Origin of the sequence: Streptomyces sp. NPDC096012 (assembly GCF_040426375.1) — a bacterium.
Classification (GTDB): domain Bacteria; phylum Actinomycetota; class Actinomycetes; order Streptomycetales; family Streptomycetaceae; genus Streptomyces.
On record NZ_JBEOTD010000018.1, the window covers coordinates 98,739 to 145,758 of the forward strand.

35 protein-coding genes and 2 pseudogenes are annotated in these 47,020 nt (G+C 73.1%); 16 read left to right on the plus strand and 21 right to left on the minus strand.

Going from position 1 to position 47,020, the window contains the following annotated elements; genetic code table 11:
• Positions 1-28 precede the first annotated feature (28 nt).
• The 3 genes from ABVB68_RS19260 to ABVB68_RS19270 all read right to left on the minus strand — a co-directional run bounded on the left by ABVB68_RS19260 (position 29) and on the right by ABVB68_RS19270 (position 3,862).
• Positions 29-265, minus strand: a complete 237-nt coding sequence (locus tag ABVB68_RS19260) for a hypothetical protein (RefSeq protein WP_353602291.1) — start codon at positions 263-265, stop codon at positions 29-31.
• Between the two features lie 99 nt (positions 266-364).
• Positions 365-1,870: an FG-GAP repeat protein gene (locus tag ABVB68_RS19265; RefSeq protein WP_353602292.1), complete on the minus strand. Its 1,506-nt coding sequence runs from the start codon at positions 1,868-1,870 to the stop codon at positions 365-367.
• A 153-nt stretch (positions 1,871-2,023) separates the two neighbouring features.
• Positions 2,024-3,862, minus strand: coding sequence for a glycoside hydrolase family 15 protein (locus ABVB68_RS19270; RefSeq protein ID WP_353602293.1), 1,839 nt, complete (start codon positions 3,860-3,862; stop codon positions 2,024-2,026).
• 196 nt (positions 3,863-4,058) lie between these two features.
• Between ABVB68_RS19270 and ABVB68_RS19275 the strand changes: the two genes are divergently transcribed.
• The gene (locus tag ABVB68_RS19275; RefSeq protein ID WP_353602294.1) at positions 4,059-4,265 is read left to right on the plus strand and encodes a hypothetical protein; all 207 of its coding nucleotides are present in this window, start codon (positions 4,059-4,061) and stop codon (positions 4,263-4,265) included.
• 342 nt (positions 4,266-4,607) lie between these two features.
• Here the strand turns inward: ABVB68_RS19275 and ABVB68_RS19280 are convergent, their stop codons facing one another.
• Positions 4,608-5,096: a DUF5709 domain-containing protein gene (locus ABVB68_RS19280; protein WP_353602295.1), complete on the minus strand. Its 489-nt coding sequence runs from the start codon at positions 5,094-5,096 to the stop codon at positions 4,608-4,610.
• 549 nt (positions 5,097-5,645) lie between these two features.
• Here ABVB68_RS19280 and ABVB68_RS19285 point away from each other — a divergent pair.
• Positions 5,646-6,029, plus strand: a complete 384-nt coding sequence (locus ABVB68_RS19285) for a BlaI/MecI/CopY family transcriptional regulator (protein ID WP_353602296.1) — start codon at positions 5,646-5,648, stop codon at positions 6,027-6,029.
• 262 nt (positions 6,030-6,291) lie between these two features.
• Here ABVB68_RS19285 and ABVB68_RS19290 read toward each other — a convergent pair whose 3' ends face one another.
• Together ABVB68_RS19290 and ABVB68_RS19295 are read right to left on the minus strand one after the other, a co-directional pair.
• On the minus strand, positions 6,292-8,634 hold the full coding sequence (locus ABVB68_RS19290; RefSeq protein WP_353602297.1) for a glycoside hydrolase family 65 protein: 2,343 nt from the start codon (positions 8,632-8,634) through the stop codon (positions 6,292-6,294).
• Positions 8,631-9,371, minus strand: a complete 741-nt coding sequence (locus ABVB68_RS19295) for an HAD family hydrolase (RefSeq protein ID WP_353602298.1) — start codon at positions 9,369-9,371, stop codon at positions 8,631-8,633. The genes ABVB68_RS19290 and ABVB68_RS19295 overlap by 4 nt, the downstream gene beginning before the upstream one ends.
• A 127-nt stretch (positions 9,372-9,498) precedes the next feature.
• Here ABVB68_RS19295 and ABVB68_RS19300 point away from each other — a divergent pair, with 127 nt between their 5' ends.
• The 5 genes from ABVB68_RS19300 to ABVB68_RS19320 all read left to right on the plus strand — a co-directional run bounded on the left by ABVB68_RS19300 (position 9,499) and on the right by ABVB68_RS19320 (position 16,796).
• Positions 9,499-10,197, plus strand: coding sequence for a nucleoside/nucleotide kinase family protein (locus tag ABVB68_RS19300; RefSeq protein WP_353602299.1), 699 nt, complete (start codon positions 9,499-9,501; stop codon positions 10,195-10,197).
• Between the two features lie 186 nt (positions 10,198-10,383).
• Positions 10,384-12,207 carry an ArnT family glycosyltransferase gene (locus ABVB68_RS19305; RefSeq protein WP_503006182.1) on the plus strand — a complete coding sequence of 608 codons (1,824 nt, stop codon included), beginning with the start codon at positions 10,384-10,386 and terminating at the stop codon, positions 12,205-12,207.
• Positions 12,208-12,285: 78 nt separating this feature from the next.
• Positions 12,286-13,203 (plus strand): MurR/RpiR family transcriptional regulator, encoded by a 918-nt coding sequence (locus tag ABVB68_RS19310; RefSeq protein ID WP_353602300.1) that lies wholly within the window; start codon positions 12,286-12,288, stop codon positions 13,201-13,203.
• 448 nt (positions 13,204-13,651) lie between these two features.
• Positions 13,652-14,032 carry a hypothetical protein gene (locus ABVB68_RS19315; protein ID WP_353602301.1) on the plus strand — a complete coding sequence of 127 codons (381 nt, stop codon included), beginning with the start codon at positions 13,652-13,654 and terminating at the stop codon, positions 14,030-14,032.
• A gap of 373 nt (positions 14,033-14,405) precedes the next feature.
• Positions 14,406-16,796, plus strand: a complete 2,391-nt coding sequence (locus tag ABVB68_RS19320) for a SpoIIE family protein phosphatase (RefSeq protein ID WP_353602331.1) — start codon at positions 14,406-14,408, stop codon at positions 16,794-16,796.
• A gap of 188 nt (positions 16,797-16,984) precedes the next feature.
• On the opposite strand, the gene ABVB68_RS19325 is transcribed toward ABVB68_RS19320, so the two are convergent.
• Positions 16,985-17,425 (minus strand): flavin reductase family protein, encoded by a 441-nt coding sequence (locus ABVB68_RS19325; RefSeq protein WP_353602332.1) that lies wholly within the window; start codon positions 17,423-17,425, stop codon positions 16,985-16,987.
• Between the two features lie 559 nt (positions 17,426-17,984).
• Here ABVB68_RS19325 and ABVB68_RS19330 point away from each other — a divergent pair.
• Positions 17,985-20,400 (plus strand): annotated as a pseudogene (locus tag ABVB68_RS19330) (polysaccharide lyase 8 family protein).
• Here the strand turns inward: ABVB68_RS19330 and ABVB68_RS19335 are convergent.
• Complete coding sequence (locus ABVB68_RS19335; protein WP_353602302.1) at positions 20,387-21,229, minus strand: hypothetical protein; 843 nt, start codon at positions 21,227-21,229, stop codon at positions 20,387-20,389. The pseudogene ABVB68_RS19330 and the gene ABVB68_RS19335 overlap by 14 nt on opposite strands.
• A 370-nt stretch (positions 21,230-21,599) precedes the next feature.
• Between ABVB68_RS19335 and ABVB68_RS19340 the strand changes: the two genes are divergently transcribed.
• From ABVB68_RS19340 to ABVB68_RS19350, 3 genes are all read left to right on the plus strand, one after another.
• Positions 21,600-22,376: a TetR family transcriptional regulator gene (locus tag ABVB68_RS19340; protein ID WP_353602303.1), complete on the plus strand. Its 777-nt coding sequence runs from the start codon at positions 21,600-21,602 to the stop codon at positions 22,374-22,376.
• 157 nt (positions 22,377-22,533) lie between these two features.
• Positions 22,534-22,950, plus strand: coding sequence for a Zn-ribbon domain-containing OB-fold protein (locus tag ABVB68_RS19345; protein WP_353602304.1), 417 nt, complete (start codon positions 22,534-22,536; stop codon positions 22,948-22,950).
• 534 nt (positions 22,951-23,484) lie between these two features.
• The gene (locus ABVB68_RS19350) at positions 23,485-26,025 is read left to right on the plus strand and encodes an alpha/beta hydrolase (protein ID WP_353602305.1); all 2,541 of its coding nucleotides are present in this window, start codon (positions 23,485-23,487) and stop codon (positions 26,023-26,025) included.
• Between the two features lie 76 nt (positions 26,026-26,101).
• Here the strand turns inward: ABVB68_RS19350 and ABVB68_RS19355 are convergent, their stop codons facing one another.
• On the minus strand, positions 26,102-26,488 hold the full coding sequence (locus ABVB68_RS19355) for a PPOX class F420-dependent oxidoreductase (RefSeq protein ID WP_353602306.1): 387 nt from the start codon (positions 26,486-26,488) through the stop codon (positions 26,102-26,104).
• 26 nt (positions 26,489-26,514) lie between these two features.
• Positions 26,515-27,693 (minus strand): MalY/PatB family protein, encoded by a 1,179-nt coding sequence (locus ABVB68_RS19360; protein ID WP_353602307.1) that lies wholly within the window; start codon positions 27,691-27,693, stop codon positions 26,515-26,517.
• Positions 27,694-28,092: 399 nt separating this feature from the next.
• Between ABVB68_RS19360 and ABVB68_RS19365 the strand changes: the two genes are divergently transcribed.
• Both ABVB68_RS19365 and ABVB68_RS19370 read left to right on the plus strand, forming a co-directional pair.
• A complete protein-coding gene (locus tag ABVB68_RS19365; RefSeq protein ID WP_353602308.1) occupies positions 28,093-28,923 on the plus strand; it encodes an SAM-dependent methyltransferase in 831 nt (276 codons plus the stop codon).
• Positions 28,924-29,123: 200 nt separating this feature from the next.
• Positions 29,124-30,509, plus strand: coding sequence for a S1 family peptidase (locus ABVB68_RS19370; protein ID WP_353602309.1), 1,386 nt, complete (start codon positions 29,124-29,126; stop codon positions 30,507-30,509).
• A 293-nt stretch (positions 30,510-30,802) separates the two neighbouring features.
• On the opposite strand, the gene ABVB68_RS19375 is transcribed toward ABVB68_RS19370, so the two are convergent.
• From ABVB68_RS19375 to ABVB68_RS19405, 7 genes are all read right to left on the minus strand, one after another.
• Positions 30,803-30,994 (minus strand): hypothetical protein, encoded by a 192-nt coding sequence (locus ABVB68_RS19375; protein ID WP_353602310.1) that lies wholly within the window; start codon positions 30,992-30,994, stop codon positions 30,803-30,805.
• Positions 30,995-31,353: 359 nt separating this feature from the next.
• A complete protein-coding gene (locus tag ABVB68_RS19380; protein ID WP_353602311.1) occupies positions 31,354-32,049 on the minus strand; it encodes a L,D-transpeptidase family protein in 696 nt (231 codons plus the stop codon).
• Positions 32,050-32,407: 358 nt separating this feature from the next.
• Positions 32,408-33,199, minus strand: a complete 792-nt coding sequence (locus ABVB68_RS19385; RefSeq protein ID WP_353602312.1) for an SDR family NAD(P)-dependent oxidoreductase — start codon at positions 33,197-33,199, stop codon at positions 32,408-32,410.
• 58 nt (positions 33,200-33,257) lie between these two features.
• On the minus strand, positions 33,258-34,172 hold the full coding sequence (locus ABVB68_RS19390; protein ID WP_353602313.1) for an SDR family oxidoreductase: 915 nt from the start codon (positions 34,170-34,172) through the stop codon (positions 33,258-33,260).
• A 98-nt stretch (positions 34,173-34,270) separates the two neighbouring features.
• A complete protein-coding gene (locus ABVB68_RS19395) occupies positions 34,271-34,900 on the minus strand; it encodes an MBL fold metallo-hydrolase (protein ID WP_353602314.1) in 630 nt (209 codons plus the stop codon).
• A complete protein-coding gene (locus ABVB68_RS19400; RefSeq protein ID WP_353602315.1) occupies positions 34,900-35,988 on the minus strand; it encodes an S-(hydroxymethyl)mycothiol dehydrogenase in 1,089 nt (362 codons plus the stop codon). The genes ABVB68_RS19395 and ABVB68_RS19400 overlap by 1 nt, the downstream gene beginning before the upstream one ends.
• A gap of 1,063 nt (positions 35,989-37,051) precedes the next feature.
• The gene (locus ABVB68_RS19405; protein WP_353602316.1) at positions 37,052-37,354 is read right to left on the minus strand and encodes a hypothetical protein; all 303 of its coding nucleotides are present in this window, start codon (positions 37,352-37,354) and stop codon (positions 37,052-37,054) included.
• Positions 37,355-37,526: 172 nt separating this feature from the next.
• Between ABVB68_RS19405 and ABVB68_RS19410 the strand changes: the two genes are divergently transcribed.
• The gene (locus ABVB68_RS19410; protein ID WP_353602317.1) at positions 37,527-37,892 is read left to right on the plus strand and encodes a nuclear transport factor 2 family protein; all 366 of its coding nucleotides are present in this window, start codon (positions 37,527-37,529) and stop codon (positions 37,890-37,892) included.
• 466 nt (positions 37,893-38,358) lie between these two features.
• Here ABVB68_RS19410 and ABVB68_RS19415 read toward each other — a convergent pair whose 3' ends face one another.
• The gene (locus tag ABVB68_RS19415; protein WP_353602318.1) at positions 38,359-41,283 is read right to left on the minus strand and encodes a beta strand repeat-containing protein; all 2,925 of its coding nucleotides are present in this window, start codon (positions 41,281-41,283) and stop codon (positions 38,359-38,361) included.
• A gap of 841 nt (positions 41,284-42,124) precedes the next feature.
• Between ABVB68_RS19415 and ABVB68_RS19420 the strand changes: the two genes are divergently transcribed.
• Positions 42,125-42,412: a hypothetical protein gene (locus tag ABVB68_RS19420; protein ID WP_353602319.1), complete on the plus strand. Its 288-nt coding sequence runs from the start codon at positions 42,125-42,127 to the stop codon at positions 42,410-42,412.
• 504 nt (positions 42,413-42,916) lie between these two features.
• Entirely contained in the window at positions 42,917-43,075 is a 159-nt protein-coding gene (locus tag ABVB68_RS19425; RefSeq protein ID WP_353602320.1) for a DUF7196 family protein, read from the plus strand.
• A gap of 248 nt (positions 43,076-43,323) precedes the next feature.
• On the opposite strand, the gene ABVB68_RS19430 is transcribed toward ABVB68_RS19425, so the two are convergent.
• From ABVB68_RS19430 to ABVB68_RS19440, 3 genes and pseudogenes are all read right to left on the minus strand, one after another.
• Positions 43,324-44,331 carry a magnesium transporter CorA family protein gene (locus ABVB68_RS19430; protein ID WP_353602321.1) on the minus strand — a complete coding sequence of 336 codons (1,008 nt, stop codon included), beginning with the start codon at positions 44,329-44,331 and terminating at the stop codon, positions 43,324-43,326.
• 341 nt (positions 44,332-44,672) lie between these two features.
• Positions 44,673-45,656 carry a CU044_5270 family protein gene (locus tag ABVB68_RS19435; RefSeq protein WP_353602322.1) on the minus strand — a complete coding sequence of 328 codons (984 nt, stop codon included), beginning with the start codon at positions 45,654-45,656 and terminating at the stop codon, positions 44,673-44,675.
• A gap of 619 nt (positions 45,657-46,275) precedes the next feature.
• Positions 46,276-46,776, minus strand: a pseudogene (locus ABVB68_RS19440) (RNA polymerase sigma factor); the annotation flags it as partial.
• Between the last annotated feature and the right edge of the window lie 244 nt (positions 46,777-47,020).

Sequence of the window (47,020 nt, forward strand, 5' to 3'; positions counted from 1 at the left end):
AGGCGGCCAGCCCGAGCAGGTACGACGGTCAGCCGCTGGTGAGGCGGGCGCGCAGCAGCTGCTTGCCGAGTTCGGCGCCCTTGCGGCTGTCCGCCTGGGCCTTGCGGAACAGGTCCGCGACCTCGGTGTCCTTCTCGCGCTCGGCGTCCTGGATGTACTGCTCCAGACGCAGGGCGTTGCTCAGGCACGCCTCGACGTACCAGATCAGGTTGTAGTCCCTGTCGCGGGTGCCGGTGACGTCGCCGGTCTCGCTGGTGCTGGTCATCCGGGGCTCCTCCTTCTGCCGGCCGTGTGCCGATTCAGCGTTCGGAGGCCCCGGGTACCCGGGCGGTCTACGGGCACACAGCCCGTCGCGCGGCTCCTTCTACTCGTCGATCACCGTGCCGAAGCGAGCACCGTGAGCCGTGCCGCCGAGGGCGCCGGCGCCGTAGGACCAGGAGCCGTCGGCGAGCAGTCCGCTGCGGCTCGCGGGCAGCAGCCAGAGCGCTCCGTCGCCCGTGTTCTCGCCCGGCGCGCCGGCCAGGAGTTCGGCGCGGCCGTCGCCGTCGGTGTCGGCGAGCCGTACCTGGGCGCCCCAGGAGTCGTCGGCCCCGGCGGTGCCGGGGACACCGGCGGTGTTCTGGTCGAAGGACTGGGCACCGGTGCCGGTGAGGCCTTCGCGGGAGCCGCGCAGCAGCCAGACGGCGCCCGCGTCGGCGACGGTCCCCACGTCCTCGCCGGGCGCGCCGACCGCGAGGTCGGCGCGGCCGTCGCCGTCGACGTCGGCGACCGACAGGTCGTTGCCCCAGGCGTCGCCCTTCTCGGCGGTGCCCGGCACGCCCGGGGAGTTCTGCGACCACCACTGCGGGGCGGTGCCGGGGCCCTGGGTGCCGGCCGGTCCGTCCTCGCCGCCGTAGTAGACGCCGACCAGACCGCCGGGGGCGTTCGCGTCCCCGGCCGCCTCGTCGACGGCGCTCAGCTGGCCGACCACGAGGTCGTCGTAGCCGTCGCCGTCGATGTCGCCGGAGGCCGAGCCGAGACCGCCGTGCAGGTCCCGCCCGTAGGAGAGCCCCTCGGGGCCGCCCGGGTAGTACGCCGACCAGCCCTTGGCGTAGTCGTCGTCGGGGCTGTAGCCGGAGACGACCAGGTCGGCGAAGCCGTTGTGGTCGTAGTCCCCGGTGGTGACGTAGGCGTTCTGCAGCGCGTGGCCGGTGGAGTGCGGGGTGCCCACCTGCCGCAGGACACCGGCGTGCCAGGTGAAGACGTTCGGGCCGGTGTTCCGGTCGAGCACCACCAGTTGGTCGGCGTCGACGTCGCCGGTGAACCGGGCGGCGGTCACCGCCAGGCCGAAGCGGGCACGCGCGGTGGGCCGGGCGGCGGTGAGCGAGGCGGTCTGCTCGGCACCGAGACCGTCCTTCGAGCCGTACAGGACGGTCACCCGGCCCGCGTCCTCGGTGCCGTCCTCGTCCTCACCGGGCGCGCCGACGACCGCGTCGTCGTAGCCGTCGCCGTCGAGGTCTCCGGTGGCCACGGCCTGCCCGAAGCGGTCCCCGGCCTCGGAGTCGCCGGGTACGCCCGCGGTGGACTGGCTGACGGCCTGGACATGCCCTCTGGGGACGGTGGCGCCGGTGCCGACGCCGTTGGGGGCACCGTACTGGACGGTGACGTATCCGGCGCCCTCCCTGCCGTCGACGGTGCCGTCGGGGACGCCGACGAGCAGGTCGGTGTAGCCGTCCCCGTTGAAGTCGCTGTTGCGGTCGGCTGCCGTGGTGCCGCCGGGTACGCCCGCGAACGCGGACGGGGCGGCGAGGACGGCCGCCGAGGTCAGCAGCAGGAAGGACGCCGCGGTGACGGCGGCGGAGCCTGCGGTGCGACGGGTGGTGCTGTTCATGTCCGTTACCCCGTGGGTGGTTGACGCTGCGTGAGTCGATCGGTCGGTGTCGACGCAGGGTTCGACCGGGCAGCGGCGGGGGTGGTTGTGGTGCCCGCGGCGGCTGTGACGGTGCGGTGACAGCCGTTGCGGGACGGGGACGCTCCGTGCCGTTCAGCCGAGGGCGCGGTCCAGGTTGAACGCGGCGCTGATCAGCGACAGATGGGTGAACGCCTGGGGGAAGTTGCCCTGTTGCTCACCGGTGCGGCCGATCTCCTCGGCGTACAGGCCGAGATGGTTGGCGTAGGTGAGCATCTTCTCGAAGGCCAGCCGGGCCTCGTCGATCCGGCCGGCCCGCACCAGTGCCTCGACGTACCAGAACGAGCAGATGGAGAAGGTGCCTTCGTCGCCGCGCAGGCCGTCGGGGCTGGCCTGCGGGTCGTAGCGGTAGACGAGGGAGTCGGAGACCAGGTCCTCGGTGAGGGCGTCCAGGGTGGACAGCCACTTGGGGTCGGTGGGGGCGATGAACTTGGCGAGCGGCATCATCAGCAGCGAGGCGTCGAGCACGTCCCCGTCCACGGTCTGCACGAAGGCGCCGCGGCGCTCGGACCAGCCGCGGTCCATGATCCGCCGGTAGATGGTGTCGCGGGCATGCTGCCAGTGGCGCAGGTCGGCGGGCAGGCCGCGCCGGTTGGCGAGCCGGATGGCCCGCTCGACGGCCACCCAGCACATCAGGCGGGAGTACAGGAAGTCCTTGCGGCCGCCGCGGGTCTCCCACACGCCCTCGTCAGGCTGGTCCCAGTTGCCGCACACCCAGTCGACCAGCCGGCACACGTCGTCCCACTGACCGCTGGAGATGGGCTGGGCCCACTTGTCGTAGAGGTAGATGGAGTCGATCAGGGCGCCGTAGATGTCCAGCTGGAGCTGGCCGGCGGCGGCGTTGCCGACCCGGACGGGTGCGGAGCCGTGGTAGCCCTCCAGGTGCGGAAGTTCCCGTTCCGGCAGGTCGGCGCGGCCGTCGATGCCGTACATGATCTGCAGCGGGCCGGTGCCGTCGCCCGAGCCCGGGCTGATGTGCAGGGTGAGGAACCGCATGAACGCCTCGGCCTCGCCGCTGAAGCCCAGCCGCAGCAGCGCGTAGACGGCGAAGGCGGCGTCGCGCACCCACACGTACCGGTAGTCCCAGTTGCGCTCGCCGCCGAGCTGTTCCGGCAGGCTGGTGGTGGGCGCGGCGACGATGGCTCCGGTGGGGGCGTAGGTGAGGAGCTTCAGGGTGAGGGCGGAGCGGTGCACCATCTCGCGCCAGCGGCCCCGGTAACGGGACTGGTGGAGCCAGCGCCGCCAGTAGGCGACCGTGGCGTTGAACTGCTGCTCGGCCTCGGCGTGGGCGCAGCCGCGCGGGGCCACCGCGCCGTCGACCTGGTCGAGGGCGAACACCGCGGACTCGCCCTCGCCGAGCTTGAAGTCGGCGCGCGCGTCGCGGGCGTCGCACTCCAGGGCGACGGTGGAGGTGAGCGCCAGTGACTGGTGGGGCGCCTCGAACACGACCATGCCGTCCGAGCCGCTCAGGGTGTGTTCGTCGGCGCCGTAGTTGAAGCGCGGTGCGACCAGGACCCGGAAGGGGACGGTGCCGCGTACGCACACCACGCGCCGGATCAGCCGGTGCCGGCCCGTCTCGCCCGACGCCTCGGCGCCGACCGGCATGAAGTCCTGCACCTCGCCGACGCCGTCCTCGGTGAAGAACCGGGTGATCAGCACGTTGGTGTCGGGGAAGTAGAACTGCTTGGAGCGCGCGCGTACGGCGGCGGCCAGCTCGAAGCGGCCGCCGCGCTCGGCGTCCAGGATCGCGGCGAAGACGCTCGGCGCGTCGAACGAGGGGCTGCAGTACCAGTCGATCGTGCCGTTGCTGCCGACCAGTGCGACGCTGCGCAGGTCACCGATGAGTCCGTGTTCGGCGATGGGCAGGTAGCGGGGGTTGTGCGACGGGTCCTCGGGGAACGGCGTCTCGGCCATGGGCGGCCTCCCGGTCCGTGGTGCGGGTGTTTCCAGCTTAGGAGCGAGTGCTTCCGTCTGGCGTGGGCAGGCGCTCCTCACCCGCTGGGAAGGTGCCTGAAGATGCAGGGCGCGTCGAGGCGGGCCATGGTAAGGGTGTGCTCCGTTCGGAGGGCACCGGCACGGATGCGGTCATCCGGACCGAGGAGGAGGCAACATGTCGACATCCACACCCGAGGAATCCCGGTCGTCCGACGACCACCACACCCCGGACGCTCTGCTCCACACCGCTCCCTCGCGGGACGTGACCCCCGAGGACCTGGTGATGGCGGCGGGCAGGGACGTCACCCCGAAGGCCCTCGAGTGGGCGCGCCACAAGCTGGAGACCGAGGGCCTGGCGGCCGTCGAGAAGCTGCTGCCCTAGGGCGGTCCGGGGGAAATCGAGGAGACGAACGGGCGGGACCGGACGGCCGGCCGGGCGCGCCGCCCGGCCGGCCGCCGCGTCGAGGATCCCTGAATCCACGGCGGCCCTCCAGCACCCCGGCACCGGCGATCCGGTCGTCCCGGGGTGCGGGGGGTCCGGTCGTCCCGAGGTGCGGGGACGGCGTCGGCCACGGACCCCGTGCCGCCTCACGCTGGATCGACGGGGAAGCCGACTCCCCCGCCTTCTGCGCCACCGGGCGCGGTGCAGCGCCGCCGCGCCCCACAGCCGAGCCCGGCCGGCTCAGTCAGGCCCGCTCACTCGGGCCGTCTCACTCGGGCCGGCTCACTCGGGCAGGCTCGGCTCGTCCGGCACCACGTGCATGGCCGCTTCCTCCGCCCCCGCCGCTCCACCGTCGATGCCGACGTCCTCCGCCACCTCCTCCTTGACGGTGTCGGGGTGGGCGCCCGCGTCCGGGGCGACCAGGCGGCCCGCGCGGGCCTCGCCGGCCTCGGGGTCGACCGGCTCGCCCTCGCCGCCGGGCAGGTCGCCGATCCCGTCACCGGCCGGTACGCCCGTGTCGGGCACCTCCTGGCGGAGCCGCTCGTCCAGGGACTCCCCCTCGTGCTGCTCGCCGGCGGTGGTGCCGTGCCGGGTGACGCCCAGCGGTCGCTCGGGCGGCGAGTAGCCCTCGTCCAGGACGTCGTCGTAGTCGCGCTCGTCGACCGCGTCCTGCAGGTCCAGGGGCGCGGCGTCCTCCTGTTCCTCGTTGGTACCGGTGGGCTGGTAGACGTCGTCCGCCATCGGGGTCTGCTCGGCCTGCGGGTCGCTCATCGTCGCCTCCTCGTCGGCTCGCGTGCGGTCCCGGTCCGCGTTTCCCGCAGGCGGATCATTAACCCCTCAGGCACCAGAAGCGGTCGGCCGGCCGCACCGCTCGTTCGGCAAGCGAACCGGCCGGTCGGCGGACCGCTCGGCCGGCCCGCCGTCGCGCCGCCCCCGATCCGCTCCCGCCGCGTCAGCCACGGACGCGGTGTCGGGCCGGGTGTGGTCCCGGACCGAGCGGGGAGGTGCGGAGCGGAATCAGGGGCGGCCGTCCTCGGGCGGCGCGCGGCCTCCTTCGGCGGCTGCGGCTGCGGCTGCGGCTGCGGCTGCGGCTGCGGCTGCGGCTGCGGCTGCGGCTGCGGCTGCGGCTGCGGCTGCGGCTGCGGCTGCGGCTGCAACCAGCCTTGTGTCATCCGTGCCGCACTTGCAACCCGTTCGCCGTAAAAGGCTTGGCAGCCCTTGCCCACGGGGACGGAAAGCCCCACCGTGGCGGCCCGGTCCGGCCCCTCCCCCACGGAACGGTCATCCGGCCGTCGGCCCTACGCGCTGTAAGGTTGACGCATGGCTGGCACAGGGGCCCGCGGCAGGGCGGTGAGGCGCAGCGCCGGGGAGCTGGAGGGCACGGTGCTGGCCGCTCTCTGGGCCGCCGAGCGGCCGCTGACCCCGGCGCAGGTCCAGGCCGAGATCGGTGGCGGACTCGCGTACAACACGGTTCACACGATCCTGACGCGGCTGTACGACAAAGGGCTGGTGCTGCGGGACGCCGACGGGCGGCGCGGCGCGTACCGGCCGGCCAAGAACGCGGCCGAGCTGACCGCCGGGGCGATGCGCGAGGCCCTGGACCGGGGTCCCGATCCGATCGCGGCGCTCCAGCAGTTCGTGACCGCGCTGAGTGCCGAGGAGGCGCAGGCGCTGCGCGAACTGCTCGCGGAGAACGGCGCCTGAGACGTCCCGGCGCGCACTCCCCTGTCACCACCACCGCTGCCACGGTCACGGCCGTCACCGGCGCCCCGGCCACCACCGCTACCGCCACCCAGGCCACAGGCCGACGGCCGCCACAGCCACAGCCACAGCCACAGCCACAGCCACAGCCACAGCCACAGCCGATCGTCGGCCCCAGCGCACCCATCGGACCACCCCGCCCGGCGCACCACCCCGCCCATCGGACCACCCCGCCCGGCGGGCCGCCGCGTGTTCAGCCGTGCGCTCAGCCGCCGTTCGGTGCGCGATGCGGTGGCTGCTGCGGGGTGGGGCGGCGCGGGGCCGGGGGCAGCGTCCGTACGGCCGGGTCGTCGGGGCTCACCGTCAGCGGCTCGCCGTGGTGGTGCAGGGTCAGCGGCGGCCCGTCCAGCAGGGCGTACGTGACCTTGTCGGCGCCGATGTCCACCCGCAGCCGGCGCCCGCGGAACTGGACGTTGAAGGCCAGCCGGCTGAGCCGCTCGGGCAGCCGGGGTGCGAAGCGCAGCCGGTCGCCGTCGCGGCGCATACCGCCGAAGCCGGCCACCAGCGCCATCCAGGTACCGGCCAGCGAGGCGATGTGCAGCCCGTCCCGGGTGTTGTGCTCCAGGTCGTGCAGGTCCATCAGCGCGGCCTCGGTCGTGTAGGCGTAGGCGAGCCCGAGATGGCCCGCCTGGGCTGCGATGACGGCCTGGCAGCAGGCGGACAGGGAGGAGTCGCGTACGGTCAGCGGCTCGTAGTAGGCGAAGTTGCGGGCGATCTGCTCCTCGTCGAAATGGTCGCCGCACGTGTACATGGCCAGCACCAGGTCGGCCTGCTTGACGACCTGCTTGCGGTAGAGGTCGAAGTAGGGGAAGTGCAGCAGCAGCGGGTACTGGTCGGGGCGGGTGCCGGCGAAGTCCCAGCGCTGGTAGCGGGTGAAGCCGGCGTGCTGCTCGTGGACGCCGAGTTCGTCGTTGTAGGGGATGTGCATGGCGTCGGCGGCGTCCCGCCAGGCCGCGCTCTCCTCCCCGTCCACGCCGAGCCGCTCCGCCTCGCGGGGATGGCGTTCGACGGCGTCGGCGGCGGCGAGCAGGTTCTGCCGGGCCATGAGGTTGGTGTACGTGTTGTCGTCGGCGACCGCGCTGTACTCGTCGGGGCCGGTGACGCCGTCGAGGTGGAAGACGCCGTGGCTGTCGTGGTGGCCCAGCGACCGCCACAGCCGGGCCGTCTCCACCAGCAGCTCCACGCCGGCCGTCCGTTGGAAGTCGGCGTCGCCGGTGGCCTCCACGTACCGCACGACGGCGTCGGCGATGCCGGCGTTCACGTGGAAGGCGGCCGTGCCGGCCGGCCAGTAGGCCGACCCCTCCGAGCCGCCGATGGTCCGCCAGGGGAAGGCGGCCCCGCCGAGCCCGAGCTGGGCGGCGCGTTCCCGGGCCTCGTCCAGGGTGTTGTGCCGCCAGCGCAGCGCCTCCGCGACGGCCGCGGGAGCGGTGTGGGTGAGGAGCGGGAGCACGAACATCTCGGTGTCCCAGAAGGCGTGCCCGTCGTACCCGGAGCCGGTCAGCCCCTTGGCCGGGATCGCGCGCTGCTCGGCCCGGGCCCCGGCCTGCAGGACGTGGAAGAGCGCGAACCGTACGGCCTGCTGGATCTCCTCGTCGCCCTCCACCTCGACGTCGGCGCGGGCCCAGAAGTCGTCCAGACAGGCCTGCTGGTCCGCCAGCAGGCCCTGCCAGCCGTCGTGCCCGGCGGCCGCGAGCGCGGCGTCGACCTGATCGGCCATCGCGGGCAGCGAGCGGGCACCGGACCAGCCGTGGGCGACCAGTTTCTCCACCCTGAGCCTCTGCCCGGGCTGCAGCACGGAGGTGACGGTCAGCCGGGCCACGTCGATGCCGCTCTCGCTGCGGGTGGTGGTGCGCTCGGGGCCGGTGACGACGTGGTCGGCGGCGACGGCCACCCTGAGGCCGCTGCGCCGGGTACGGTGCACCAGCCGCAGCCGGTTGCCGGAGGCGAAGTGGTCCTCCTGCTCCAGGGGGGACTTCAGCGCCATCGCGGCCCGCGGGTCGCCGCTCGGCTCCGGCAGGCTCTCGTTCGCGACCAGCTCGGACTGGATCACCACCCGGCTGCGGCTGCCGACCGCCTCCACCTCGTACGCCACGGCGGCCACCGCGCGCTGGGTGAGCGACACCAGCCGGGTCGAGCGGACCCGGACGGTGGACCCGGCCGGTGAGGTCCACTCGCAGGTCCGCTCCAGCACCCCGCGCCGCATGTCCAGCACCCGCTCGTGGGCGACGAGCCGGCCGTAGCGCAGGTCGAACGGCTCGTCGTCCACCAGCAGCCTGAGGACCTTGCCGTTGGTCACGTTGATGACCGTCTGGCCGGACTCCGGGTAGCCGTAACCGGCCTCCGCGTACGGCAGCGGGTGCACCTCGTGCACCCCGTTGAGGTAGCTGCCGGGCAGGCCGTGCGGTTCGCCCTCGTCCAGGTTGCCGCGCCAGCCGACGTGACCGTTGGACAGGGCGAACACCGACTCGCTCTGGGCGAGGACGTCCAGGTCGAGGGCGGTCTCCCGCACGGTCCACGGTTCCACGGCGTACGACCGCTCGGTGATCACTGCTCGCCTCCCAGCTCGGCGAGGTCCTTGACGACGATGTTCGCGCCGTGGGCGTACAGCGCGTCGCTCTGTCCCACGCGGTCCAGGCCGACGACGTACCCGAACGCGCCCGAGCGGCCCGCGTCCATGCCCGCCAGCGCGTCCTCGAAGACGGCCGCCCGGGAGGCCTCGACGCCCAGGTCGCGGGCGGCGGCGAGGAAGGTGTCGGGGTGCGGTTTGCCCGGCAGCCGCCGCTCGGCGGCCACCACGCCGTCGATGCGGACGTCGAAGAAGTGCTCGGCGCCCACCGAGCGCAGTACGTCCCGGCAGTTGGCGCTGGAGGAGACGATCGCCGTGCGCAGTCCCGCGGCACGGACCGCCTCCAGGTAGCGCAGGGTGCCTTCGTAGGCCTCCACACCGCCGGTGCGGATCTTCTCCAGGAGCAGGTCGTTCTTCCGGTTGCCGAGACCCTGCACGGTGCGGGCGTCCGGTGGATCGCCGGGGGTGCCCTCCGGGAGGCGGATGCCGCGTGAGGCGAGGAAGGCCCGGACGCCGTCGGCGCGGGGGCGTCCGTCGACGTACTCGTCGTAGTCGGCGGCCGGGTCGAACGGCCGCCCCTGCTCGCCCTCGTAGTCGCGCAGGAACGCGTCGAAAGTCTCCTTCCAGGCGGCCGCGTGCACGACGGCCGTCTTGGTGACGACACCGTCGAGGTCGAAGAGACAGGCCTGGATTCCGTCGGGCAGACCGAGCTGAGTCATACCCAGCACTGTTCCCCGCGCGGAGCGGTCCAGTGAGTGGCGCACAGCACACCGGCCGCGTTTCTCGGCGGACCGCGGGGACGGGGCCGAGGATCCGCCGGGGCCCGTCGGTGTCACACTGGCCCCTGTGGCACTGACCTTCGACGATCTCCTCACCCGTGCCCGTGCCCTGACCCGGGACGGCCGGCGGGCCGTTCTGGGTGTCGCGGGCAGCCCGGGTTCCGGCAAGACGACACTCGCCGAACACCTGGTGCGTGCCCTCGACGACGGTGATCCGCCCCGGGTGGCGCACGTGCCCATGGACGGCTTCCATCTGGCCGACGCCGAGCTGGACCGGCTGGGCCGCCGGGACCGCAAGGGCGCACCGGACACCTTCGACGCGGCCGGCTACGCGGCGCTGCTGAGACGGCTGCACGAGGACACCGACGAGGTGGTCTACGCGCCCGGGTTCGAGCGGGTGCTGGAACAGCCGCTCGCCGGCGCCATCGCGGTGCCGCCGTCGGTGCGCCTGGTGGTGACGGAGGGCAACTACCTTCTGCTGCAGGAGGGTTCGTGGGGCCGGGTGCGGCCGTGCCTGGACGAGGTGTGGTTCTGCGAGACGGCGGAGGACGAGCGGATCCGCCGGCTGGTGGCCCGGCACGAGGAGTTCGGCAAGGATCACGAGTCCGCCGTGGCGTGGGTGCTGGGCACCGATCAGCGCAATGCCGATCTGGTGGCGGCGACCCGGGGGCGGGCGGACCTGGTGGTACCGGCCGGCGCGCTGCCGGTGCCGCACACCGTGCCGGCGGACCGGCGCCCGGAGCACGGCGAGCACGGCCACGGCTGAGACACGGCCCCCTCGGTGAACTCCGGCGGGGCGCGGGCCGTATCCGTGGGCACGGCAGAGGGTCTGCCGGTACGACTCGTGATGCGGTGACGCCCGCGGGGCTGCTGCGGTGGGACGCGACGGGGCCGTGATCCGGCTCCGGCGCCCTCATCGGGTGCGCGGCCGGGTGGCACCGCGGGGCGGACGATGGCACGCGAACACCACACGGTCCTGACCCGTGCGGTCCTCGCCGGCAGGGTCACGGCTCCTGCCCGGCGGACGACAGGGCCCCGCGCGGCCCGGACCTCCCCGGCCCGGACCTCCCCGGCCCGGCCCGCCGCCGGCCCGCGCCGCCGCCGGCGGTGGCCCGTGCCCCTGCTGGTGGCGCTGCTGCTGGCGCAGATGGCGGTGGCGATGGTCACCACGGCCGTACAGCAGACGCCCACCATCGACGAGCCCGTGTACGTGGCGACGGCCACGGACTATCTGCACGAGCACCGCCTGCGCTACAACCCCGAGCACCCGCCGCTCGGCAAGCTGCTGATCGCGGCCGGTGTGGCGGTGGCGAACCCGCACTACGACCCGTCGTACACCGGCACCCAGGGGGGCGTGGGCCGGCATCTGCTCTACGAGTCGGGCAACGATCCCGGGCGGCTGCTGCTGTGGGCGCGGCTGCCGGTGATCGCGCTGACCCTGCTGTTCGGGCTGGTCGTCCTCGCCTTCGCCCGTGCGCTGACGAGCACGGCCGGCGGTCTCCTGGCGCTCGCGCTGTACACCTTCTCGCCCGATGTGATCGCGCACGGTTCGCTGGCCACGCTGGACCTGCCGGCGGCCGGGTTCGTGCTGACGTCGGCCTGGCTGACCTGGCGGGCGCGCGAGCGGCCGGGCCGGTACCTCCCGCTCGCCGGTGCCGCTCTCGGGGCGGCCGTGGCGACCAAGATGAGCGCCCTGGCCGCGGTGCCGGTGCTCCTGGCGCTGGCGGTCCTGTCCGTGCGGGCCGCGCTGCGGCGCGGCAAGGCGCTGCCGGGCCTCGCGGGTCTGCCCGGGGGCCGGCGGCGGACGGCGCTGTCGGTGTTCGCGGGCGCCGCGGTCGTGGCGCTCGTGGCGGTGGCGGTCGTCTGGGCCGCGTACCTCGCGGTCGATCCGCGGCTGCGCTTCACCCCTGCCGAACCGGTCCCGGCCGTCCACGGGACGCGCGGGCGGCTGGTGGACCTGCTGCCCGTGCCCGAGGCCTACCGGGCCGGTATGCGGGTGCAGTTCGGCCTGGAGGACTACCCGTGGCAGGGCTATCTCTTCGGGCACCTGTACACCGGTTCGCGCTGGTACTACCTGCCTGCCGCCCTGCTGGTGAAGACGCCGCTCGGGCTGCTGGCCCTGGGCGCGGCCGGTGCCGTGGCGCTCGTGGCGGTACGGCGGCTGCGGGTTGCGGCGCCCTATCTGCTGCTGCCGCCCCTGACCCTGCTGGCGGCGGCGATGACGGGGGCGCGGGACTTCGGGACCCGGTACGCGCTGTTCGTCCCGGTGTTCCTCGCGGTGACGGCGGCCTGCGTGCTCGTCCCGGGCGGGCGGTGGGCGGGTGTGCGCGTGCCGGGCGGGCGGTGGGCCGGTGCGCGCGTGTCACCCCGGCAGTGGGCCGGTGTGCTGGTGCTGTTCGCGGCGGTGAGTTCGCTGCGCACGTTCCCCTACTACCTGCCGTACGCCAACGAGGCGTTCGGCGGTCCGGCGCACACCCATCGTCTGCTGCACGACTCCAACGTGGACTGGGGCCAGGACCTGGGCCGGCTGGCGGACCGGTTGCGGCAGCGCTACCCCGGCGAGCGGGTGTGGCTGGTGTACAAGGGCGCCGGCGTCCCGTCGTACTACGGCATCCACGCCGCCGACCCGCGCACGGTGCCGGACGGGCGGGTGCACGGGCTGCTGGTCGTGTCGGACTCGGCCGTCGCCAAGGCGCGCGGGAAGCTGGCCGGACTGATCGGCAACAGCCGGCCGATCGACGAGGTCGGCCATTCGATCAGCCTCTACCGGAGGTGAGCCCGGCGCCTCAACCCCCTGGTCACGGCGGCCGGTGAGCTATGTTGAGTGCTCGTGGGAGACAAAGGAGGCGGACCGGTGCCCTCGCCGCAGCAGGCCCGCGCACAGGCGTCAGCGATCACGTCGGGCAAGACCGCGCCCGAGGCCGAGGCCGCGCCGACCTCCCGGCTCAGGGAACTCTTCGACAGGCCCCGTCTGTCGCCGGGACAGCGGCGCATCGCCCAGTACCTGATCGAGCACATCACCGAGGCCGCGTTCCTGTCGATCACCGAGCTGGCGGACCGGGTCGGGGTCAGTCAGCCCTCCGTCACGCGTTTCGCGGCCGCCGTCGGCTTCAGCGGCTACCCCGCGCTGCGGGAGAGGCTCCAGTCGATCGCGCTCAGCACGCTCGCCGGCGGGCCCGGCGAGGAGGACCGCGCCAACGAACTGCAGGCCGCGGTGGACGCCGAGATCGAGAACCTGGAGAACCTGCGGCGCGACTTCGCCGACCCCGACCGGGTCATCCGGGTGGGCCGCGAGCTGTCCCGCTCCACCCCGCTGACCGTGCTGGGGCTGCGCATCTCGGAGTCGCTGGCCGAGTACTTCGGCTACGCCGCCCGCCGGATCCACCCGGATGTGCGGCTGGTGACCCGGGGCGGCAGCGTGGCCTACGACGCGCTGCTGCAGGCCCGCGAGGCGGGCGGCAGCTGGGTGCTGGCGTTCGCGATGCCCCGGCACTCCCAGGAGACGCTGCAGGCGATCCGGGTGGCGCGCGGGGCCGGTCTGAAGGTCGCCCTGGTGACCGACCTGACGCTCGCGCCGCTGGCCGAGGAAGCAGACGTCGCCTTCGCGACCGGCACCGGCTCACGGCTGGTCTTCGACTCCTACGCCGCGGCGGGCGTGCTCACCTCGGCGCTGCTGCAGGCGATGACCGACGCCGATCCGGAGCGCACCCAGGCCCGCCTGGAGAAGTACGAACAGCTCTCGGACCAGCACCAGTTCTTCCTCAAGGACTGACCGGGACGGCCGGTCGCCCGGTCGGCCGATCCTTCCGTGCGCGCCGCGCGATCGTGAAGATCTTGCGGTGCCCGACCCCCTGGACGGGGATCATTCACCCCAAATCGCGCATGAATGTTTTCATACCTCTTGCAAAGCGATCGGCATATATAAATACTGCTCACGGATCACGCCGGTCTCACTCCAGGCGCGTTCCGCCCCTGTGGACTCACCGCCCGCACCGCCCCGAGAAAGCCGACGGACCGCCCATGCGCACGCACCACCGGTTCCCGACGCCCGGGGGCACCTCACGGACACCCTCAGCCGCCGTCCCCTACCCACGTCGGCGCCCGGGGTGTACCGGGGCGCGTCGTCTGCGCGACGCGTCCGTGGCGGTCCCGGCCATCCCCTAGGCCGGGACCGCCCCGTACCCGTCGGACCACCCTCACGACGCCGCACACCGGAAGCGATGATCATGCCTCTGACCAGCACGCGCATCAGTCCAGACTGGCCCTGTCAGGTCAAGACGCCGGGCAGCTACGACTGGGAGCGCTCGGCGGCCAAGTGGCTGCGCGAACTGATCCCCGCGCGCTATGCCAGCTACCCGGCGATGATCCGGCACCCCGTCCTGCTCGCCCGGCACGCGCAGATCCAGGTCCAGCAGGAGATCCGGGTGGCGCGCACCGCGCTGCAGACCGCACGGGCCGAACTGCCGGTGCTCGGGCTGCCCGAGTCCGTCATCGAGCACACCATCAAGCTGTACGCGGCCGAGGTCCTCCAGCTGCAGCACATCGCGCGCAGCGTCCGCGCCGTCACCGAGGCGCTCGTCGGCCGCACCACGGGCCGGTGATCCGGCGCTCCCCGCCGACCCCGGGGAGCCGCCCCCGGCCGTCCCCGTCCACGCCCTCCCGACGGGCCGTCGACCGGTACATCTACCCACTCGCGGGGTCCGTTCCGGCCGTGCACGCCCCTCCCGACGGGCCTTCGACCGGCAGACCCACCCCCTCGCGGGGTCCGTCCCGGCCGTGCACGCCCCTCCCGGCGGGCCTTCGACCGGGGATGCGCACCCGCTCGCCGGGGAACCGCCCCCGGCCGTCCACGCCCCTGCCGGAGCCCGCTCCCCGATCCCACGCGGCGGCCACGGAGCCCGGCCCTGCGCACGAGTGATCCAGCGGGCCAAGGTGTGCAATGCTCGTCGGGTGACGAGCGAGCCCCTGTCCCCGATGGAGCCCGGCACCGGCGCCGACCTGGCGGCGCTGGCCAAGGTGGTCGCCCGGCAGCGCGCGGAGATGGAACGGCTGCGGGATCTGGCCGCCACGTCGGCGGTCCTGGAGCGGGCCAAGGGCGTGCTGATGGCGATCACCGGATGTGCCCCGGACGCGGCCCACGAGGAACTGCTGAGGCGCGCGAAGGACGGCAGCCGCACCCTCCTCGAACAGTGCTGGCTCACCCTGGGCGCCCTGCCGCCGCCCACGGAGCAGCTGTTCGGCGCGGCACCGCCGGCGCCCGCGGGGCTGCCCGGCGCCGTCGGTTCCTGGGAGACCGCCCCCGCCGGCACCGTGGACATGGCCGAGGTGCTCGGGCACATCGGCCGGGACCTGGTCCGGGTCGAGTCGCCGCAGGAGCTGGCCGGATGCCTGCTGGAACACCTCAGGTCCGAGGTCCGCGCCGACGCCGTGATGCTGTACGAGCGGCTGCCCGAGGGCGGCCTCGGACTGATCGGGCACGCGGGCCTCGACCCCACCCTCGCCGCCCAGTGGCGGCACGTGCCCCCGCTGAGCGGGATGTCCGCGGTCGACGCCCTGCGCACGGGCGAGCCGCGCTGGCTGGAGGACCTTCCCTCCGACAGCGCCCGGTACCTGCTGATCGGCAACCCGCCCGAGCGGTGGCCCACCCGTGCCTGGCTGCCCGTGCCGGCCCGAGACACCGCGAGCGTCGCCTTCGGCGTGCTGCGCCGGACCGACGAGCCGTTCGTGCCCCGCGAGCGGAAGCTGCTGCGGGCCGTGGCCCGGTTGTGCGCGGGCCGGCTGCGGGTGTTCGACGCCTCGCAGGAGCGCCCCGGCGAGGACGGCGCCGCCCAGGCCGTGCAGGCGCTGCTCGACGCGCTGCCGGGTGCCGCGATCGTGCTCAAGCCGCTGCGGTCCGCCTCCGGCGAGGTGGCGGACTACCGCATCGAGGCGGCCACCGCCGAAGCGGTCGACGTGTTCGGCCGGGCCGGCCGTGACATGGTCGGCAAGCACATCCTGGAGAGCTACCCGTCGGTGGCGGGCGAACCGCTGTGGCACGGCTACCTGCGGGCACTGGAGACCGGCACGCCGTTCGACGGCGAGCCCTTCGTCTACCAGGACGTCTCCGGCGGTGTCCCCGTGACCGCCACCTACTCGGTACGCGCGGCCCCGCTGGGCGACGGCCTGCTGGTGACCTGGCTGCGGCACGACCCCGCGGAGCGGCAGGAGCAGCGGCTGTCGGACGTGCAGCGGCTCGGGAACCTCGGCTGGGCGACCTGGAACCTGATCACCCAGGAGGTCTCCTGGTCCACGCAGGCGTACGCCGTGCTCGGCCGGGGTTCGGCGCGGGAGCCGCTCGGGCTGGACGAGCTGCCGGACCTGGCCGTGCCGGAGGACGCGGAGACCCTGTCCCGGGTGATCGGCGAACTCCTCCGCGACGCCCGCTCGTTCGACGTGCCCTTCCGGGTCGAGACACCCGAGGGCGTCCGGCATCTGCGGATGGTCGCCGAGGCCGTCACGGAGCCGGACGGCACCCCGGTCGAGGTGCACGGCTTCGTCCAGGACCTCACCGCGCAGCGCAGCGCGGAGCTGGCGCTGGTGGAGAGCGAGCGCGCGATGCTGCTGCAGCGCGGGATCCTGCAGGCCGAGCGGGCGCTGGCGGCCCGGCTGCAGCACGCTCTGCTGCCGCTGCCCAGCAAGCCCGTCCGGCTGGCCGGGCTGCGCGTCGAGGTCGCCTACCTGCCCGCCCAGGCCGGCACCCATGTGGGCGGCGACTGGTTCAGCGCCATCGAACTTCCCGACTCCGACGCGCTGTTCGTGGTCGGTGACGTGGCGGGCCACGGCATCGGCGCCGTCGCCACGATGGCCCAGCTGCGGTTCACCGCGAAGGGCATGGTCAGCACCGGTTCCTCGCTGACGGGGGCGCTGACCCGGCTCAACCAGCTGCTGCTGCACTCCCGCGACAGCCGGACCACCGCCACCATGGTCCTGGCCCGCTACGACCCCGACGAGCAGATCCTGGCCTGGGCCCAGGCCGGGCACCTCCCGCCCCTGCTGGTGCGCCGCGGCGAGGCTCGTTACGTCGACCGCCCCGGCGGCATGCTGCTGGGCGCGAGCGGAGCCCCCGTCTACGAGTCGGCGGAACTGCGCCTCGAACCCGGCGACCGGCTGCTGCTGTACACCGACGGTCTGATCGAGCGCCTCGGCGAGAGCCTGGACGACGGCTTCACCCGGCTGGCCGAGGCGGTCCTCCTCCACGGCTGCGGCGGATCCGCCTCCCTGGACGCGCTGCTCGGCACGATGCTCGCCGACGAACGACGGGACGACGTGTGCGTGCTCGACATCAGGATGCCGCCCGAGGAGGACACCCCGGAGGCGGGAGAGTAGCCACCGAATCGGCTCGCCGGTCTCGGCGTGCGCCGGGCCGCGCCGGGCGTCGCGTGTACCGGGCGGGCCGGTCATGGCGTGTGCCGGGCCGCGCCGGTCGTGGCGCGTGCCGGGCGGCGCTGGTAGTGGCGCGTGCCGAGCCGCGCCGGTCGTGGCGTGTGCCGGGCCGGGCGTGGCCGGGCACCCGCTCAGTCCGCCGGGTGGCCGGCGTCGATGCCGTACGCGTCGGACAGCCGCAGCAGCGGCCCGGAACGGCCCGAGCCCCAGCGCACCGGGTCGAGCACGAAGCCGACATGGTCGCCGCCGTCGGTGCGGTGCAGGACGGTGCCGACGAACCAGGCCGCCACGTCCGTCAGCACCACCGCGCCACCGGGCCCCGCGCGCCAGTCCAGCCCCGCGAACTTGTCCACCGTGTCGCCCGTCTCGCCACCGAAGAGTTCGGCGAGGTCGCGCTGGTCCCGGGCGAGCAGATGGACGGCGAGGTGTTCCGCGGCCAGGGCGACGCGGTACGTGTGGTTCGCCTTGGACAGCCACACGGTGTACCGGGGCGGGTGGATGGAGCACTGCGAGGCGAAACCGACCAGGCAACCGGCACGCTCACCACCGGCCACCGCCGTGACGACGCACATGTCCGGGTCCAGCGGGTCGAAGAAGCCGTCCACGTCGGCAGCCCCGAGCGTCTCCCCGTGACCGGAGGCACCCGCCGCACCACCGGGATCGGCCGTTCCGCCACGATCCGCCGCGCGCTCGGGACGCGCAGCACCATCGGGCCCCGCCGCGCGCTCGGGACCCGCCGCACCGCCGGGTTCCGGCGTACCACCGGTGTCCGGTGTGCCACCGCTGTCCGGTGTTCCGTGTGTGTTCGTCATGCCGCTTCGCTCCCCTTCGCCGTCCGGGATCCCGGCCCTGTCCGTGGGTGCGCTTGCGCCCGGCTCCCCGCATGGTGTTCCCGGCGGTCCGCTCGCGAATCACCGCCGGGGCCGGTCAGTGATCCGGTTCTCCTTCCGTCCCGCGCGTACGGCTGTCAGCGCCCGCGTGCGGGGTTCCGGGTTCCCGCCCACGGATACGACCGCCGCCACGGCCCCGTTCAGCCGCCCGAGCGGTCCGCCCTCCCCGCTTTCGATCGAAATGCCCAACGCGGGAGGGTTTCTTGAGCTTTTGTGCAACCGCGTGCTAGAAAGCGCCGTCATGACGACTTCCTGGTCTCGTCGTGGATTTCTGGCCGCCTGTTCGGGCACGGCCGTCGCCGTGGGACTCGGCACCGGGGAGTCCTCGGCATCGGAGGAGTTCCCGGCGCTCCGGGCGAGGTGGCGCACGCTGGTGCTCGGCGAGGGCTTCGGTCCCACGACCGAACCCTTCAAGTCCCGGCTCGCCGGTCTCGGGGACACCGCGACCCGGTACCTCGACGCCATGGTCCCGGCCGCCGGCTCCCTGTGGCCCGACCTGGTCTACGCCGCCCCCGACCCGGACACCGACCAGGAGTCGTACGGCCGTTCGGGACATATGAACACCAGTTACGTACGTCTGAGCATGCTCGCGCAGGCCTTCTGCCAGCCGGGCACCGGCCTGATGGGGGACGGGGCCCTGCGGGACGCGATCCTCACCGGCCTGGACCATCTCCACGACGACGTCTACAACGCTGACCAGCTCCGCTACGGCAACTGGTACAGCTGGCAGATCGGCGCCCCGCAGGCCCTGCTCGACGTGTGCGTGCTGATGTACGACGCCCTGTCCGCCGCGCAGCTCGCCCGCTACCTCGCCGCGGTGGACCACTTCGTGCCCGACTCCGCGGTGGCGAGCTACACGGGGACCAGTACCGGCGCCAACCGCGTCGACCTCTGCCGGGTGCTCGCGCTGCGCGGCGTCGTCGGGGGCAGCGCGCCCAAGGTGGCGCTGGCCCGCGACGCCCTCTCCCCCGTCTTCCCCTACGTCACCTCGGGCGACGGCCTGTACGCCGACGGCTCGTTCATCCAGCACACGTCGGTGCCGTACACCGGCTCGTACGGGGCGGTGCTGCTCGGCGGGCTGGGGCTGCTCTTCGCGCTGCTGGCCGGTTCCAGCTGGGAGGTGACGGACACCGGCCGGCGGCTCGTGTTCGACGCGGTGGAGCACGCCTGGGCGCCGTTCCTCTACAACGGCCTGGTGATGGACGGTGTGTCGGGCCGGGCGATCAGCCGGGGACTGACGGCGCACGGCGGGAGGGTCCAGCAGGACGACCATCTGCGCGGTCACGCGATCCTCGCCTCGATCGTGCTGCTCGGCCAGGCTGCGGGCGCGGCGCAGAACGCCCGGTGGCGCGCCCTGGTCAAGGGCTGGACGGAGCGCGACCACTACAGCCCGCCGCTCGCCGACCCGGTACTGGGCCTGCCACAACTGGCCCGCATCCAGGGCGTCCAGGGCGACACCTCGGTCACCGCGGCCGCCGAGCCGAGCGGGCACCGGCTGTTCCCGTGCATGGCGCGGGCCACGCACCGCCGGCCCGGCTGGGCCGCCTCGCTCAGCATGGCGGACCGCAGGAACACCTACTACGAGACCGGCAACGGCGAGAACCTGCGCGGCTGGCACACGGGTTCGGGGATGCTCTTACTGGTGGGGCGACACCTTCGCCAACGGCCAGTACAGCGACGCGTTCTGGCCCACCGTGGACCCGTACCGGCTGCCCGGCACGACCGTCTCGCGCACGGTGCTGGCCGACGCCGCCGGCGGTGACTGGGGAGTGGCGAAGCCGGACGTGCACTGGGTGGGCGGGGCGACGGACGGGCTGCGGGCCGCCGTCGGGCAGTACCTCAAGGGCCTGCGCTCGACGCTCGTGGCGAGGAAGTCCTGGTTCTTCCTGGACGACACGATCGTGTGCCTCGGCGCCGGCATCTCCTGCACCGACGGCACCGCCGTGGAGACCACCGTCGAGAACCGGAACCTCGGCCCCACCGGGAACTCCCCGTTCCTCGTGGACGGCAGGGTGCAGCCCGCCGGCCGTCCCTGGTCTGGGACGCTCGCCGGGGCCCGGTGGGCGCACATCGGCGGCCACGGCGGTTACGTCTTCCCCGGCGGCGCGACGCTGCGAGCCCTGCGCGAGGCCCGCGACGGCAGCTGGAGCGCCATCAACAAGGGCGGCTCGACGGACGTCCTGAACCGCACGTACCTGACGCTGTACGTCGACCACGGCACCGATCCGGCGAACGCGTCGTACGCCTACCAGCTCCTGCCGGGAGCGGACGCCGCCCACACGCTGGCGCGTGCCACCGACACCGGCTGGCTGGCCGTACTCGCCAACGGCGACCGGCAGCAGGGGGTTTCCGTACCCTCGCTCGGCTTCACCGGCGTCAACTTCTGGTCCGGCGGAACGGCCGGAACGCTCACCGCGAGCGATCCGTGCTGCGTGATGATCAGTGAGAAGAGCGACGGTACCGCCGTGATCGCGGTGAGCGATCCGATGCGCATGCGCACCCGGCTCACGCTCACCTGGCGGCGGGCGGTCGCGGCGGTGACGTCCGCACCGGCCACGCTCGCCTCGGCCGGCACCGGCCCGGCCCTGACGCTGGCCTTCGGGGACCTGACCGGCACGGCGGGTGCCGGCCAGCGGGTCGCCGTCAGGCTGGGCTGAGGGCGGACCGCACGAACCGGCTCAGGGACGCCGTGAACGCGGTGGCGAACGCGTCCCTGGCCTCCTCCGGGAGCGCCTCCAGGGACAGGTACGGGTTCAGGTCCTCCAGCTCGACCAGCAGCAGGCCCCCGTCCGGCGCCCGGCAGGCGTCGACGCGCTGGACGCCGTGTCCGAGGTCGTTCCAGTCGATGAAGCGCCGGGCGAACTCGAGGTCGGCGGCGGTGGCCGTGTAGGGCCGCAGATCCCAGCGGCGTCGTGGGTCGGGGGCGTAGAGGGCGTACTGGAAGTCGTCGTCGACGAAGTAGAAGGACACCTCGTAGGCGAAGTCGACGCGGGGCTGGATCAGGACGTCGCCGGTCGCGAGCGGGGCGACCCGGCCGGCGGGGACGATCCGCATGCCGAGCGAGTCCGCGCCGAGCCTGGGCTTGACCACGTAGCGCTCGGCGGACGGCAGCCGGTGCAGGTCCTCGGCGCGGCCGACGGTCGGTATGACGGGGAAGCCGGCCGCGCTCAGGTCGAGCAGATACCCCTTTCCGGCCATGTCCGCCTTGCCGGTGAGCGGGTTGTACACCAGGGCGCCGGTGGCGAGCGCCTTCGCCCGGAAGTCCGCGTACTCCCTCGGGTAGCCGAGCACGGGGCCGCTGTTGCGGACGACCACGGCGTCGAAGGCGTCCATCAGCGCGGCCGCGTCCCGCGGATGGCACAGGGCCAGGTCGAAGTGGTCGCGCAGCCGGGAGGCGAGGTGGATGTCCTCGTCGCAGTAGCGGCGCCCGCGGGCCTGGTACGCCAGGTCCGTGACGTAGAGCAGGCGGGGACGGGCGGCGGGCATGCGGCATCTCCTCGGGCGGACCGGCGTCGGCGTGGGTGAAGAAAGGTTACGTCGCTGGGTACGGGCCGTTCGGACCGCCCCCACGGCCGGTCGCGGGCGCCGCGACCACGCGCGTTCCACCCACACGCCCCACCCACTCGTGCGGCCCGCGCACGCCCGACCTGCCCGGCACCCCACCCACCCGCACTCCGTTCGCGCCCCGCCCCCGCTCGCGCGCACCTCAGCCACCCCCGTTACACACCCCGCTCACCCCGGTCCCTCGGTGTCGACATGGTTCGGGAGCTCCCTCGGCAGCACTGAGTTCCCCGATCGGCCCCCTTGCACTGCACTGAGTGCCAGAAAACGCCCCTCAGGTGCTACGTTCCGGTTCATGAGCTCCAGCAGCGCGGCCCCGACCGCGAAGCCGCCGATGCGGGACGCCCTGGTCACGGCGGCCTTCCAGCTCTTCCTGGAACGCGGGTACGAGCAGACCACCGTGGACGAGATCGTCGCGCTGGCCGGGGTCGGCCGGCGCTCGTTCTTCCGCTACTTCCCTTCCAAGGAGGACGTGGTCTTTCCCGACCACGAGCGCTGCCTGGCCGACATGACCGCGTTCCTCGCGGCGGGCGACGAGGAGCACGAGCCGGTGCGGCGGGTGTGCGACGCGGCCCGGATGGTGCTGGGGATGTACGCGGAGAACCCGGCCTTCTCGGTGCAGCGCTACCGGCTCACCCGCAAGGTGCCCGGCCTGCGCGCCTACGAACTGTCGGTGGTGTGGCGCTACGAGCGCGCGCTCGCCGGGTATCTGCGCGGGCGGTTCGCCGGGCGGCCCGACGGGACGCTGCGGGCCGACGTGATCGCGGCCGCCGTCGTCGCCGCGCACAACAACGCCCTGCGCTCCTGGCTGCGGTCCGACGGTACGGGGGACGCGGGCGCGGCGGTGGACCATGCGCTGGGGTGCGTGCAGCGGACGTTCGGCGACACGGCGGACGCCCCGGTCATGGCCGTGCCGACCGGACCGCTGCCGACGGGGCCGGCGCCGACCGGGCCGGCACCGGCCGGTGAGCGGACCGGGCGGCCGGACGACGTGGTGGTGCTCGTCTCCCGCCGGGATGCCCCCGTGTGGCGTGTGGTGCAGGAGTGGGAGGCGGCACTCGGCCGCGCCTGACGTGCGGCTCCTCAAAATTGGGGGTACGGAGTGCCTTTACGAGTGACACTCAGTGCCATACGCTGTGCGGCGTGCACGGTGGCACGGCTGCCGGCACACGCGTGTCCGGTTCGCTGCGGACACGCGGGTTTCCGGCCGAGCGCAGGGAGTTGACAGCGTGTTCCACCACTCAGCAAGCGTCTCGTATCCGGCGGCCGGTTCCGTGACGGGTGTTCTCGATCCCGCCGCCGCGGACTCCAAGGACGCCATCCTCTTCCAGCGGTGCGCCTGGTGCGGCACCGCGATGTACCACCGGCTGCTGTGTCCGGTGTGTCAGGGCAGCGAGTTGCGCACGGAACGCAGCGAGGGCATGGGCACGGTCCGGCACTCCACCGTGGTGCACCGCAACACTCCCGCGGCGCGCAACGTCTCGCTGGTGGAGATGGCCGAGGGCTTCGTCGTCCGCGGCCGGGTCATGGGCCCGCCGATCGGCATCCACAGCGGCGACCGGGTCCGGTTGTCGACCGCCAAGGACCCGGTACGCGGCGAGCCGGTCTTCCAGCTGACGGACGAGCCCTTCCGGGCCTGGACCTGAGGACCGTACGTCGCCCGCCGGCCGCCGGCGCCGGCCGGCGGCGGGACAGGACACGCGCGGCGTAGACGATGCCCGCCGCCGACGTGACGCGCGCGGCCCGCGGGACGTACAGGACGCACGCGGAACACGCGGACACGGCGGCGCCGAAAGCCTGCGCGGCACGGCGGCGCCGAACTCCGCGCCTCGGGTGCACTGTCGGGACCGGCGCGGGTGTGATCCCTGATCTGCGCCGCACAGGCAACCCACAGTCTCCACTTTCCATCCTCCGGCACGAGGGGCTCCCGGTACGGACGGGACGCCCGTGCTCGGGTTCGAGGAGGATCAGTGGTCCGTGCCCGGTTCATAGGGGTGACCGCCGCCGCGTTGCTCGCGGTGGCGGGGGCAGCCCCGGGAGCGGCGGTCGCCGCACAGGCTCAACCACGGTTACACGCAAGGACTTCGACGGCATCGGACGGGGGGCTGCCACCCGGGTGGCGGATCACCGGCGGTCGCTCGGCACCGCAGCTGGAATGGCGGTCGGGCCGGACGGTGCCGATGGGTGACTCCCGTGTCGAATTCCGTTCCGGTGGACGCCTGTTGGGCGTACCGAGGACCGGCGCGGACGGGCACACCTTCAGGCTGCCGCTCGACGCGCGGCGGACGACGGGGCTCAGTGGTCTCCAGGTCTGGTCCGGCGGACGCCGCCTGGACGCGCCGGGCACCTCCGGGTCCGTGCCGGCGGTCCGGCCGCCCGCCCCGCTGCCCGCGAACGCCGTCGATCCGGGCAAGCCCGGTTCGTACCGCACCAGGACGGGTGAGTACCACCTGAAGTCGGTCCGGCTGCCGGGCTTTCCGGCGCCGGTGGAGATGAACGCGGTGGTCGTGGCCCCGGTCGGCGCTCCGGGGAGGCGTCCGCTCGCGCTGTTCCTGCACGGGCGCCACTACACCTGCTTCAAGGGCCCCGACATCACCGGGGAGTGGCCCTGCAAGGGCGGCGCCCAACCGGTGCCGAGCCACCGCGGCTATCTGAGGGACCAGAAGCTGCTGGCCTCGCAGGGCTACCTGACCGTGTCGGTCTCCGCGAACGGCATCAACGGCCAGGACTGGGCGGCCGAGGACGGCGGCGCACAGGCCCGTTCCTCTCTGGTACGGCTGCACCTGGCCCGGTGGGCCGACTGGGCCGTCCATCCCGGGACGGCGCCGGCGGTCGTACGGGACGCGCCCCGCGCCGATCTGTCCCGGGTGCTGCTGGTGGGTCACTCGCGCGGCGGCGAGGGCGTGAACCGGGCGGCGCTGGACAGCCTGTACCCGCCACCGGCCGGCCAGGACGGGTACCACGGCCCGGTCCGCTGGAAGATCCGCGGCATGGTCCTGATCGGCCCCACGGTCTTCGGTCAGAACCCCGTGCCCGACGTGCCGTCCGTGACGATCCTGCCGGGCTGCGACGGTGACGTCTCCGACCTGCAGGGCGAGGTGTACGTCGACGGCACGCGCGCGGTCGGCAACGGCACCGCGCTGCACAGCGCCGTGTACGTCATCGGCGCGAACCACAACTACTTCAACTCCGAGTGGACTCCGGGCACGTCGGCGGCACCCTCCGAGGACGACTTCTTCGGCGACGACGACCCCGTGTGCGGCAAGCGTGCCGCCACCCGGCTGACCGCCGCCCAGCAGCACCGGGCCGGTTCCACCTACGTCGCCGCCGCGGCACGGCTCTTCCTGGGCGGCGACGACCGGGTGCGGCCGCTGCTGGACGGTTCCGGGAAGCGGGCGCCGTCGGCGGACCCGGCCCGGGTGCTCAGCCACGCGGTGGGCGCCCGCCGGGGTGCCGGATTCCTGCCGGACGGCGGGGTGTCGGTGACCGGTGGCAAGCTGTGCGAGGCGGTGGCCCAGAGTCCGGCCAGGGCCTGCCTGGGCGAAGGGGCGAAGGGGGCCTCGCCGCACTTCGCGCAGTGGGAGACCGGCCCGGAGGCCGGCCGGCACGCGATCGCGCTGCGCTGGACCCGGGCCGGCGGGCCGGTGCGGGTCAGCGCCCGGAGGCCGCTGTCGCTGTCCGGTGCCACGTCGCTGGCTCTGCGGCTGTTCGTGCCGCCGAACTCCCGGGGCACCCGGCTGGACGTGTCGCTGACCGACGCGGCCGGCCGGAAGGCGACGCTCGGCCGCGTTGCCGCCGACGGCCTGCCGGGCAGTGAGCGGACCGCCTCCTACTGGTCCCGCGAGATCCGGGTGCCGCTGACCGCCGCCACCCGCGCCGGGCTCGACCTGAAGTCCGTCAGGTCCGTGACGCTGACACCTCGTTCGGGCTCCGGGCGGGCCTGGCTCATGGACGCCTGGGGCTGGCGGGCGGGCACGCCCGCGGTGCGTACGGGCACGCTGCCGCGCGTGGACGTCGGACGCGCCACCGTGGACGAGGGCGACTCGGGCGTGCGTACCTATCACGTTCCGGTCCGGGTGACGGGCCGGGGCAGCGGTCAGGTCCGGGTGTACGTCCTCGACCCGGCCACCGGCCGGGCGAAGGACCGGCTGGTCACGGTGCGTCCGGGCGGCCACGACATCGACGTGCCGGTCACGGTGAAGGGCAACACGCGGTACGGCGCCGACGTGTCGTACGACGTTCTGGTCAAGGCGGTCCGCGGCGCGGTCGTGGGTTCCTACCGGGGCGGGATCACCGTCCGCAACGACGATCCGGCGCCCCGGATGACCGTCTCCCCGGTCGCCGACCGGGTGCCGGAGGGCAAGCCCCTGAAGTGGCGGGTGTCGCTGTCCGAGGCGGTCGACGTCGACATGTCCACCATGTTCGCGGTCGCACGGCCCGACGGGAGCGAGTTGTCCACCAAGGACGTGCCGGCGGACTGGCTGCGGGACACCGCCGGTGCCGAGGCGGACCCGGAGCGCCGGCTGTCCGAGGTGGACGGACTGTACCTGTGGGTGGACGTTCCGCCGGGGCAGACCGGTGCCGACATCACCGTGCCCACGCTGAAGGACCGGGTGACCGAGCCGGCGGAGTCGGTCCGGTTCCGGCAGCTCGACCCGCGGACCGGTGAGCCGCAGTCGGGCGGGCTGGTGCTGACCGGGACGGTGGTGGACGCCTCGTAGGAAGCGCTCCCGGGGTGGCGACGGGCTCCTCCCCGGGCGGCTCCCGGTCCCGTGGGACGCGCTCCCCGGGTGGCCCTCAGTCCGTGAGGGCCACCCGGATGCCGACCGTGCCGTCCAGGCCGCGGCGCAGCCGGCTGCCCAGCAGGGTGAGGCGGCCCACGAGGCCGTACTTGCGGGCGATGAGGTCGCGGTAGCGGGCGGTGGTGACCGCGTCGGCGACACGGGCGGTGGCCGGCACCTGGTCGCCGGTGGGGTTGCCGCGCACGTCGCAGGGGCCGACGAGGACGTCGGAGCGGCGCCGGATCCGCTTGACCTTGAAGCTGTCCGCGGCCGTCCAGACCCCGAGGGTGTCACCGTCCCGGACCACCCACACGGGGGTGGCGACCGGGGTGCCGTCCCTCCGGTAGCTGGTCAACAGCAGGTACTTGCCGGAGCCGAGCCGGTCCAGCGCGGTGTCGTCCATGATCGGCAGTCTAGGAGGCCGGGGGATCACCGCAGCGCGGCCGCCATGCGCCGGACGCCCTCGGCGAGGATCTCGGGGTGCGTCGCGAGGTTCAGCCGTGCGTGCCCGGCACCGCCGGTGCCGAAGGACGGGCCCGGGCTGAGGGCGACCCGGCCGCGGTCGAGGAAGACCTGGGCGGGGTCGTCGCCGAGGCCCAGGGCGCGGCAGTCCAGCCAGGCGAGGTAGGTGGCCTCGCCGGGGTGGAGGCGCACGGCCGGCAGGTGCTCGGCGAGCAGGCCGGCGAGCAGCCGCCGGTTGGCCTGGATTCCGGTCAGCAGCGCGTCGAGCCAGCCGGTGGCGTGACGCAGGGCGGCGGTGTGCGCGATGACGCCCAGGTGGCTGGGGCCGTGGCCGACCTCTTCGGGAAGGCGGTCGAGGTCGGCGGTGGCGCCGGGCCCGGCGAGCACGACGGCGGCCTTGAGACCGGCCAGGTTCCAGCCCTTGCTGGCGGACATCAGGGACAGGCCGCGTTCGGCGCCCGGCACGCTCAGGTACGGCACGAAGGTGGCGTCGGGGTCGACGAGCGGGGCGTGGATCTCGTCGGCGACAACCCGGACGCCGTACCGTTCGGCGAGGCCCGCGACGGTGGCCAGTTCGGTGGCGGTGTGCAGGGTGCCGGTGGGGTTGTGCGGGCTGCACAGCAGGTAGGCGGCGCGCCCGCCGCCGGCCGTTGCCCGCCTGAAGGTCTCTGCCAGCGAGTCCGGGTCGATGCGCAGACCGGCGCCGAGCGGGTCTTCGACCACGCGGCGGTCCATATGCGTGATGAACTGGTAGAAGGGCGGGTACACCGGCGAGTTGACGACGACCGGATCGCCGGGCCCGGTGACGAGTCTGAGCATCTCGACCACGCCGAGCATGACGTCCGGCACGATCGCGGTGCGCTCGACGGCGATCCCCGGCCAGTCCCAGCGTGCGGCGGCGAAGGCGGCGAGCGCCTCGGCGTAGCCGGTGCCGGCGGGGTATCCGGTGTCGCCGAGGGCCAGCGCCTCGGTGAGGGCCCGGACGACGGGTTCGGCGAGCGGCACGTCCATCTCGGCCACCCACAGCGGCAGCACGTCCTCGGGGTAGGTGCGCCATTTCATGCTCGTACGACGTCGCAGCCGCGTCAGGTCGAGGGCGCGCAGCGGGTCCGGTTCGCCGGGGTTGTCGTGCGGGATGCTGGTCATGGCCTCAAGATAGGCGGCAGCCGTGCGAGCGGAAACCCAAGGGAGACGGCCGCCGTGCGGGCGCAAACCCAGGGCAGGCGGCCGCCGTGCGGGCGCAAGCGCAGGGCAGGCGGCCGCCGTGGCGGCGGAAACCCGCGACGGGCGGGCCGCACCCGCGGACGGTGGCACGGACTGCGGAGACGCGCCGGGCCACCGGAGCGGTGCCGGGGAGGGCGGCGCGGGTCCCGCACCCCGCCGGCAGCGGCCGGGCGCCTTCGGCCGGGCCCGGGGAGCCCGCGGACGGCGCGGACGCCGGGGCCGCGCCCGGAAATCCCCGGACGGGCGGAAAAGATCAACTCGGACGTCTAGATTGCGTCTTGAACGGTGTATCCGCCCACTGCCATCCAGGAGCTGACCCACGTGACCGACAACCCGGCAGCCACCAACGACGTGGCCGTCTCGCTGCGCGCGCGCATCAACACCGGGCAGCCGCACACCGCCCGGATCTGGAACTACTGGCTCGGTGGCAAGGACAACTACGAGGTCGACCGGGCGGCCGGTGACCAGATCCGCCAACTGCACCCGGGCATCGGCGAGTACGCGCGCGCCGACCGGCTGTTCCTCGGCCGTGCGGTGCGGCACCTGGCCGGCGAGGTGGGCATCCGGCAGTTCCTGGACATCGGCACCGGGCTGCCCACCGCCGACAACACGCACGAGGTCGCCCAGCGGGTCGCGCCGGAGTCCCGGATCGTGTACGTGGACAACGATCCGCTCGTCCTCGCCCACGCCCGGGCCCTGCTGACGAGCACGCCCGAGGGCCGTACCGACTATCTGGACGAGGACCTGCGCAACGTCGACGCGATCCTCGAACACGCGGGGAAGTCGCTGGACTTCACCCAGCCGGTGGCGCTGATACTGCTCGGCGTGGTCATCTTCATCGGCGACGAGGAGGACCCGTACGCGCTGGTGCGGCAGTTGGTGGACCGGCTTCCCGCGGGCAGCCACCTGGTGCTGTCGCACACCATCACCAGTGCCTCGATGCCGGACGTGGACGAGGCGGTGAAGTTCTGGAACGAGCACGGCACCCCGAAGCTGACCCAGCGGACCCCTGAGGACGTGGCCCGGTTCTTCGACGGCCTGGAGCTGCTGGAGCCGGGCGTGGTGTCCTGCTCGCGCTGGCGCCCGGAGCACGCGCACGGGGCCGCGCCGGAGGAGGTCGCCATGTTCGGCGGGGTGGCCCGCAAGAACTGAGCGCCCTACGAGGCGGGTTCAGAACGACGCCGATGCCGACGCCGATACCGACGCCGATGCCGACGCCCCGGGAGGATCACGGCCGCGGGTGAACGCCGGGGCCGCGGGCGCCGTATGGAGGATCGGGCCCTCGACCACCCGAGGGCCCGGCGATGCCGAGGCGGGCATCGCGCATCCGGGTTCGGCTTCGGGAGCCATGCATGCGGCACGCACGACGACGGGTCGTCCGGCGAGTGACACGGCTGGCGGCGGTCGGCGGACTCCTGCTGGGAGGGGCGATGGTCGCGCAGGCGGCCATGGCGAGCGAGACACCACGGGCCGCGGCCAGACCGTTCAGCTCGGCCGGTGGTGCCGGGGACACCGGCGCCGCGCTGGTGGCCCGGCTCGGCACCGCGCGGACGGCGGGCAGCTGGATCGCCGACGACGGGCGCCCGGTCGTGGCGGTGACCGACGAGGCGGCGGCCCGGGCGGTCCGGCGGTCCGGGGCCGAGGCGAAGCTGGTCTCCCACAGCATGAACGAACTGAAGTCGGCCACGACCACGCTGCGTTCGGCGCCGCGCGTGGCCGGCACGGCCTGGGCGGTGGACTACCGCACCAACCGGGTCACGGTGCGGGCGGACAGCACCGTGTCCGCCGGTGACTGGTCCCGGCTGACCCACGTGGCGTCGCGTATCGGCGCCTTCGTGCAGATGGAGCGCATGAAGGGCACCTTCACCACACGGCTGAACGGCGCCCAGCCGATCCTGTCGACCGGTGGCCGCTGCTCGGCGGGGTTCAACGTCACCAACGGACAGAGCGACTTCATCCTCACCGCCGGCCACTGCGGTCCCGCCGGGTCCACCTGGTTCGCCGACAACCAGGGCGCCCGGCAGCTGGGCAACACGGTGAACAGCGCGTTCCCCGGCAACGACTTCTCCCTCGTCCAGTACGCCTCCGGGAAGGCCGGCGAGGGGGCCGACGTGGTCGCGCTCGGCGGCGGCAAGGGTGTGCGCATCACCGGAGCCGCCGACCCCACGGTGGGGCAGCGGGTGTTCCGCAGCGGCAGCACCAGCGGGCTGCACGACGGCCGGGTCACGGCGCTGAACGCGACGGTCAACTATCCGGAGGGGTCGGTCACCGGGCTCATCCAGACGGACGTGTGCGCCGAGCCGGGCGACAGCGGCGGTCCGCTGTTCTCCGAGGGCATCGCGCTGGGCATCACCTCGGGGGGCAACGGCGACTGCACGACGGGCGGGACGACGTTCTTCCAGCCGGTGACCAAGGCGATGTCGGCCCTAGGGGTCCGGCTGATCGCGTCGGCGCAGAACACGGGCGGCGCCCAGGGCGCCCCCGGCTCCTCCGCACCGCCGGCATCCCCGGCACAGGGCGCGATGGCCCCCAGCGCGGCCTCCCCGGGCTCCTCGGCGCCGGTCACCGGTACCTCGGAGGCCGACACCCTGCTGGCGCGGCTGACGGACACCCGGAACGTGGGCCCGGGGCTGCTGGTCATCGCGGGAAGTCTGATCGCCCTGGTCGCGACCCGGTACATCCGGGCCGAGCAGGACCGCAAGGCGTACCAGCGGTACTACTCGGCGACCTGGGGCTGACGGACGGCGGCCACGCCGGGTCGGGGGATTCTCATGCCCTGCCCGGGCACCGGGGGCTCGGAGGAGCCACGCCAGGGCCCCGGGGCTTCGGAGCCCGGTCGGGGCCCGCAGGCCATGCGGACCGGGTCGGAGCCGGGAAAACGTGGCGTCCGCGCCGGAGGCCGTGGGGCCGCGTCGGGGCGCGGAGGTTCTGGGGGGTCAGGTCGGGTCGGGGCCGGCCGGAGGTGTACGAGAAGGGCACCCGTTCGTTCACGGGTGCCCGGGACGGTCAGGCGCGGTGCTCGCCGGGTGGATCAGGCCGCCCGGTGCGGCTGCGACTGCGGGGCCGCGGCGGCCCACTCCAGTACGAGGCGCTGGTACTCCTCGCGCTGCTCGGTCGTCAGTGTCCCGCCCGACCGGAGCCACAGGGCCCGGATCTCCTCGTTGACCTCCGCGGCCGATCGCTCGGAGACGGCTTCAACAGTGGTGGACATGCTGTGAAGCATATGCCGATCGACGTGAAGACGCCGTGAGTAAGCATCCTTAATACAGACATTTCGGACCGTGTTACTCATCACGTCAATGGGTGGGGCCCCAACGGGAGTTCGCTCTTCGGCGAGGTCCGACGCCTGCAACTGGGGCGACGGCACAGCGGCCGCGGCGGACACGGACCGTCTCGCGGGCCGTGTTCCATGACACATCCACCGGACCGGGCCCCTTCCCGGCGAGCGGAATGCTCGATGGTGACGCGAACTCGGTGATCCGGGTCACACCTTCACCCTGCCGGACGTCGTCACGGACGAGCACGCACGGCAGGGTGAGAGCCGGACGCCCCCGGGCCGGGGACGCACCCGGGAGACAGGGCTCAGGTGCCCGGCTTGCGGCCGTAGACGAAGACGTCGTCACCGTTCTTCAGCAGCGACCAGTACTTCTTGGCATCCTTGCCGGTCATGTTGACGCAGCCGTGCGAGCCCGGCGGGTTCCACATGCTCAGGCCCACCGAGTGAAAGGCCTGGCCGCCGTCGAAGAACTGGCTGTAGGGCATCGACACGTCGTAGAGGTTCGAGACGTGGTCGATGTCCCGCCAGTAGATCTTCTTCAGACCGGTGCGGGTCTCGTAGCCGTTGCGGCCGGTACGCACCGGCACGGGCCCGTAGACGAGCTTCTTGCCGTCCTGGATCCAGCTCAGCTGGAGCGTGAGGTTCACGCAGGCGATACGGCCCTTGTTCACCGGGCACTTGCCGTCCTTGTTCGGCTTGTTTCCGACGGCCTTCTGCTTGTTCATGAGATCCATCACCCCCCAGGTGACGGACCCCGCGTAGCCGATGTCGGGCGTGATGCCGTGCCTGCGCTGGAAGGCCTGGGTCGCCTTGCAGTCGGCGGCGGACTGCCTGCCGTCGACCGGGCGGCCCAGGAACTTCTCCACCTGCTTCTGGTAGGGCCCCTTCTGCGTGGTGCAGCTCGCCGCCTGGGCGGGTGCCGCGGTGAGGGCGAGCGCGAGCGGCGCCACCAGTCCCGTGACGCCCAGTGCGACAACACCTCGTCTGCGTATGTCCCCCATGCTGGACACTTCTCCTTCTGCCCTTTCCCAGGGCCTCCCCCGGGTGCTTCCCTGCGCGATTCCCGCGGTTCCGCAGTGCTAGACCTGCCCGGGCGCGTGAGGGTTGTCGTTCCGGTCACGCTGTGACGAAACGGTTAACTTCGGGACCGCCTGCGCACAGCCGGACCGCGGTCGGGCGGACGTACGGCTCCTCACGCGGACGCCCGGCCCACCTGCCGTCGAGACTCGCGGCGGCCGCGCGCCCCGCCGGCGTGGTTCTCGCTCGTGGCCTACGGCCGTGCCCGGGCACCGGGAGAGCGTCGAGCGGGACGTGCGCCACGCCGAGGTGCCCGGGAGCACCGCACGGCACGGCCGAGGTTCAGCGGGACTGCCGTACGGCACCGTGGAAGCCGGTGTTCACGGCGGTGAGGCCGCCGTCGACCACGAGTGTGGTGCCGGTGATCCAGGCGGCGTCGCCGGAGGCGAGGAAGGCGACCGCGGCGGCGACGTCCTCCGGCTCGCCGACCCGGCCGAGCGGGTACAGGGCCCGCACGGCGTCGAGTTCGTCGTCCCGTCCCTCCCACGCGGAGGTGCGGACCGTCCCCGGCACCACCAGGTTCACCCGGACACCGCGGGCCGCCGCGTGCCCGGCGAGGGTGCGGGTGAGGGAGCCGAGGCCCGCCTTGGCGGCGCTGTAGGCGTGGTTGCCGAAGTCCTGCCGCCCGTTGACGGACCCGATGCTCACGATCGCCCCGCGTCCGCCGGCGGCGAGGTGGGGCAGCGCGGCGCGGCAGCAGCGGTAGGCGCCGCTGAGGGTGACGTCGAGGTCGAGTGCCCAGGACTCGTCGGAGTCGTCCTCGAAGAGCGGGGTGTCCGGTGTGCAGTGGGCTGCGCAGTTGACCAGCACGTCGAGCGCGCCGAAGGCCGCCACCGCACGGCCGACGGCCCGCTCGACAGCGGCGCGGTCGGCCACGTCGCACGCGAACGCCTCGGCGTCCAGGCCTCGTTGCCGCAGGGCCGCCGCGGTCCGCTCGGCCTCGGGCAGGTCCCGGTCGGTGACCAGGACCCGGCCGCCCTCCTCGGCGAGCCGCCGGGCGACGGCGGCACCGATGCCACGGGCCGCGCCCGTGACGAGAACTCCGTGTCCCGCGAAGCGGGTGTGATCGGTCATGGGCCGACCGTACGGCGCGCGGGCACGTCTTTTCACCGGAACCCGGCGGCCCCGCGGGTCACCGGTACCCGGTGACGTCCGCCGGCTTGCCCGCGTCCTGCACCTCGACCAGGTACCGCCAGGCGTCGGGGCGGCTTCCGTCGACGTCGGTGAAGCCGTACACCCGGGCCAGGCCGCCGCTGGAGAGGGACTGCCCGTTGAACCGCGCCACGTCCTCGTCGGCGGCCAGGGCGGCGACGGCACGGCCGGGGAAGCGGGGGGACTCGGAGATGGCGAAGTGCGGTTGCCGCCCGAGGGCTTCGCGCCAGTTGTCCTCGCGGACGCCGAACTCCTCGAGCATGATCTCCGAGCGCAGCCAGCCGGGAGTCAGTGCCACGGCCGTGGCCCCGCGCGGTCCCAGTTCGTGTCCCAGGGCGAAGGCCATGCGCAGCACGGAGGTCTTGGCGAGGTCGTAGAAGAAGTTCACGCGGTAGGTGTCGCGGTTGTAGTCGGCGGTGCCGTCGGTGACCTCCACGACCAGCCCGCCGGGGTGGCGCAGCAGCAGCGGCAGCGCGTAGTGGCTGGTGACGGCGTGGGTCTCGACGGCGAGCCGGAGCAGTCGGAGCCCGTCGTCGAGGTCGTGCTCCCAGACGGGGGTGTCCCACGCGAAGAGTTTCTCGGCGCCCCAGATGTCGTTGACGAGGACGTCGAGGCGGCCCTGCTCGTCCGCGATGCGGTCGACCAGGGCCCGTACGGCGGTCTTGTCCAGGTGGTCGGCCGGTACGGCGATGCCGTGCCCGCCGGCCGCGGTGACGAGGTCGGCGGTGTCCTCGATCGTCTCGGGGCGGTCGTACTCCGAGCGGTGGGCGCGGGTGCTGCGGCCGCTGACGTAGACGGTGGCGCCGGCCGCGCCGAGTTCCACGGCGATGCCGCGACCGGCGCCCCGGGTCGCCCCGGCGACCAGCGCGACCTTGCCCTCCAGCGGTCCTGACATGTTCGGCCTCCCGTGGGGTGTGAGTGCGGTCGGCATCCACTCTCACGGGAAAGCCGGACATCTTCTGTCGTCTTTGCCGGCGTCGCGCCCCTCGTTCCTCAGTGCCCCCGCTCGATCCACTCCTGCAGGTGGGGGGCCTCGGCCCCGATGGTGGTGGGGTCGCCGTGGCCGGTGAGGACCTTGGTCTCGGGCGGGAGGCCGAGCAGCCGGTCGCGGATGGAGTCGATGATCGTCGGGAAGTGGGAGTAGGAGCGTCCGGTGGCGCCGGGGCCGCCCTGGAAGAGGGTGTCGCCGGTGAAGACGGTGCCGAGGCCGGGGTCGTACAGGCAGACGGCGCCGGGGGCGTGGCCCGGGGTGTGCAGGACGGTCAGATCGGCGCCGGCGGCCTCGATGACCTGGCCGTCGGCCAGGTGCCGGTCGGGGTCGCGGTCGGGGTGGGTGAGTTTCCACAGCGGCAGGTCGTCGGGGTGCAGCCAGATGAGGGCGCCGGTGAGGTCGGCGAGTGCGGGGGCTGCGTCGATGTGGTCGTTGTGGGCGTGGGTGCACACGATGGCGGTCAGCCGGCGGCCGGCGACGGCCTCGGCGATGGCCTCGGCGTCGTGGGCGGCGTCGATGACGATCACCTCGCGTTCGTCGCCGACGATCCACACGTTGTTGTCGACGTCCCAGGTGCCGCCGTCGAGGGTGAACTGGCCCGAGGTGACGAGGCGTTCGATGCGCGTGGTCATCACAGCACCACCACCGAGCGCAGTACGTCACCCTGCTGCATCCGCGCGAACGCCTTCTCCACCTCGTCGAGCTGGATGGTCTCGGTGACGAACGCGTCGAGCGGCAGGCGGCCCTGGAGGTGCAGGTCGATGAGCATCGGGAAGTCGCGGCTGGGCAGGCAGTCGCCGTACCAGGACGACTTCAGGGCGCCGCCGCGGCCGAAGACGTCCAGCAGGGGCAGTTCGAGCTTCATCTCGGGCGTGGGGACGCCGACGAGGACGACGGTGCCGGCGAGGTCGCGGGCGTAGAAGGCCTGGGTGTACGTCTCGGGGCGGCCGACGGCCTCGATGACGACGTCGGCGCCGAAGCCGCCGGTCAGCTCGCGGATCGCCTCGACCGGGTCGCTCTGCCGGGAGTTGACGGTGTGGGTGGCGCCCAGGCCGCGGGCCTTGTCCAGCTTGCGGTCGTCGATGTCCACGGCGATGATCTTCGCCGCGCCGGCCAGATACGACCCGGCGACGGCCGCGTCACCGACGCCGCCGCACCCGATGACGGCGACCGTGTCGCCCCGGCTGACGTTTCCCGTGTTGATCGCGGCGCCGATACCGGCCATCACGCCGCAGCCGAGCAGTCCGGCGACCGCCGGGGAGACGGCCGGGTCGACCTTGGTGCACTGTCCCGCGGCGACCAGCGTCTTCTCGGCGAACGCGCCGATGCCGAGCGCCGGGGAGAGTTCCTGCCCGGTGGCGGCGAGGGTCATCTTCTGCTCGGCGTTGTGCGTGTCGAAGCAGTACCAGGGCCGGCCGCGCCGACAGGCCCGGCAGTTGCCGCACACGGCACGCCAGTTGAGGACGACGAAGTCGCCGGGTGCCACGTCGGTGACGCCGGCGCCGACCGACTCCACGATGCCGGCGGCCTCGTGCCCGAGGAGGAACGGGAAGTCGTCGGAGATGCCGCCCTGCCTGTAGTGCAGGTCGGTGTGGCAGACGCCGCAGGCCTGGACGCGTACGACGGCCTCACCGGGCCCGGGGTCCGGTACCACGATGGTCTCGACCCGTACGGGTTCGTCCTTCCCCGGTGCGATCACGCCGCGGACTTCCTGCGCCATGGCCTGGCCCCTTCCTTCGATTGCCTTCCCTGCCGACCCTACGCGCGACCGATCGGTAGCGGGGGCGGACCACGAGGGTGATCGTGGATCTTTCCGGCCGTGGACGGCCGCCTGGCACACCGGGGGCACGTGGCACCCGGGGACACGCGGTAACCGGGGCACGTGGCATACCGGGGGCACGTGGCGCACCGGGGACACGCGGCGCACCGGGAGCACGTGGCGCACCGCGGGCACGTGGCGCACCGGTGCACACCGCTACCGACCCCGCGGGTGCCCCGGGCCCCGGGCCGGGCGCCTCGTCCCCGGTGACCGACTGACCCGGTCGGATGGGAATGTGACCGATCATGGTCGTTCGATGACGACAACGCCTGTGCGGGTTGTGGGAGTTCGCCTGGTGTGTCCGCCGCGCCCAGGCGTGCCTGTATGGGGGCGTGCTTCCTGACGGACGCGACGCAAGGGACGTCCCGCATTCCTGTTCTCGGCCGGTGCGCGGCCCCGGCCCGGAACGGTGGGTGAACTCAGCTCTGTGTCGGCGGTGTTCGCCGATTGCCTGGACGAGGTCCGCGCGCGACTCGATCCGTATCCGGAACTCCCGCCGGGGAAGGTGCTGTTCGCGGCGGCGGGCACGCCGGCGTCCGCGCTGCTGGACCGGGCGTCGTTCGCCCGTCCGGCGCTCTTCGCGCTCCAGGTGGCGCAGTACCGGCTGTTGCTCAGCTGGGGCGTGCGACCGGACGTGCTGTCCGGCCAGGCGGCCGGGCGGACGGCGGCCGCGTACGCGGCGGGCGTCCGCCGCCCGGCGGTCGCCCACGCGGTCGGCACCCCGGCCCGCCTTCTGGACGCCCGCCCCGCCCCGGTGCCCCGCTCCCCCGCCCCGCTCTCCGCCACGTCGGCTCACCCCTGCCGGACGAGCGCCGCCGTGAACGGCACGGCTCATACCCTGGCGGACGAGCGCCGCCGTGGCGGCGCGGCTCATACCCTGCCGGGTGAACGCCGCCGTGGCGGCACGGCTCAGGCAGCGGTGAGGGCCGCCCCCCTCGGGACGGCCCTCGCGTCGGCCGCGGGGTCACTGGATGCCGGACACCAGACCGAGCAGCGGCGCGGCGGGGGCGAGGACCTGCTCCACCTGGTTCAGCTGGTTCAGATCGTGCAGGTGCTCCAGCGCCTGCAACTGCTGCGAGACCCGCGGGATCCGGTCCCTCTCCGGCGCCGGGATGTCGCTGGTGGTGAGCGTGTCCAGCGTGGTCAGCGCGCCGAGCTTGCCGACCAGCGGTGCGCCGGCGCCGGCCGCGTGCGCCGTCGGTACGGCGAGTCCGGCGACCCCGGCGGCCAGACCGACGGCGGCGGCGATACGTCGTGTTGAGATCATGCCCTCAGCAACGGCGCCGGACCCCGGCCGGACACGGGCGGCGCGCCGCGCTCACCCGTGAGGCGGAGCAGGCCGCCCGCGCTTGCCGGGGCCGCCGGGCCGGAGGACGCTCGGAGGTGGAGCCCGAGCGGCCTGCTCCCCGTCGGGCCGCGGGCGTATGAAGGAGGTCACCATGGGCACTTCGACAGGTTCCGCCTTCGACACCGACACACTGCGCCGGGCCATAGAAGGGAACACCGGGAACAACCTTCTGTCGCTGTACGCCGACGACGCGGAGGTCCGCATCGTCGACCACCACAACCAGCCCAGCCATCCGACCGTCCTCCACGGCCGGGGCCCGATCGCCGAGTTGCTGGACGACATCTACGGCCGCGACATGACGCACAAGCTGGAGCAGTGTGTCGTACAGGGCGACCGGGCGGCCTTCAGCGAGTCCTGCGAGTACGCGGACGGCACCCGGGTCCTCGCCGAATCGATGGTCACCCTGCGTGACGGAAAGATCACCAACCAGCTGATCATCCAGGCCTGGGACGAGTAGGCGCACCCCGGCATCGCGGGCGGCTTCAGAGAGGTCACTCGGGCCCAGGTCAGCACCCGGCCGGCCTGGACCCTGTCCGCCTGCGCGGCCCCGGGCCGCGTCCACGGCGGCGGACGGCCGTTCCCGGGGCGTTGTGCCGCTGTCCGCCGCCGGGTTCCGGTCGGTGCCGAGAGCGGCGCGCCTGGCACGCCCGGATCAGCAACCGATGACACCCGGGGACCGTTCGTCCACGCGCAGGCACGGAACGCGCGACTCAGGGGCTTCAGGCCTCCCCCGTGGTGAGGCTTCCGGGGTAACCCCCGCTCGTCTCCTCCGCGGCCGCGGCCGACATGGCCACGCCGGTCGTCAGGTGTTCCTGCCCGCTCGAAGATCCGACGTTGCCCGCACATGCCCCCCGACGGCCCTGCCCCCGCCCCGGCAGGGCCGGGGCAGGGGCAGGGGTTCCGGACTTGCCGGTGTCACCGGGTCAGGGCAGGAGCGGGAAGAGGACCAGGCTCAGGGGTGCCGTGACGGAGGAGGCGTTGTAGCAGGGGGTGCCCGCGAAGGACGCCGTGTAGCTGGTGGCGGTGATCACCGTGCTGGGGACGGTGAGTTGCGGGGGTGCGAGGGTGGCGACGCCGGAGCCGTCGGTCGTCGCGGTGCCCAGCAGGATCGGGCCACCGACCGCGTTGGCGCGGAAGGTGACTGTTTGCCCGACGACGGGGGCACCACCGGTGGTCTTGAGTGTGGCGCTCATCGCGGGGATCACGAAGGTGCCGTTGACCCGCAACCGGATCTGCGCCGGGCCCGCCGTCAGCGTGGTGTTCACCGCGTTGACGGTGACGGGGAGCGTTCCGGTGGAGCCGGTGAAGCAGGCGTTGCCGCTGTAGACGGCGGTCACGGTGCCGGACTGGAGTGCGGTGGTGGTGATGCAGGCCTTGCCGGTGGCGTCCAGGGTCGCGGTCTGGTTCAGACCCCCCGGCCCGGTGAACGTCACCGTGCCGCCGGGAACGGCGGTGCTGGGCGCGACGGCGGAGACCTGCGCGCAGACGGTGACCGACTGCCCGCACACCGACGGGTTGGGCGTCGCCGTCACCACCACCGTCGAGGACGCCGGATTGACGGTGACGGGAAGGGTTCCGGTGGAGCCGGTGAAGCAGGCGTTGCCGCTGTAGACGGCGGTCACGGTGCCGGACTGGAGTGCGGTGGTGGTGATGCAGGCCTTGCCGGTGGCGTCCAGGGTCGCGGTCTGGTTCAGACCCCCCGGCCCGGTGAACGTCACCGTGCCGCCGGGAACGGCGGTGCTGGGCGCGACGGCGGAGACCTGCGCGCAGACGGTGACCGACTGCCCGCACACCGACGGGTTGGGCGTCGCCGTCACCACCACCGTCGAGGACGCCGGATTGACGGTCACGGACGAAGCGGCGGCCGAGGTGGTGAAGCAGCCGTCTCCGCTGTAGGTGGCGGTCACCGTACCCGACTGCAGCGAGCTGGTCGTGACACAACTGCGCCCGTTGGCGTCGAGGGTGGCGGTTTGACTGAAGCCGCCGGGACCGGTGAAGGTGATGGTGCCGGTGGGCGTTCCCGACCCCGGTGCGACCGCGGCCACCTGCGCGCAGATGGTGACCGGTTGCCCGCACACCGACGGGACGGGCGAGACGAGCAAGGACGTCGTGGACGACGCCTTGTTCACCGTCACCGTGCCGCTGCCGGAGGAACCGTTGAAGCAGGAGTCACCGTTGTAGGTCGCGGTGACCGACGTCGACGCGTGGAAGGCGGTAACCAGACACGCCTTCCCGTTGGCATCGACATTGACCGTGACACTCGTGCTTCCGGTGGTGAAGGTGACCGTCCCGGTGGGGGTGCCGGACCCGGGTGGGACTGCCGCCACTTGGGCGCAGACGGTGACGAGCTGGCCGCACACCGAGGGCGAGGGGTTCACCGTCACGGACGTGGTCGTCGACGCCTTGTTCACCGTCACGGGGACGACGGCGGTGCCGGCGGTGAAGCAGGCGTCACCGTTGTAGGTGGCGGTGACGGTGCCGGACTGGAGTGCGGTGGTGGTGATGCAGGCCTTGCCGGCGGTGTCCAGGGTCGCGGTCTGGTTCAGGCCGCCGGGCCCGGTGAACGTCACCGTTCCGGTGGGTGTGCCGGTGCTCGGCGGCGCCGCTGCCACCGTCACGCACACGGTGACCGGCTGCCCGCACACCGACGGAGAGGGGCTGACGGACACCTGGACGCGCGGGGATGCGGGGTTCACCGTCACCTGGGTGGTGTTCGTGCTCGAGCCGAAACAGGAGTCACCGTTGTAGACCGCGGTGAGGGATCCCGACTTGAGCGTGCTGGTCGTGACGCAGGCCTTACCGCTGGCGTCGAGGAACGCCGTCACGTTGAAGCCGCCGGGGCCGTTGAACGTGACCGTCCCGGTGGGGGTGCCCGTGCCGGGGGCGACCGCCGTGACCGTCGCGCACACCGTGACTGGCTGGCCGCATACCGAAGGGGAGGGCGAGACGGAGAGGGCCAGAGCGCTGCCGGCCTGGTTGACCGTCACCGGGGCGGAGCCGGTGGAGGTGGCGAAACACCCGTCACCGCTGTACTGCGCGTTGATCGTGCCGGTGCTGAGGGAACTGGTGGTGAAGCAGGCGTTGCCGCCGGCGTCGAGGGGCACGGTGACGTTCAGGCCGCCGGGACCGGTGAAGGTCACGCTTCCGGAGGGGGTGCCCGACGCGCCGCTCCCGGCCGTCACCACCGCGCACACGGTGACGGTCTGTCCGCACACCGACGGGCTGGGGCTCACCGTCACGTTCGTCTGAGAGGGAGCGAGAGTAACGGTCTGGTTCACCAGGTTGGAACTGGAGGGGCCGAAGTTGGTGTCGCCGCTGTAGCTGGCGATGGCCTGGTGGGTGCCGATGGACAGGCCGCTCTCCGTGACCTGGGCCTGGCCGGTGGCGTCCAGCGGTGCGGTGAGCGACGGCCCGTCCGCGCTGACGACGAAGGTGACCGTCCCGGTCGGAATCCCGGTCGCGGGCGGTACCGGGGTCACCTGCGCGGTGAAGGTCACCGTCCCGTTGCAGAACGACGGATTCGGCGCGCTGGTGAGGGTCGTGGTCGTCGACGCCGGATCGACGGTCAGGACCACCTCGTTGGATGCGGTGCCTTGGTCGCCGCTGTACACCGCGCCGACGGTGTGGGCGCCTGCGGGCATCTCGGTGTCGAAGGAGGCGAATCCGTCCGAGTCCACGGGGACGCTGGCCAGGAGGGACTGGTCGAGGAGGAAGTTGACGGTGCCCGTGGGGACCTGGTCGGGCTGAACGGCCTTCGCGGCGGCCGGCCGGACCTGGGCGGTCAGCGTGACGCGCTGACGGGCGACAGGTCGGGCCGGTTCCACTGTGAGGGTGACAACAGCGGCCATGACATGGCTCCTTGCTGAGTTCGGTTGAGTCCTCGCCTCTGCCGGCCTGCCGGTAAGCGCGGGCAGGGGGGCGGGCAGGAAGACGCCGGTTCGTGCCGATCTCGTCGGCTGACATCACGTCTCGGTGAGAGGAACGGCGCGCGCCGGCTGATGCCAGTAGGCGACGACCTGCAATTGGACGGCCATACGGGTGACGCCAGAAGCACTCGAACGGCGGAGCGCAAAGCCGGGGGTACATGCGTTTTGCATATGCCGACGATGCGCTCCGGCGCGCGCGTTCCAAGAGGACGTAACCCCACAAATGTCCGCTCGGGTGTACGGGACGGAGGCGTGCACAGGCTGCCGGCGGCCTTCCTCGACGCGAGGTACCGGCAAGTCAGCCCTCGGGGGAAATCGGTCAAGCGCTGCGTACGCTCGCGCTGTACCACCGTCCTGCGCCCCGGCCGCTCGCACTGATCGAACTCGCGGCCGGATGCTGCTGGGCTGGTCACGGTCAGGCGAAATACGGTTGCCCGTGGCATACGGACGGCACGGCGAGCGCGGTCGACCCCGGGAGGCACGGCGCGTCCTGGCCGTGCCGGCGCCACGACGGGTGACCACCGGCCTGCCGCACCGGCGTCGTTCAGAATTCCAATGCGCCGGTAGCGCGGAAAAATCCTGGAAGCGAGAAAGGGCGCCCGGAGCGCCCATGAGCATGCCCCGGGGTACAGTCGCGACGCATGGGCTGCGTGAATGCATCAATTCACGACAAACGGGCGACCGCAGACGGTTCGATTGCCGGAATGGCCACTGGCACGTGCGGGGGTGTTCCCACACCGATGATTTTCCGTACGATGCCAGCATGAGCGTTGCCGTGTTCCTCATCTCTTTGGGTGCCACATGTCGCATAACGCGATTCGTCACCAAGGACACCCTGGCCGCAGGATTCCGCGTCTGGACCGCAGATCGCTTCGGTGACGACTCCAGACCCGCCTACCTGGTCTCCTGCGGCTGGTGCACCAGCATCTGGGTGGCCGCAGCGGTCACGCCCACAGCCTTCTTGGCCGGCGACACCCTTGCATTCAAGATCGCCGCCACGGCGTTGACCCTTTCCTACATCGCCGGCGTGGCTTCCAGCCACGTGGACTGACTCGTACGCTCCGACGCGATATCACGACGATTTACACTGTTGCGCGATACAACACACCTGCCTCTTCGCATAATATTACTATCCCGTGCCGCCGCGTAGAAGTCCCTATCCAAGGGCAACTCTCCAAAAAGACTGGACGGTCGGGTAAAGTCAGCGTCCAGGCGGACCCGGAATATTGCGCATCGACAGGCCGTCACGTGATCCCGGCATCGTTCGCATTCGTCTCCTTGCCCGGGTTGCGCCAGTGCGACGCCGACCACGGTCGGCCGTGGGATGCCACACGCCGGAAGGAAGGCGTGGGACACCGGGTTCGGGACGGGTTCGGGACACGACCGCGGTACGGCTTCGCCCAACCCGCACGCCCCGCGGTCCTCGTGGTCCGCCGAAGCCCGACGGCAGCAGACGGGGCGTCCGTCGTCACCCGACGCCCCCTCGCCCTGGGGCGGAGGCAGCCCGACCTTGTCCAAGTCGTCCCGCTCCGGGACCCCAGCGAAGGAGAGCGCAGTGGCATGCAACTGTGGGGGCACCCCCCGCTCCACCATGACCGTCTACCGACTGACCCTGCCCAACGGCGTGTCACGCGAGTTCGTGACCTTGCAGGAGGCCGAGGCCGCCAACAGGCGCGCGGGTGGAGGAGGCACCATCGTCGTCGAACAACGGTGACATTGCGGACACGGCCACTTTGTCGGAGCAACAGACGTGGGTGGACCGTCGGCACGGCGCCGGGCGGCAGGGTCGTCGCCACCGGGCCGCCACGGGCCACTCACATGCGGACCGTTGCACACCGTCATCCGCACCCCCACAGCGACGACATTGCGCCGGCGTGTGGTGGTGACGGCCGACGTCACGCAGGTGGGCTTGAGGACCGCCGGACGTACGCAGTCCGGAGGGCAGTTCTGCCCCGGTAACGCCTAGCCGTCGCGCAGCCTGCGCCAGATGCGGGTGCGGTGCAGCAGATAGAGGGAGACGAAGAGCGCGAGTACCTGGAGGCCCACGGCGAGCAGCCAGAACTCGTCCTTGGTTCCCAGCTCGTTGGTCAGGAACGTGAAGTTCATGCCGAAGAAGCCGGTCAGGAACGACAGCGGCAGAAAGATCACCGAGACGATGGCGAGCCGGTTGATCACGCCGTTCTGTTCGCCCGCGACGAGCGAGGAGTAGCTGGCGAACGCCCGGCGGGTGGCCTCCTGGAGGGACTCGATGTCCGCGAGCACCAGTCGTCCGCTGGTCTGGAACTCCCGGGCGAGGCGTTGCCGCTCCTCCGGGAAGGCGGGACTGAGCATCCGGCGGGTGAGGACGTCGTCGGTCACCTCCAGGAAGGACCGCAGGGAGTGGTGCAGGCCGGCTGAGCGGCGCCGCAGCTGCGACAGGCGGTAGACCTGCTCCGGCTGCCGTCCCTCGAACATGTCGTCCTCGAGTTCCTCGGTGTCCAGCAGGGCCTGCACGGCGGCCCTGCGGAAGGTGCTCAGTGCCTCCCCGAGCACGAGGAAGAGCACGGCGACGGCGTCGGCGGGCCGTTCGTGCAGCAGCGCCCCGGTGAGGGGCTTCGCCAGGTCCGTCCGGCCGCGGTGCACGGTGACCAGGAAGCGCTCGGTCACCACCACGTGGATGTGGGCGATCCCCTCCTCGTGGACCACGGGTACGACGAACCCGGCCCTGTCCCCGAGATACTCGGCCCGCGGGGGCTCGTCCGCTCTGCCGAACCAGTCCAGGTCCTCGGTGTCGAGCCCCAGTTGCCCGGCCACCGACGGCGCCTCCGCCGGTCCTCCCGCCCCGGCCCCGGCGGTTTCTCCCCCGCGCGGCTCCGCGGGCAGTTCGACGTCCACGAGCACGAAGCGGTCCGTGGCCAGCCGGCGACGCGCCTCCGCCAGATCCGTGCGGGTGACGGCCGTCTCCGGCATCGACACCACCGTTACGATCATCGCCCCTCGCCGTTCGTCCCGTAGCCCGCCGGTTCCAGCGTCCGCGCGCTTCGGCGGCCCCGCACGCGCAGGCACTCGTGTGCGTCGCCGGGCGGTCCGAACGGATGACCCGCGGGACACGCCCGGCGCGCGCCCGAGGAGGCGGCGGCCGGCCGTCGTTCCTCGCGGGACGGTGCACGATCAGCCGGCCGCCTGGCCGGTCACACGAGACGGGGGCAACCGGTTCCGGCGGACGGGCCTCGGCGGCCGAGCGGCTGCGACCGAGCGACTGAGTGGCCGAGCGACCCAGCGGCTCAGCGACCCAGCGACCCAGCGGCTCAACGGCTCAACGGCTCAACGGCTCAACGCATCCAGGCCACGTACGACATCACGTCCCCGGCCTTCAGCCGGAACCGGGGGTCGGCCTTGGTGGCGGTCGTCTCCAGGCCCAGAACGGCCCCCGTGGACGCATCCATGATGAGCATGCGCCGGGCGCCTGACGGGTCGTCGTGCACATAGGCCTGACCGGTGCGCCCCAGCCGGTCGGTCACCCGGCCGACGGGGCGCAGCCCCGGGGCACTGGCCAGGAGCCGGGCGAGGGCCTTCGTCTCGGGGGCGCCGAGGGTCCAGTGGCCGAGCAGGGAGTCGACGCCGTCGAGGAGTTGGCCGGTGGTCATCCTGCCGTGGACGCGCTCGGCCTCCCGCAGGTAGCCGCGCAGGCGTTCGGCGTCGTGCGGCGGCGGTGCCTCCGGCGGGGCGTCGCTCCAGCTCGGCGGATAGGTCTGCCGGCTGATGACATGCCCGTCCGCGACCAGGCGGGGGTGCTCGCCCCCGTCGCTGAGGACGGGTCGGCCGGGGTGGCGCGGATCGGTCGCCACGACGAGCTCCGTGTGACTGCCGTCCGGCTTCCAGCGCACGATCGTCTCCTGGGGCAGGGTGATCGGCGGCGCCTGGTCGCTCATGCCCATGCTCCACGACTGGGCGTGCGTGCCCTTGCGCAGGCCGGCCGAGTCGTCGGCCGCCGCGGCCCGGTCGGCCAGCAGCGCCAGCGGTACGGGAGTGGAGTCGGCCTGCACGACCAACGGGCGTGGCGCGGCGGCGGCGGGCCGGGTGTCCGGACCGCCCAGCAGCGCGGCGAGGGTGAGGGCCACGACGACGCCGGTGGCGGCGAGACCCCACCGCAGCCGGCCGCGCGGAACGCGAAACCGGGCCGACCGGGAAGGCCGCTCGCCGAGCAGCAGTTTCAGCCGCCGCTCGGCACGGTGGTCCAGCGGACCGTCACCGAAGTGCGGGCCATGGGCGGGGGCGGGGTTGGCGTGGCGGAGGAGATCGAGCTCGTCAGGCATGGCGGGGGTCCTTGCGCAGCGGTACGCCGACGGGGGCGGCGGGATGCGACGGCCACCGGCCGGGGCGCTCCTGCCGGGCGGACGGCGCGTCGTCGTGCTGGACGGACGGCGTGTCGGCGGCGGGGGCGGGGTGGTCGTGCCGGACGGGTGTCCTGTCGTCGGCCGGGGTGGGGCCGACGGGGCGGCCGTCGTCGGGCGACCGGCCGCTTGGTGCGGCGGACGCCGTGCGGCCCTCAAGTGTGCGCCGCTCCAGATGGCCGACAGGTGCGGCGGACGCCGCGGGGCCCTCAAGTGTGCGCCGCTCCAGATGGCCGGCAGGTGCGGCAGACGCCGCAGGGCCCTCAAGCGTGCGCCGCTCCGGCCGGCCGGCAGGTGTGGCGGGCACCGGAGGCGTACGCCGCTCCGGGTGCGGGGCGTCCGCCGGCGATCCGGCAGGCGTACGGTGCCGGGGCGGCGGCTGATCCGGCTGTTCGCCGGAGTGCGCGCAAGGCGCGGCCGGCCTGGCGGGCGCGGCCGGCGTGGCGGGCGCGGCCGGCGTGGCGGGCGCGGCCGGCGTGGCGGGCGCGGCCGGCGTGGCGGGCATGGCGGGCATGGCGGGCATGGCGGGCGAGGGTGCCGGCGGGCGTATGCGGTCGATCTCGGCCCTGAGCCGGCGGCGGGCGCGGTGCAGGCGCATCGCCGCCGCGCGTCTGCCGCAGCCCAGCGCGACCGCGATCTGCTCGGCCTCCAGTTCCTCCCAGGCGGCGAGGCGGAGCACCTCCTGGTCGGCCGGGGAGAGACGGTCCAGGGCCTCGTGCACCCAGGCGCCCGGAGCCTCGGCGTCGGGGCTGGCCACGATGTGCCGGGCGTGCGCGGCCTGGTCGTGGCCGAGCCGGTCCACCAGCCGGCGCCGGCGCCCGTAGCCGCGTACCGCGTTCGCCAGGCAGTTCCGGGCCACCCCGTACAGCCAGGGCAGCGGCGCGTCCGGCAGGTCGCCCCGTCGGCGCCAGGCGACGGCGAACACCTCCGCCACCACTTCCTCCACTTCGCCGGCCCGCCCCTGCAGTCGCCTCGCGACATAGCGGCTGACCGCCCAGTAGTGCTCGCGATAGGCAGCGGCGAAGATCTCGTCGTTGCTCATATTCGGTCCGTGTCCGGCACTCCCCGGATCGTCACACCCTTCTTCCGTGACGCTTCTCGCGCCGTCCGAGTGTGAACGACCGGACAGGGCGCGGACACAGGCGGGGCGTGAAGAGGATCAGAGACACCAGGGCCGTGCAATGGCTCACCACCACCGACCACAAGACGATCGGGACGCTCTATCTGGTCACGTCGTTCGCGTTCTTCCTGATCGGTGGCGTGATGGCGCTGCTGATGCGCGCCGA

Bases quoted from the DNA above. Each gene is read 5' to 3' on its own strand.
- ABVB68_RS19430 (WP_353602321.1), bottom strand. From the start codon at position 44,331: ATGATCGTAACGGTGGTGTCGATGCCGGAGACGGCCGTCACCCGCACG.
- ABVB68_RS19415 (WP_353602318.1), bottom strand. From the start codon at position 41,283: ATGGCCGCTGTTGTCACCCTCACAGTGGAACCGGCCCGACCTGTCGCC.
- ABVB68_RS19375 (WP_353602310.1), bottom strand. From the start codon at position 30,994: ATGCTTCACAGCATGTCCACCACTGTTGAAGCCGTCTCCGAGCGATCG.
- ABVB68_RS19275 (WP_353602294.1), top strand. From the start codon at position 4,059: ATGTCGACATCCACACCCGAGGAATCCCGGTCGTCCGACGACCACCAC.
- ABVB68_RS19355 (WP_353602306.1), bottom strand. From the start codon at position 26,488: ATGGACGACACCGCGCTGGACCGGCTCGGCTCCGGCAAGTACCTGCTG.
- ABVB68_RS19270 (WP_353602293.1), bottom strand. From the start codon at position 3,862: ATGGCCGAGACGCCGTTCCCCGAGGACCCGTCGCACAACCCCCGCTAC.
- ABVB68_RS19325 (WP_353602332.1), bottom strand. From the start codon at position 17,425: ATGTGCGTCGTCACGGCGGTGGCCGGTGGTGAGCGTGCCGGTTGCCTG.
- ABVB68_RS19340 (WP_353602303.1), top strand. From the start codon at position 21,600: ATGAGCTCCAGCAGCGCGGCCCCGACCGCGAAGCCGCCGATGCGGGAC.
- ABVB68_RS19315 (WP_353602301.1), top strand. From the start codon at position 13,652: ATGATCATGCCTCTGACCAGCACGCGCATCAGTCCAGACTGGCCCTGT.
- ABVB68_RS19320 (WP_353602331.1), top strand. From the start codon at position 14,406: ATGGAGCCCGGCACCGGCGCCGACCTGGCGGCGCTGGCCAAGGTGGTC.
- ABVB68_RS19385 (WP_353602312.1), bottom strand. From the start codon at position 33,199: ATGACCGATCACACCCGCTTCGCGGGACACGGAGTTCTCGTCACGGGC.
- ABVB68_RS19390 (WP_353602313.1), bottom strand. From the start codon at position 34,172: ATGTCAGGACCGCTGGAGGGCAAGGTCGCGCTGGTCGCCGGGGCGACC.
- ABVB68_RS19395 (WP_353602314.1), bottom strand. From the start codon at position 34,900: ATGACCACGCGCATCGAACGCCTCGTCACCTCGGGCCAGTTCACCCTC.
- ABVB68_RS19265 (WP_353602292.1), bottom strand. From the start codon at position 1,870: ATGAACAGCACCACCCGTCGCACCGCAGGCTCCGCCGCCGTCACCGCG.
- ABVB68_RS19335 (WP_353602302.1), bottom strand. From the start codon at position 21,229: ATGCCCGCCGCCCGTCCCCGCCTGCTCTACGTCACGGACCTGGCGTAC.
- ABVB68_RS19435 (WP_353602322.1), bottom strand. From the start codon at position 45,656: ATGCCTGACGAGCTCGATCTCCTCCGCCACGCCAACCCCGCCCCCGCC.
- ABVB68_RS19285 (WP_353602296.1), top strand. From the start codon at position 5,646: ATGGCTGGCACAGGGGCCCGCGGCAGGGCGGTGAGGCGCAGCGCCGGG.
- ABVB68_RS19360 (WP_353602307.1), bottom strand. From the start codon at position 27,693: ATGACCAGCATCCCGCACGACAACCCCGGCGAACCGGACCCGCTGCGC.
- ABVB68_RS19420 (WP_353602319.1), top strand. From the start codon at position 42,125: ATGAGCGTTGCCGTGTTCCTCATCTCTTTGGGTGCCACATGTCGCATA.
- ABVB68_RS19370 (WP_353602309.1), top strand. From the start codon at position 29,124: ATGCGGCACGCACGACGACGGGTCGTCCGGCGAGTGACACGGCTGGCG.
- ABVB68_RS19260 (WP_353602291.1), bottom strand. From the start codon at position 265: ATGACCAGCACCAGCGAGACCGGCGACGTCACCGGCACCCGCGACAGG.
- ABVB68_RS19295 (WP_353602298.1), bottom strand. From the start codon at position 9,371: ATGACTCAGCTCGGTCTGCCCGACGGAATCCAGGCCTGTCTCTTCGAC.
- ABVB68_RS19400 (WP_353602315.1), bottom strand. From the start codon at position 35,988: ATGGCGCAGGAAGTCCGCGGCGTGATCGCACCGGGGAAGGACGAACCC.
- ABVB68_RS19405 (WP_353602316.1), bottom strand. From the start codon at position 37,354: ATGATCTCAACACGACGTATCGCCGCCGCCGTCGGTCTGGCCGCCGGG.
- ABVB68_RS19350 (WP_353602305.1), top strand. From the start codon at position 23,485: ATGGGTGACTCCCGTGTCGAATTCCGTTCCGGTGGACGCCTGTTGGGC.
- ABVB68_RS19280 (WP_353602295.1), bottom strand. From the start codon at position 5,096: ATGAGCGACCCGCAGGCCGAGCAGACCCCGATGGCGGACGACGTCTAC.
- ABVB68_RS19410 (WP_353602317.1), top strand. From the start codon at position 37,527: ATGGGCACTTCGACAGGTTCCGCCTTCGACACCGACACACTGCGCCGG.
- ABVB68_RS19380 (WP_353602311.1), bottom strand. From the start codon at position 32,049: ATGGGGGACATACGCAGACGAGGTGTTGTCGCACTGGGCGTCACGGGA.
- ABVB68_RS19305 (WP_503006182.1), top strand. From the start codon at position 10,384: ATGGCACGCGAACACCACACGGTCCTGACCCGTGCGGTCCTCGCCGGC.